Genomic DNA, 57,671 nt, shown 5'->3' on the forward strand with positions numbered 1-57,671 from the left:
GTTGGTTTTTCCGGAGGCAGTGAAAGAATAACTTTCTTCGCGGGTGGTAATTATCAAAGCGAAAATGCCAACTATGCCGGAATGAAATTTGACAAATATGGGTTCAGAAGTGGCGTAACTGCTTCCTTCGCAAATGGTCTGAAAGCTGACATCAACTTCAACGTAGACTATAATACAAGGGAACAGCACCATAATGCACAAGATAATGATTCCCAATTCTTCGAGCGGATCGTGAGTATCCCAAGGTGGGTTCCCATCAGCATCAACGGCAATTACCTAAACTACAATAACCTGATTAACCCAAAAGCTGTAGCAGAGTCGGGTTATTATAACAACAGCAGCAACAAAGGTTACCGTATAAATGCAAGTTTGACTTATGAACCTTCCTTCTTGAAGGGATTTACAGCTAAATTCCAGATTTCCCAGGCAAGCGGCTCATCGAAATCTACACAGTACATCCCGCCATATAAACTTTATAATTACGTGAGAAGAGGAAATAATCAGGAATTATTTACCGATCAGCTGGTCAACACTTCTGCAACTTCTTCTTACTTTGAACCAACCAGTGCAACAAATGCAACGATTACTCCTGGTGTATCTGAAAACAATAGCTACCAGGGCTTTATTACCTTACAATATAACAGAACATTTGCAAAACATTCAGTTGGTTTATTATTGGGTGCGGAACAGAGTGAAGGAAATTCACAAAATTCAACAGTGCGGTATAGCAATCAATTGATTCCAAATATTGACCAATATTGGGCTTTTGATGCGACCACCCTGACCCGTCAAAACTTTTCCAGGACTGCCGTTTCAAAACGTTCGTTCTTCGGACGTTTCGACTATGATTTTAATAAGAAATACCTGTTAGAGGTGATCACCCGTATAGATGCCTCATCTAACTTCGCGACAGGGAACCGTTGGGGAGTTTCGCCCAATGCCGGTATTGGCTGGGTAGTGAGTCAGGAGGACTTCTTTAAAAAATCCAAACTAACCAGCTTTATCAATTTTATGAAATTAAAATTGAATGTCGGCATCACTGGTGATGACAGGGTTGACCAGCGCCTGTGGCAGGATAGGTTCCTGATCGACGTAAACAATGGTTACCTCTATGGAAACTCCAATCAAAACAGCTTAAACCGTTCCCGGTTGGCTAACCCCGATATCACCTGGGAAAAGAAAAGGACAATCAACCTTGGTTTGGAAACATCGATGTTCAACAATAAGTTAGACTTTGGTGTAGAGGTCTTCAAAAATTACAATTATGATGCATTTGATTTAGGCGGAAATAATTTATTTCCCCTGTATTTCGGTACCGCCGCACCAATCATCAATTACAGGGAGACCTATAACTGGGGATCTGAGTTTAGCCTTGGCTATAAGGCAAAGCTTGCGACGAACCTGAACCTTAGTGCCAGCATGAACTTTGGTTATGGCAATTCTGTTGTCGATAAAATACTTTATGCTCCGGGTAACCTGATCAACAATGTAGCCCAGGATTGGCAAATCCAGTTTGGGACTGATCCGCGCAGGTATTCTTCAAGCAATATTGGCTTAAAAACAATTGGGATGTTCAGAACTCAGGCCCAGGTAGATGCCTGGATGGCCAAGTACCCGAATTACAGATTGTATGACAGAATCCCGCAGCCTGGATGGCTATATTTCGAAGATACCAATAACGATGGTGTCATCAGTGATAGTGACATGCAGCCCATGTATAATAACACAAATTCTTTTTTCTCTTCAGGTATTTCATTGAACCTGACTTACAAGAATCTTGCGCTAAGTACGAATATCAATGCACGGTTTGGTGGCAAGGTATTTTACGATAGCAGGGCTAGAATTGCTCCTTCTGCCACCAGGAACATTTTAACCATCTGGCAAGACCGCTGGACACCTGAAAATCCAATGGAGGGCAAACTGCCCCGTTTTGATGATCCTGCCCTGGCAAAAAACTCTGATTTTTGGGCTGTCGATGGAACAATGGTCCGCATCAATACCATGACTTTGAGCTACAAGGTGCCTGGCACATTTGCCAGAAAACTGGGAATTGAAGGCGGCCGTCTTCTGCTTACCGGAAATAACCTGTGGACAATCATCAACCCACTTCCTTATAAGGATCCATACACCTCAAGTGCATACGACTATCCGATGTTAAGAACGATTTCTTTGGGATTAAGTGTTAACCTGTAATTTTTGAGCAATGATTAAGCAATTAAAAAACTATATAAAAAAGTCTGTACTGATTTTAACACTGTCGGCAGCTTTGCCAGCATGTATAAACAAGGATGAATTTTTCCTTCTACCCGATACTGAAGGTATCGATGCCGCCATATGGGATAACGAAGGTTCTGTTCAACTGCATTTAAACAGGGTGTATGATGTGGTCATGGCTCCTTTTCCATTGCAGGTACTTCCAGACCGGTATGGAGTTCACTATGCCAGCGATGAGAATTATTTACCGGATAATGATGCCAATGCCAAAGCGGCACTCGGACTACAGGGAATACTTGGCGATAATGATGTAAGGTTCGCGGGCAACAAATATGGTGGTAATCCCGGTGAAAATAAGTACTGGGACATTGCCAGGTGCAATGATGCCATTGGAAATATCCCGAAAGGGACATTGGCACCTGCAATACAAAAGGTATTGTTGGGACAGTATCATGCATTAAGGGCCATCACTTATTTTGAATTGGTTAAGGTGTATGGCGGCGTTCCGCTACCGCTGGAGCCGCAACTGGAGAGTTCGGTTTATATGGGTGGCAGAAAAAGTGCCAGGGAGTGTTTCGAAGCCATCTTAAGCGACTTGAATAATGCAATGACCATGCTTGAAGGCTTTAACCCAGATGATGGAAGTGGCAGAGGCAAAATTACCAAATTGATTGCTGCATGTATCAAAGCAAAGGTATTGTTGTATATGGCCAGCCCCCAATTTAACCCTAAAAATGATCCAAAACATCCCTATGTACAGGAGAAATGGAATGATGCACTTCAGGCAAATAAGGAAGCTTATGATTTATGTATTGCAGCTGGAAAGAAGCTGATGCCAAACTATAGCGATATTTTCCGTACTGAAGGAACAGCCAATACAGAAGCTATTCTGGTGAGAACATATTCAAGTACCTTAAACGCCAGGGGCCACGATGGGGAGTACCGCAGCAGACCGACTTCCGAAGGGGGATCCAACAATTTATTCTACGTGCCCACTACAAAAATGCTGGATGCTTATCCAATGAAGGATGGGAAACCAATTGGAACATCTGCAGAATATACCTATGATGCAACGATGTTTTGGCAAAATAGGGATCCAAGGTTTGAAGCCACATTTGCCTACAATGGGAGTGTATATCCTTTAAGCGGTAATGCGACAAGAAAACAATGGACATACAATACCGCAATCAATGAATCCAATGGTAATGCGGTATATGTGCGCCGCTTTACTACCCCCGGACTAGCAACAGGTGCCGTAAAGTATTCAAATGGTATTGGAGGAAGCGGAATGGATTGGATTGAAATGAGGTTTGCAGAGGTGATGCTGAATTATGCAGACTGCCTGAACGAAACAGGGAATATCTCCTTAGCAAAAGATTTGGTCAGACAAATTAAAGTGAGAGCAGGAGTAGTACCAGGGGATGCTGATTATGGCCTGGCCCTGGCGGGTGGTACTGCGGCACTGAGCACTTTAATTCTTAACGAAAGGCAAATTGAGTTTGCCTTTGAGAATAAACGTAATGCCGATTTAAGAAGATCCCGGACCATGCATTTGTTGTCTGGAAACATGTCCAAACTGGAAATTCAGTTATCCGCTAAAGAGGATAAAGACATTTTGGAAGTTATGAGAAATGGTGTGATGTTCAGGGAATCCTTAAACATCAATGATAAGGCTGTATATAACAGATACTTTAGGACTGTAACGGTGACCAATACCACTTATCTGCCATACAACGTTCCGGAATTCCATTATTTCTATACCTTCCATAACGATTTTGTGAATTTCGGAGCCAATATCGTTCCAACAGTTGGTTGGTCTGGCGGCAGCTTTGATCCACTTGATTAAACGGAAGAACAATCAACCCTAATTATCTGATTTAAAGATTATAAAATGAAGACCAAGAAGATGAAAGAGTTATTCCTTATCGCCATAGGTGTAGTGCTATTCAGCGCCTGCAAAAAGGAATCTGAAAATATATTTACCATGTTTACCGATCTAACCGTAACCTACAACAATAGCGATCCCCGTTGTATTACCGATTATAAAGTGGTAAACGAGAAAGAGGAGGTATGGATTGATTTTACAATTAATTCAGCTTCGGAAGATATGTATTCTTATACTGTAGAAAAGTCGGCAGGCACGCAAACCCCTTCGCGTACAGTATATACGATTACCGATCCTACACAGCGCAGGAGTTTTTCAAACATCATAAAACTGGTGATGGATCGTGATGGAAAAACGACCTACCGCATCTATGCCTTAAATCAAAAGGGGGTGTTTATTGGCGATGGAAAGAAAAGCGTAACGATTGAAGTGAATCCAAGTTATATGATTTATGCCAATAGGGATATTTATCTGCCCGATTCGGTGGCAAAGATATTACCAAGCTTCTTCTCCCTGAACGATGCTTCAGTTTTCAGTTATTCAGACGGGGCATCCAATTCCGCTAAAATAGATTTTGGTATTTACAGGAAGCTGGCCTCAAACTCCACCCCTGCCGTGGTATCCTATGTGGTTAATCTTTATTCACCTAGTGTAGCCGTTAGCCCGCTTACCGTTTATGACATCAGCACCTGGACACCGAAAAGAACAACGCAATTCAGTGCGCCGGTTACCGGACAGGCTACTGCATTTCTTACAGGTGCAATATCCGGATCAAAAATCGAAGAACTGGCGAAAGCACGTACCATTAAGCTCAATGAAACTGCTGCAACTTTGGCTGCAAATGGTCTGGCAGCTGGTAATGCCGTGTTCTTCCTTACCCCGGAAGGTAAATATGGGATGTTATATATCAATGCTTCTACTTCGGATTATCAAAAAAGACCTTATATCAATGTAAGTGTGAAAGTGCAGCGATAATAAGATTTCCATGGCAGTTGAACTGCTCAAACTCAAGAAAGCCTTTCAGTTAGTCCTGAGAGGCTTTTTTGATAGAGAAATGAGATAGTTCCCATCTACAATTCAAGGTTTCCAGAAGACCGGTTTTACCGGGGCTAAGCGTTTGGATGGATTAGTCACCCCAAACTCATTATCTATCAATCTGATTACAAAAAGGATTTCTGTGTATTGAAACATCGTTGCAAAAAAGATTTATGCGTATATTTGCAGGAAGCACATGATGAATATCTTAAGAAATAAATTATTAAAACACCTGTTTGGCCTGACACTCATTAGTATCATGGCACTCAAAGTATGTGTGTTTTCAATTTCTAATTTTTCATCATCAAGAGACCCGCTCGCAGTAGAAAAAAGTGCGGCTGAAAGTAAGGAAGCAAAGGAAGAAGCAATTGAGAAAACTGATAAAAAGCTACTCACCTGCCAGTTTTCCTGTATTGACCATGGCCATTTCCTCTGGACTAGCCATTTGCCGGTCAGCATCTATTCTTACAAAATGAAAATCGGCAATCATCCCTTAATTACCGTTCCTACGCCCCCCCCTAACCATCTTGTTTAGATAATTGTGTACTCCGTACGTTTATTCGTATACCCAGTATAATCCGGTGCAATATGCAAAGCTATTTTTTACATATTCATCCTGGTTGACTGAATGCATGACCCCACAATGGTTGTCTTTGTAAAGTGATACACCTTTATTCCCTGCCGTATGCATCCATATGCTTACGATTTCCGAGTTAATTTAATTACAAATCTTATCACAAGAATGAAGAAACACCATGCAGCCGGCACTCCCACGCCTTGGCAAAGATTAATACAGCTACTTTATTACGAGCGTTCTACCATCAATTATATTTATATCTATGCAATGCTGATCGGGTTGATCGGACTGTCACTACCCCTGGGTACCAGTGCAGTTTTCAACCTGTTATCTAACGGAGCCATGTACAGCTCCACCTATATCCTTATTGCTGTAATCCTGTTTGGTATTGTGACGGGCGGACTCCTCCTTGTCGGACAGCTGACTTTAGTGGAAGTCATTGAGCAAAAAATATTCACTAAAGCAGCGCTAGAGTTTGCTTTCCGACTGCCACGGATAAAAAAACAGGCCCTGGAAGGGGAAAATCCATCGGAATTGATTAACCGCTTTTTCGATATCCTGACCATACAGAAAGGGCTCACCAAATTGCTAGTTGATGTGGTGGCAGCAGTGGTGCAGATTTTCTTTAGCGTTATCCTGCTGTCTTTCTATCATCCGGTATTTATGGCCTTTGGGATTTTTGTCATCATCGTTATTGTGGGGATTCTTGCCCTTTATTATAAAAGAGGGGTACAGACCAGCATTGAAGAGTCTGAGTATAAATACGAAGTTGTGGCCTACCTGGAAGAGGTAGCCGCCGACCTGGAACCTTACCGCCAGGATGCGGCCAAGCGTCAGGAAATTATCACCCGTACCGATGAAATTACCGCGAATTATATCCAGGCACGTAATGATCACTTTACTATTCTCAAAAGGTTTTTTCTGAGTGCAGTAGCCATGCGTACCATCCTGATGGGCTCCCTGTTATTAATGGGCTCTTATTTTGTCGTGGAACGCCAGATGACCTTCGGACAATTTGTTGCTGCAGAGGTGATTATTGTACAAATCAGTTATGCCATAGAGAAACTGATGACGAATTTAAATACTGTATTTGACATGGTAACCGGCAGTGAAAAACTTGCTGTAGTGACCGATCTTGAACTGGAAGAAGGAGATTTGAAACATGGGTAAGACGAGTAAAAATTTAACCCAGCTCAAAAACTGGGAACAGCTATCGGTTCATGCCAACAAAAGAATCATGAAAGCAAAAGGAGCCAAATTATTAGGGCGGATTATGCTGATTTTGCTTTTATTTTTTGTGATCTTATTGTTACTTCCCTTCCGGCAGACCATACCCGGTCGTGGTACCGTAACGGCACTAAGACCAGAAGACCGGCCTCAAACCGTACAGAATCAAATTGGTGGACGTATAGAATACTGGGCTGTACGGGAAGGTGAAGAAGTGAAAAAGGGAGATACCATCCTGGTGATATCGGAAACTACCCAATCCTATTTTGACCCGGAGCTTCCTCAGCGATTAACAGAACAACTGGAAGCCAAACGCGGCAGTGAGACTGCCGCATTGCAGAAAATTGACGCGACAAACGCTCAAATCAAAGCCATGGGTAACGGGCTCCGTTATCAGCTGAGTGCAGCCGAAAATAAAGTGAAACAGGCACAAAACTATGTGCGGATAGATAGCGCCGAACTGCTGGCCGTGCAGAAATATTTCGAAACGACCAAAGTACGTTTGGAACGTTATGAGGCAGGTTATAAAAACGGTCTGTTTTCCCTTACTGATATTGAAACCCGCAGACTAAAACTGCAGGAAGATAATGCAAAAGTGATAGGGATGCAGAATAAACTGAGCAACTCTGCCCAGAATTTGCTGAATTCCACTATTGAACTGGATAATATCAGGGCAAAATACCAGGAATCACTGGCCAAAGCACAGTCGGATATGAGCTCCGCCATATCAAGCAGGGTGACTGCACAGGGTGATATCTCCAAGCTGAGAAATGATATTTCCAATATCAGCATCAGACGTGGTTTATATGTTGTGAGGGCGCCCCAGGATGGATATGTGGTGAAAACACTTAAAGCCGGTATAGGTGAAAATATCAAGGAGGGGGAATCTGTAGCAACACTACAGCCGCTTTCTCCTATGGTGGCCGCTGAGCTGTATGTAAGTGCAATGGATGTGCCCCTGATCCTGGATACCAGTGATGTTCGCCTTCAGTTTGAAGGCTGGCCATCGGTACAGTTTTCGGGCTGGCCATCAGTCGCCGTAGGTACCTTCGCAGGAAAAGTGGCGGCAATAGACCGGGTGAGCAGTGTTGGTGGTAAATACCGTTTGCTGATCAGCCAGACAAGTCCGGTACCAACCAAGGATGAACCATGGCCACATCAGCTGCGACAAGGATCTGGCGTGTATGGCCGCGTGATTCTGAGGTCAGTTCCCCTGTGGTATGAAATCTGGCGCCAGCTGAATGGCTTCCCGCCAAGTCTCGACAAGGAGCCCGCTGATGAGATTAAAGATAAAAAAGGTTAATGACGGAGGTAATCAGATGACGAGATATTTCAGGAGGTTTCCTGCAGCAGCAATACTCGTGTTATTGCTGCTTACAACAACAAAAAGTAGGGCCCAGATAACAAGCGATACCGCTAAAGTGTTTACGCTGGAAGATTTACAGGGATTGGTGTTCAGGTACCATCCTATCGTAAAACAGGCAGCACTGCTCAGCGAATCGGCAAGAGCAAATGTATTGCAGTCACTGGGATATTTCGACCCGGCACTAAAAGCCGGCTTCGGACGCAAGCTGTTTGGCGATACAGAGTATTATAACAATTGGAACAGTGAACTTAAGATCCCCCTGTGGCTTGCCGGGGCCGACCTGAAGGTGGGTTACGACCGTAGTGTAGGGACGTATACCAACCCCCAGACCAGGACATCACCGGAAGGCTTGTCAGGTGTAGGACTGAGCATTGCACTGGGGCAGGGATTGATTATTGATGCCCGGCGCAGTACCCTAAGGCAGTCTAAAATAATGGTGCAGTATGCAGAAGCAGAGCAGTTAAAACAAATTAACAGTGCCTGGTATGCAGTGGTGAAGGATTACTGGAACTGGTATTATGCCTACAGGCAGTTCAGCCTGGTCAATGAAGGTGTTGATCTGGCGGAGCGCAGATTTAAAGCTTTAAGCAGGCAGACAGAAATCGGGGATAAACCCGGTATCGATTCTGTTGAAGCCTATATTACGGTGCAGGAACGCCTTATTCAGAAAGAAAAGACCAGTATAGAATTGCAGAACGCACGACTGGTGTTGTCCAATCACCTCTGGAGCGAACAGGGTACTCCACTGGAGCTGCCCCAGGATGCGGTACCGGAGAATATCAATGAGAACATCACCCGGTTGAACCAATCAGTTTTGGATACCCTGATCGGGCAGGCAGCCAATGAACATCCAGAACTGCTGAAGTTACGCAGCAAGGGCGGACAGCTGGCTATAGAACGGAGTTACCGGCAGGAGATGCTGAAGCCTAAGCTTAATGTAAGCGGAACACTGATCTCCAACCGCACAAGTTTCAGGGGAAATGTACCCGATTATTATGATTTCAACTGGAGCAATTATAAATTGGGGATTGAATTTGCCTTTCCCTTGTTTTTGCGCGCTGAACGGGGAAAACTGAGGGAAGTCAAAATTAAGCAGCGTGAACTGGATTATGACCTTCAGCAATCGGGACGTGAAATCAGGAATAATATCCTGGCATCCTACAATGACTTGTCCGCATATGCTTCACAACTGGCTGTACAGGTGCAGAGTATAGGTAATCAGCAGATTTTACTGAAGGGGGAAACCCAGAAGTTTGACCTGGGGGAAAGTACCCTCTTTCTGATCAATAGCCGTGAAACAAAACTGATTGACATGAAGATCAAACGCGAAAGTATGATTTCCGGATACCAGAAAACCCTGGCGGAATTGTATTATAAAGCAGGAACCCGACAGTTCGTTGCACAGGATTAATATTTTTTAAGTTTAAAATCTCAATTCTTAATATCCCCCCTTAAAAAACGAGGCCTGATCATACATGATCGGCCTCGTTTTTTATGTTCTTACCCATACAGAATCTGGAGGATTTTCAGCTATTTGAATATTCGTGGCAGTTTTTTATTGATGATCCCTTTATTAACAGATTAAACCAGATCTGCTCTTCTGGAATAATGATAATCATTGATCAGTGATAAAGAAGTTAAAAATCTATTTCCTAGAATTTACACCTTGTTTTTATCAGAAAGATGAACTGACCGGATAATTTAATTCACAGCAGATATGATAGTTACCATTTTCCTTCGGAGGATGTTCTGAAAATAGGATAGAAAGTACTAAATTGCGCAAAATTAGCAGGGAATACCTGTTTTCTTTGTCTCCATGGGATCATGGAAATAGTAACCGGGGGGATACCAGAGTGGCCAAATGGGACAGACTGTAACTCTGTTGTCGCAAGACTTCGAAGGTTCGAATCCTTCTCCCCCCACGTTTTTCAACAAAAAAACCACTGATCTCTCAGTGGTTTTTTTGTTGAACGCTTTTTTTGTTTAAAGCGGAAATTTTATACCTGAGGTTTTGCCTTTGAAAATATCTTCTTGCCCAGGCTCACTATAGCCACCACAACGATCCCTACAATCAAACCAAGTGCAAATTCTTTGACAATTGATGGTAAGGCCGGATAAAGATGATGCAGAAATTCAATGTTATGTACGAATATACCTCCCGAAACTAAAATCAGGGCAATGGTACCAACTACAGCCAATATTTTGATGACTACGGGAAGAGCCTTCACCAATACATTCCCCAATACCGTTAAAAAACCTTTATGATTAGAATGTTTGATCAGCTTATACCCGGCATCATCCATTCTGACGATCAATGCAACGATACCATAAACACCTATAGTCGCCAGTAAGGCGACAACTGAGACGGTAAGAATCTGTATGCCTAAAGGTCTCTCTAAAACAGTTCCCAAGGCAATAATGACAATCTCCACAGATAGAATGAAATCTGTTGTTACCGCCGATTTAACCTTCGCTTTTTCAGCATCACTGTTATCTTCTTCCCTTTGTTCAATTACCTCCTGCCCAGTTTTTGCCGGGTGGAAAAAGTACTCAACGATCTTCTCCATACCTTCATAAGCCAGATAAGCTCCCCCAAGTAACAGGATGAAGGTGATGGCTGCAGGAAAAAACACGTTCAGCAATAAGGCGATGGGGACAATAATGATCTTATTGATCAAAGAACCTTTTGTAATTGCCCATAATACCGGCAACTCCCGCGAAGAAAGAAAACCTGTTGCCTTCTCCGCATTAACAGCCAGGTCGTCACCCAATATCCCCGCCGTTTTACGTGTGGCTATTTTACTTGCTACTGCGACATCATCCATTAAAGCAGCTATATCGTCCAAAATCGCAAAAAACCCTGATGCCATATTCTATTTTATTTGTAAGCCCTAAAATTATGAATTAAATCTGGTTTCTATTTGCGTTGCGTGCTATAATCAGGCAGATAAAGAAGCTATTCTTTAATCATTGGTACCCATAGCATGAATATTTCTATAAAGGTTAAAATGGCATGAGAAACTTATATCCAGGAAACCATAATCGGCAGGAAGAACAGACAACGGGTTGCTTTACTGCATGTATAAAGTAAACTCTTTGCAGCAGGCTCATAAATACATCATTTATTAAGACTACAGCAGGATACCAGACTTATTATTCCTATATTTTCAGACTCAATTATCACAATTTATCACAGCAAAAACCATTACTTTATACACATGAAAAGAATCATCCTGTTATTCGCCCTGCTCCTTTTTTCCTCCCAGCTCTCTTTTGCCCAAACGGACTCCGGTTCCTACAAACTTACGCTGGAAGAGATGCTGCAGGTATCAGGTGCTGAAGAATCATTTAAAGCATCTATAGATCAGATGATCGCCATGTATAAACAGCAAAAACCAGAGGTACCGGCTGAATTATGGGAATTATTCGGCAATGAATTTAAAAAAGATGTATCCAAAGACCTGATGGCAATGCTTTTGCCGATCTACCAAAAGCATCTGACCGAAAATGAGCTGAAAGACATCATTATTTTCTACCGCAGCCCCGCCGGGAAGAAACTTGCCCAAAAAAATCCACTTATTGTACAGGAATCTATGCAGGCCGGACAACAATGGGGAATGAAAATTGGTCAGGAATTTGCAAATAAACTTAAGGAGAAGGGATTTTAATCTTTATATTTACTTTATCCTTCCGAATGCTGAAGGAAACAGCAATTTCAGAGCATACACCAATTTTAAAACCTTGCCTCATATTTTAATCGATTCAATAACAGAGAATGTCGGAAAGGGTAAATGAAAAAGACACCCTTATTGCATTAAAAGCAGGTGATGAATCCGCTTTCAGGGAAATCTTTGACCAGAATTTCAGAAAGTTGTATACTTTTTCCTTCCGGTTGCTGAAAAATAAAGAACAGGCAGAAGAAGTTGTCAATGATACGCTGATGAATCTATGGACAAACAGGGAGCGGCTGAATCCGGAGTATCCTGTTGCCCCTTATCTCTATACCATTACCAGAAGGCTCTCCCTGAATGCCCTGCGGCAGATTGCAACCTCCCAGAAAGCCATCGATCAGTTGTGGTATAATATGGAAAATGTAAGCAATGACACGGAAGAATCCGTTTTATTGAGTGATTTACAGCGATTCACCGAAGCAGCACTGGTCAATCTCCCCCCACAGCAACAATTGATTTTCAGAATGAGCCGATTTGAAGGCTTAAACTACGATGAAATTGCAGAAAGACTGAACTTATCCAGGAATACCGTGAAAAACCATTTGGTTGCTGCCTTAAAAACCTTAAAAAATCATTTCAACCAGTCTGATATTGCTTATTTCCTCCTGGTCACTGTGTCTTTATTGAAAAAATAACAAAATATTTTCAATCCGACTAGTCCTAAATCCTTTTTGCCGTGTAATGCTTATATAAACCCAGTATAAAGGGAATATGAATACATGGTAAACAAACAACGGATAACTTTTTTACTTCAGCAATTTACAGACGGCACCCTCAGCAAAGAGGAGTATACGGAACTCATCAGACATTTCAACAGTAAAGGGAATGATGAGGATATGTTTGCGGCAATGGACGAAATCTGGAAGCATACAGAGGAAGAAATCTGGCATTCTGAAGAGGAAACCAACAGGGTGTATCAAAACCTGATTGCACACAAAGAATTTAACGCGATAAGCACTCCTGCCCCATTACCGGCAATACCTGTCAGGAAACTCTGGTACCGCATGGCAGCCGCCGCTGTTGTACTGGTGGCCTTTTCTACAGCTTTATATGTCTATACCAGCAATAATCCTGAACCTGCGAGCATACGTTTTGCCCAGCAGGACCTTGCCCCGGGAAGCAATAAGGCTACATTAACATTAGCAGATGGGAGGAAAATTAATTTAAATGCCGCAGGAAACGGGGAACTGGCCAAACAATCGGGCATATCCATTACAAAAACAAAAACAGGTGAACTGCTCTATACCGTAACCGCTCCTGCCGGGCCGAAAAACACAGACACTACTGTTCCGGAATACAACACCATCACCACACCGCGGGGAGGGGAATACCGGGTTAATTTACCTGATGGAACCAGTGTATGGTTAAATGCGGCCTCTTCTTTAAAATTCCCGGTCCAGTTCATGAAGAACGAACGTAGGGTGAGCCTGAATGGTGAAGCCTATTTTGAAGTTGCAAAAGCAGTTAAGCAGCAAGTGGTCCATGGTAGGTTACAGGAAGTACGGACACCTTTCATTGTGAAAACAGACCGTCAGGAAGTACAGGTATTGGGCACACATTTCAATGTGAATGCCTATGCCAATGAAACCACATTTAAAACCACATTATTGGAAGGCCTGGTCAATGTATCACTTCCCGGTACCTTACAGGACGTACAGCCAAAAGCCTATTATCTGCAGCCTGGTCAGCAGGCGATATTGAAAGGCAATATCATCAAAGTAACTACTGCCGATACAGAAGAGGCCATGGCCTGGAAAAATGGAATTTTTCTATTTAACGGGCAGGATTTAGAAGGCATTATGAAACAGGTGGAACGCTGGTATGATGTAGAGGTGGTTTTTGAGAACAATACGCTAAAAAGGCAAACCTTTACCGGTACACTATCCCGGTTTAAAAATATCTCCCAGTTACTGGAAGTATTGGAAACAACAGGTTCAGTTCACTTTGAAATGGAAGGAAGGAGGATCACTGCTATGAAATAAACTTTACATAGAAGTGAACACAGATCAATAAAAAACCGGGAATGGACCAACATCCCCGGCAATTAAAATCAGTGTTCAGATGAGACGTATTCACACATAACAACTTAACCACTAAACAACAAATGTAATGAAATTTCAGGATCTAATCCGGTCCGGGCATTCCGCCTGGGTAAATAATTCTATAGTTCGTGTTATGAAAATAATGGTACTACTAATGACCACCTTTTTGCTGCAGGTAAGCGCAGCAGGTTTCGCACAAAAAGTAAGCTTTAATAAGAATAATGCTTCCCTGAAGGAACTATTTACGGAAATCAGAAAACAGACAGGATACAACGTATTCTGGCAGGAAAATAAAGTAAATGACGCACTGACATTTAATGCCTCATTTAAAAACATCCCGCTTGAAGAGGTACTCAACTCCGTTTTACCGCAACAACAGCTGAATTATAAAATTGTAAACAAGACTGTTGTGGTTACCAAAAGAGAAAGAACACTCGTAGAAAAGGTGACTTCCTTCTTTACCAATATAATTGCAGAAGGTAAGATCACAGATGGGGAGACGGGTAAACCCATTCCCAATGTGACAGTGACCCTGAAAGGTTCTACACGTTCGGTAGTTGCCGACGAGAAAGGCTTTTTCAGGTTCTCCGGTTTACCGGAAAATGCTATCCTCCAGTTTTCAAGCATTGGTTATAAAGCTCATGAGGCCTCAGCAGCAGAAGCCATGCTGATCAGGATGACGGCCATTGCGCAGACACTGGAAGATGTAGTCGTTTCTACAGGTTACCAAAACATTAAAAAAGGAAGTACCACCGGGTCTTTTAGCGTACTTACAGCAAAAGATATAGAAAGTACCCCGAGCATCAACTTGATGGAGCGTATTCAGGGAAGAATTCCAGGAGTGCAGATCGATGTCAGAACGAATACGATCCAGATCAGGGGAACAAGTTCTTACCAGAATCAACCACCTCTGGTTGTTATCGATGGTTTTCCATCTCTTAACAAGGAACTCACAAAGGTGGCATCAGGACTCATAGATCCGAATCCAACCAATACCAATCAGCCTTCTACTACTGGTAATTCCATTATCAGCTCATTTAATCCTGCAGATATTGAAAGCATCACTTTCCTGAAAGATGCAGCTGCTTCTGCAATTTGGGGAGCGAAGGCAGCCAATGGTGTAATTGTCATTACCACCAAAAAAGGAAAAAAAGAGAAGTCAGATATTAATTTCAGCGCCACGGTAGGTACTTCTGCACCAGGGAATTTCTCTAACATGAATACCATGAGCAATGCCGAGTATATTGACCTGGAAAGGGAGTTAGTGGATAAAGGTTTTATCCAGGATCCCGTTGCAAATTTAATTGCTTCCCCAGCGAACGGTTACCGTACCGCACCGGTAAGTGAAGCGCAGCAATGGATGTTCAAAGCCAAAAGAAATCCAATATATGCTGCCCAAAGAGATTCAGCACTGAATGTTCTGGCCAACCGCTCCAACAGGGACCAGTTAAAAAAATACCTGTTACAGAGTGCCGTTACCCAACAATATAACCTCTCTTTTTCCGGAGGATCAGATTTCAGCACCTATTATGTGTCCGGAAACTATACGAAAGACCAGTCTGTATTCAAGGGCAATACCGGCGAAAAATACAATGTGCTCTCTAACCTGACCAACAATTTCCTGAACAACCGTATTACACTGACGACAGGACTGAACTACTCTTACTCCAAAAGTCAGGTAAACAGTGCGGCATTACAGGCCCTCAGCCTTGGAAGTTTCGGCCTTGCTCCCTATGAAATGCTGGTAGATGAAAATGGCAACAGGATACAGAAAGGGGTTACATTTACCACCAGTACTTCAGACAGTTTAACCAGAACGAAGAACCTGCTGCCATGGACCTACAATGCTATAGACGAGCTGAATTACAACAATACAATTAATACCAGTAACCAGATCAGAATTAACACTTCCCTGAATGGTAAAGTGACCGACTGGCTGAATATCAACGTATCCGGACAGCTTCAGAAGTCGATGGACGAGCAGCTAAATCTTCAGAATGAGAACAGCTTTTACACCAGAAACCTGATCAATACAGGAACGAATCCAACAAATGTGCCCATCACAGGCTCACGTTATGGCTTCCCTAAAGGAGGTATTTACAATACCGGAAAAATAAACAAAGACGATTATACCTTACGTGCCCAGTTTGAAATCAGAAAAGACTGGAACAGTAAGCACCACTTCGATATGATCGGTGGAACTGAAATCCGTCAGGAAAAATCGAGCGGATCCAGACAGATCCTGTATGGTTACAACGAAGACCTGTCTACTTCAGTAAATGTGAATACAGTTGGAACTGCAGCCAGGTACAATACAATTTATGCTGGTGGAACATCAAGTATTCCTGCTCCGCAAACCGGCATTTTCCGGAATACACGCAGGTACCTTTCGTATTATACCTCGGCAACCTATGCTTATCTGAATAAATATTTTATTACAGGAAGCGCCAGGTTTGATGATATCAATGTGCTTGGGGCCAGCAGAAAAGCACGTGCTACCCCACTTTGGTCGACCGGATTACGCTGGGATGTGACCAAGGAAGACTTTATGAAAGAGCTGGAATGGATCAGTTCTTTAACCCTTCGCGGTTCTTACGGTAAATCAGGAAACAACCCTGGTCAGTCGACAAACGTTTCGACGGTTACGCTTGGCTCTACGGACAGTTACTCACAGTTGCCCTACAGTACTATCGGATATCCCGTAAATCAGGATCTCGGATGGGAAATTACCGGAATGTTTAACCTGGGTCTTGATGCTGGTTTCTTTAACAACAGGGCAATCCTGAGTGTGGATGTGTATTCTAAACGCACAACGGATCTCCTGATGGGCTTACCACTTAACTCTGCCTATGGATGGACTTCGTTGAATTATAATGCAGGTACCTTATCAGGAAATGGAGTTGATATGAGCTTATTCGGAACTTTCATAAAAGCCAGAAACTGGGACTGGAGTGCCGACTTTAACTTTTCCTACAATACCAACAAAATTACGGAAAGCCGTATTGAGCCCCTCATTAATACCGGAGTCAGGCTGACACCAGGTTATGCCGTAGATAATATTTTCGTTTACCGCTGGGCAGGATTAGACAATACCGGAAAATCCCAGATTTATGATGCAAAAGGTGGTATTATTGCTTCAAATAATAACACTGTTGCCCTGGAAGACCTGGCATCAGGAGGAAGAACCATAGCACCATATTTCGGTGGCTTTGGTACCACGCTAAAATACAAGCAGCTGAGTTTATATGCCAGAGCCAGCTATAACCTTGGACACAAATTCCTGATCCAGAATATTGACCAGAGTTTATATCCGACAGGGGCAGGTTATGATGGCCTGATAGGAAATAACCAGGCTTTGGTAAACAGATGGAGACAACCTGGAGACGAAGCGTTTACAGATATTCCGGGCCTAACGGGTATTGATATCAATACGGTGAACAGATATATGTATTCCGACCTGAATATCAGAGATGCAGGAAACATTCGTTTACAACAGATCTCGCTGAATTATAATGTCCCTAAAAATGTGTTTAAAAGTACCCCGTTTATTAAAGGTATCCACATCGGCGCAACAGTAAGCAACCTTGGTTTACTATGGGTAGCCAATAAGGAAGGGGTAGATCCAAGCTACCAGATGACTGATAAATTCACGAATCTTCCTCCTACCCGTAATTATGTATTTAATATCAACCTATCCCTTTAACCTTCAGATCATGCAAAAAATTATATATAAAGTCCTGCTGTGCGGAATCATCTTCTGTGCTGTATCCTGCAGGAAGTATGTTGAAATAGCCCCGGAAAATACAAGGGTACTGGAACTCACTTCCGACTACCAACAATTATTATACAATACCACCACTACTGACAGAACTTATTTTATGCCGCTTTATGCGGGTGACGATATGGGCACAGCTGATGTCAGGTGGCAAAATTCACTTTCCCTGCTGCCAGGAAATATCTATACCTGGGCAGCGAAAAATTATACAGCTACCGAAGAAGATCAGGAGTGGCAGTACCTGTATCAGCAATTGTATTTGTGTAACAGCATCACAGAAGGTATCATGGATAGCAAAGGCGGTACAGAAAACCAGAAAAAAGCGGTGCTTTCTTCAGCATTGGTACATCGTGCATTTATTTACTATACGCTGGTTAATCTTTATGCAAAACAATATGATCCGGCAACAGCAGCAACAGATCCGGGTGTACCGCTGGTATTGGGAACCCGTTTCTTTACCGACCTTACCCGGGCAAGCGTACAAAAGGTGTATGATCAGATCCAAACAGATTTAACACAGGCCTTGCCTAACCTGCCCAACCTGCCGGATTTCAACAGCAATCCTTCCAAAGCAGCAGCATATGCTATACTTGCCCGTGTTTATCTGAACACAAGAGAGTTCAGCGAAGCTGAACGGAATGCGAATCTTGCCTTAGGTCTTCAAAGTACCCTGCTGGACCTGAAGGCCTATCTGGCTACTCCAAGGACTTACCCGGGAAGAATTGCCAATCCTGAAGAAATCCTGCTGAAAAAAGCAATACAAACGCCAGTCAGTTTCCCATTGAGTGAGGATGTTTTAAGTCTGTTCAGTACAACCGATTTAAGATATGTCCTGTTTACCGTTCCGGGAACAGGCTTATGGAATCCTACTTTCGACACCAGGGCATACAATAACAACCAGGTCAGCGTGGATGGCATATTTGTAGGTCCATGTGTACCGGAAATGATGCTGATCAAAGCGGAATGTGAAGCCAGGGCAGGTAATGTCGAAACCAGTTTAAGTGTAGTGAATGCCCTCCGCATCAAAAGATTCAAAACGGAAGACTACATGCCTTTAACAGCTTCCACGGCTAATGAAGCCCTGCATCAGGTGATCAACGAGAGAAGAAGAGAATTTGTCGGCCGCGGATTCCGCTGGTTTGACCAGAGAAGATTAAGCAAAGATGCAGGTTTCATCAGTGCCGTTACACGCAGTTACAGAGGTCAGACCTATACCCTGGAACCTGGCAGTAACAAATATATCTTCCCTATCGGCGATAAATACATTTTACTGAATCCTGAAATTGTTCAGAACCCCAGGTAAGCACAAAGACTTTAAAATTATTTTACTGTAATAACAACAAAAACATGAATGAACCTATCGTAAGTGTCAAAGGTTTATCTCACCGCTACAGCGTTCAATGGGCGGTAAAAGATATCAACTTCGACCTGACTAAAAACGGTATCTATGGACTGCTTGGCGCTAATGGCGCCGGCAAGTCCACTATTATGAATATTATGTGCGGGGTAATCAAACAAACCGACGGCGAGATATTCATTAAAGGCATTAACATGGGAGCACATCCTGAGCAGGCGAAACGCCATATTGGTTTCCTCCCCCAGCAGCCCCCTTTGCAAAACGACCTGACGGTGACTGAATTTCTTATACACAGCGCGAACATCCGTTTAATGGATTCTTCCAAAGTAAAAGCGGCCGTAGCAGAAGTAATGGATAAATGTGGTATCGCTCATTTCAGCAAACGACTGATCCGTAACCTTTCAGGTGGCTATCAGCAACGTGTAGGTATTGCACAGGCCATTATCCATAAGCCTGATTTCGTGGTACTCGATGAACCGACCAATGGATTAGACCCGAACCAGATCCTTGAGGTAAGGGGACTGATTAAGGAAATTGCTGAGGAACGTACCGTAGTGCTTTCCACCCATATCCTGCAGGAAGTTCAGGCGCTGTGTGACCATATCTGGATGATTAATGAAGGCAGTATGATTTTCTCCGGATCGATGAATGAATTCGACAACTATCTGGTACCAAATACACTGGTGGTTTCGCTGGTCTCTGCCCCTTCTGTAGCGGAACTGATGTCCGTTCCAGGAGTACTGGATGTGGAAGAACTGGGTGGTATCCGTTACCGGATCCGTTTTTCTGACGCGCAGGACCTGATCGAGCGTTTAGTGGAAACCAGTGTAACGAGAAAATGGCGACTGATTGAAATAGCCACAGAGAAGAATTCACTGGAGACTGTTTTTGCCGAACTCACAAAGAAAAAATTAAAGTAACCTACAGGTTCTAATTAGAAAGAATGCCGATAAGGCTTCATCACCTTTAAAAAGACAATATTCACTGATGAAACCATCATCAGCTTACCGCTTACAAACCGTAATGAATAAGCTGATGATAGCTTCATAACCGATAAAAAACAATATTCACTGATGAAACCATCATCAGCTTACCGCTTGCAAACCGTAATGAATAAGCTGATGATAGCTTCATAACCGATAAAAAACAATATTCACTGATGAAAACAATATATAATATTGCAAAAACCGAACTACAGGTGATGTTCTACTCCCCTGTAGCCTGGCTGATCCTGATTATTTTTACCTTTCAGGTAGGAATGGGATTCACGGCTTCCTATGATGGACTCATCAGGCTGGGAGTGATGAAAATCCCTTTGAACAATGCCACCATTAATACATTCGCCGGCTGGATGGGTGCCTTTACACAGGTACAGGCCTATTTATACCTGTACATCCCCTTGTTGACGATGAGTATCATGAGTCGCGAGCTGGGCAGCGGATCTATTAAACTCCTGTACTCCTCTCCGATTACCAATGCACAGATTATTCTCGGAAAATACCTTGCCTTAATGGTATTCGCACTGGCACTGATTGGCGTACTGACCATCTATGCCCTTTTCGGTGCACTGACCATTAACCATGCAGATATCCCTTTCCTGTTAACCGCAATGCTGGGCCTTTACCTGCTGGCTTGCGCTTATGCGGCAATCGGGTTATTTATGTCGTCCCTCACTTCCTATAACGTTGTAGCCGCACTGGGGACAGTGACCATTCTCGCGTTGCTGAACTATGTGAAAGGTGTAGGCCAGGATATCGAATTTGTACGCGACATTACCTATTGGCTTGCCATGACAGGCCGCAGCGGAACTTTTGTGGATGGTATGATCAACAGTGAGAACCTGCTGTACTTTATTACCGTAATTGCGCTGTTCCTCGGCTTTACCATCATCAAGCTTCAGGCAGGCAGACAGAAAAGTACCTGGACATCAACCCTGGGCAGATATGCAGCGGTATTTTTTGTGGCTATCCTGATCGGCTATTTCAGTTCGAAACCTTATGCAAAGGTGTACTATGATGCAACACGCACGAAAGAGAACACGCTGACAAAAAGCAGTCTGGAGGTCATGGAAAAATTGACCAGCGGGTTAACAATCCATACGTATAGCAATATGCTTGACCCTTCAGCCTATACTGCAATTCCTTCCGGCTATAAAGATGATGTGGCCCGTTTTGAGAAATACATCAGGTTTAAGCCGGATACAAAAATAGATTATACCTATTATTATCACCACTCCGACAATCCGATGCTGGAACGCATGTACCCTAAGCTGAATGATGTTCAGCGACTGGATACCCTGAAAAAACTGAACGGCTGGAAGTTTGATATTGTACCTTATAAAACCATCAGCAATACAGTTGACCTGGAGAAAGAAGAATTCCGTTTTGTAAGGGTACTGGAACTGGAAAACGGACGAAAAACCTTCCTCCGTTACTACAATGATCAGATGCGTTTGCCAGCGGAGTCTGAGATTACAGCAGCGATCAAACGTATGGTCATGAAACTTCCTGTAGTCGGTTTCTTAACCGGTCACGGTGAACGTGAAAGTCGCGGAGAGCAGGACCGCGGGTATAACATGGTGGCCAGTGAAAAGACTTTCCGCTATGCATTAATCAACCAGGGATTTGACTTCACTGATGTTACTCTGGCTAAAGCTATTCCGGATTCAATAAGAATTCTGGTGATTGCGGAGCCTAAACAACTGTTCACTGCAGAAGAACAGAAAAACCTGGATAGCTACATTAAACAGGGAGGAAACCTGATCATCGCCGGAGAGCCGGGAAGGCAAATACAGATGAATGCCATTACAGCACAGCTGGGGGTACAGTTCCTGCCGGGCAGACTCGTTAAGCCTAGCAACCAGTTCCAATCGGATTTGATGATCATGAAAGCCAAACAGACCGCGGCAGATTTTTCTTTTTACCTGAAAAACATGAAGAAGATGGAGGCAGTGCTAACAATGCCATCTGCCACAGCACTTGCTTATACAACGGACAAAGGGTTTAATGTAAAAACACTCTTCCAGACAGACTCTATAGGATCCTGGAATGAGCTGGAAACGACAAACTTTGCCGATGACAGCGTGAAACTGAATCCTGCAGCCGGAGAGGTGGAAAAATCCTATCCTACTGTGCTTGCCTTATCCAGAAAAGTACAGGGCAAAGAACAAAAAATCCTGATTACGGGTGATGCAGACTGGCTGAGTAATGGTGAGCTGGGCATGAGCCGTAATGGTGTGGATGCATCCAACTTTTCACTGATCGCAGGTAGCTTCTTCTGGCTTTCCGATGGGGAAGTACCTATAGATATGCGCCGCGAACCAGGGCCTGATACCTCATTGCGTATTGGTGAAGGTGAATGGGCATATTTTGGTGTTTTCCTTAAATGGGGATTACCGGCAATATTGATCATCGTCAGCCTGATTATCTGGATACGCAGAAGAGGCAGATAAGCAATGGGGTATAACACCATTAGAAAAGAACTTAATCAAGGTATAAACCAATAAACAACATGAGTTTTTCAGTTGATAAACAAACATTAGACGACCTGAATATCTTCACTAAAAAGGGACGTGATTCTGTTTTCGGGCTCTTTAACCGTAACCGCACACGTGGCGGCGCTGAAATCCTGGAGCAAATGTTCCGGTATCCTTTATCGGATGCCGGAGCAATTAACCAGCGCAGCCGGATCATCAGGTTTTTTCAGACCAGCAAGATGACTTTCCCCTTTAATGAAGAATGGTTCGACCTGATTGAGCAGTACCTGAGTAATGTGGATGAACGCAGTAAGCTATCCCAGGAAGAAAATAAGCTGGGCAGAACGTTCAACAACCTGATTGGGGCAGATACAGCATATAGACAGGTAGCCAAAGCGGTAACTGCGGTGATTGACATGATGAATGCCTTTCAGCAATTCCTCGATCAGCTAAGTACCCATAAAGACCATGCCTCTTATCTGGAAGAGACGGAAGCGATTAAAGCTATATTCGGTGATGCGGAACTACAGCATGTACTCCAGGATGCGGGGAAAGAAAAGCAGACTTATGAAAAGACGGCGGAATATGATCAGCTGCTGCGTTTTAAAAAGAAAAGCCTGCTACAGAAACTGCTGTCCTTTGCCTATCAGCTGGATGTGTATATTGCTGTCGCCAACGTTGCGGAAAGCCGGAAATTTGTATTTCCACTGGCACTTTCCGGTACTGAAGACACGATGAAGCTGGAAGGGCTCTACCATCCGCTCTTGGAAAAGGCCATTGACAACGACCTTCTGGTGACGCCCCGGAGTAACTTTATCTTTCTTACCGGAGCAAATATGGCCGGTAAGTCGACCTTTATGAAATCATTGGGCATCACCGTATTCTTAGCCCATATGGGATTTCCCGTGCCGGCAGGAAAAATGGAATTCCCAGTCATGGACGGACTATTTAGTACCATTAACCTGCCGGATGACCTGAGCATGGGATACAGCCATTTTTATGCGGAAGTATTGCGGGTAAAGAAGGTAGCAGAGCAACTTGCACAGTCCCGTAAGCTCTTTGTTATTTTTGACGAGCTTTTTCGGGGAACCAATGTAAAGGATGCCTATGAAGCTACTGTGGCCCTTACTGCAGCTTTCGCCCGTAAAAAGAACTGCATTTTTGTGGTCTCAACACATATTATTGAGGCCGGAGAGACGTTGAAAGACCGCTGTAATAATATTCAGTTCTGCTACCTTCCTACCCTCATGGATGGTGAAAAACCGGTATATACGTATAAGCTAAAAGCTGGTATTACCGAAGACCGCCATGGGATGATTATTATCCATAATGAAGGCATTATTGATATTTTAAAGATTAACACGAATTAAGCCATGCCATTTGTAACTGACAAACAAACACTGGACGATTTAAATATATTGGGTAAATACCGCAACAGTTCTGTGCTGAATCTCTTTAATGTAACCAGGACAGCTGGTGGTGAACGCTTACTCGAGTTGATGTTCCAGCATCCCCTGACCGATGCGGGAGAGATCAATCAACGTAGCCAGGTCTTTCAGTATTATGAGACAAAAGGCCTTGTGTTTCCCTTTAACCAGGATGAGCTGATCGCCACCGGGAATTATTTAAGTGGCCCCGGTGCTTCAAACTTCCTGCTCGCAGCCGCGCAGACTGGCAGGCGCAAAATACTGTACTTACTTGGCCTGAAACAGGAACATGACCTGGTAGCGGAGGGGCTTTCCGCTGCCATTAAGATGCTGGACGCCATTCATCAGTTTGTGTCGGGTTTATTACTGGAGGATCCCGAAAGTCCATTTTCCACTCCCCTAAGCGAAGTGAAAAACATATTTACCCATCCGCAACTGAAATGGCTCTCCTCCGCGGCCCAGGAATTGTCTTCAGGTAAGCCCCTGTCCTTTTTCCAGGGCCTGCAGTATGACTATCTATTTCGGACGGTACTCAGAGAGGAAATGGAAACGGTGATGCAACTGGTCTATACCATGGATGTATACATGGCTGTAGCCGAAGTTTCAAAGGCCAAAGGATTTAGCTACGCAAATGCTCTACCGGCAGACCAGCATCAGCTTTACATTGACAATGGCTTTCATCCCTGCTTGGAAAAGGCCGTTCCCAATTCTGTTGCCCAGCATGCGGAAAACAATATGATCTTTTTAACAGGAGCCAATATGGCGGGTAAGTCGACCTATATGAAGACTTTTGGTATCCTCGTGTACCTTGCCCACATGGGCTTTCCTGTTTCGGCAAAATCTATGGTCTTTTCAGTAAAAGAGGGGATGTACACTTCTATCAATGTACCGGACGACCTGAATATGGGCTATAGCCATTTTTATGCAGAAGTGTTACGCGTAAAAAAAATAGCGCAGGAGGTCAGTTCGCCGAAAAACCTGGTCGTGATCTTTGACGAGCTGTTTAAGGGGACCAATGTGAAGGATGCATACGATGCTACCCTTGCTGTTGCTGAAGTTTTTGCACAGCACCGCAATTGCTTTTATATCATCTCCACCCACATTGTAGAGGTCGGTGAGGCCTTGGGCAAACAGGTGAACAATGTTAGCTTTGTCTATATGCCAACAGAAATGGAGGGTAAAATTCCGGTGTATCCTTACCGCGCCAAAGAAGGGATCAGCAGTGACAGACATGGGATGATGATCATAGAAAATGAAGGTATTCTGGATATCATAGGGGATTAACACGAAAATAGCGATCAGGCAAATGATCTTTTTACCTGATCGCTGTAATTTTTATAATTTATCCCACCACATTCTCGTATTGATATTATCTGGACCTTGTTGAACAATGACCTTATCATAATTCTCTTTATTGGAGGTCCGGTCCGCAACAGGATATGCCTGCCGCCTCGGAATACCTGCCGTATTGGTTGTCCCTGGCCCGGGTTGAAGCACAGGAAACCCAGTTCTTTTCCATTCTGCCCATGCTTCCCAGCCATTAAGGAATAAATGAATCCACCTTTGGGTGGAGATCTGCTGTATGGCAGTTGCCGGATTATACAGGATACCGGTTTCACTTTTAAATGTTGCATCTGGTACTCCGTAAAGGGCAAGGGAGGCATCTATACCGGCTTCATATTTTTCCTTTGCGGTAACATCGCCACCTGCAATCCAGCCTAATTTGGCGGCTTCTGCCTCAGCAAATAAAACCTGGGCATACGTTAACCAATAAGCCGGAGAATCTTGTTGCCTGAATGCATTCCCAAGCCTGCTAAAGGCATTGGGGATATTGATCTGGGTGATCCTTCCATATTCCAGCCCCCTGATGGTTCCATTAGGCAAAGTTTCAGCAAACACGGGCAAACGGGGGTCATCCTCCCTACCATTTGCTTTCATATAATTCACCAGCGGCAAGCTGATGGCAAAGTCATTCCGGTTTGAAATTGAATAGTTTACATACCAGGGGTTATTATTTACAGGATCTCCACTGAGATACGTATAGCTGATATCTTCCCCGCTCCCAATAACATCTGGAAGGGCGGCGTTGAATTCAGTTGCAGCTAAGCCTGAAGCCGCAGGATATACCTTAGACATTCTCAGTGCCATAAACAATCTCTGGGTAGCGGCAAATTTTTTCCATCTGGCCATATCTCCACCCAACAGAACATCGCCCTGCATTCCTGTTCCGCCCTCATCAATTTGGGCAGCCGCTTCTTTCAGCTCTTTAAACAAATCGGCATAAATCAATTCCTGTTTCTGGTAGGCTGGTGTTAAATTATCCGCCCCCTTTAGTGCTTCCTCATAGGGAAGGTCACCCCAACGGTCAGTCAGTTTCCAGAAAACAAATGCTTTTAGAATCCGGGCGGCCGCCAATTGATTATTGGTCGCACCGTTTGCTCCCGGTTCAGCCTCAAGCGTGCCGGCAGTATTAAAATCAATTATTTTCTGGAGGTTAATGAGCGCTCCGGAATAGTATGCCCCATAGGCTTGTCCCGCCGCCGCATCAGCATAGTTGGAGCTGGTTAAATATGGGCCTTCAGACATATGCTGTGCCCAGATGAAACCTATGTTATTTCCTACCACCAGTGCAGGCAGAGATTGAGCCTGTCCCGTAGTGGTTGTCACAGATCCCGACAGGGCTTGTAATGCATTGGTAAATAAAGAGCGCGTGGTTGGGTTAGGTACCTTCGTCGGATCGATATTCATATCCCCAAAGTCCTCTATTTTCTTACACCCAGTGATAAGCAATCCTGCTAAAAGGGATAATGCTATGTATTTGCTAAACTTGATCATTTCTTTGTGTTTAAGATTAAAACCCGATTCTTAAATTAAAACCAATTGTCCTGGTTTGTGGCAACTGGCCACCCTCCTGCCAGAAGTTTTCTAATTCTGAGGGGTCTACACCATATTTTTTACCTGGTGCTGAGATCAACCAGGCATTTCCAACAATGAACGCCAGGTTAGCAGACTTCAGGCCTTTAATTTTTGATTGTAAATATTCAGAAGGAACGGTATATCCCAACCGGATCTCTCTTAATTTCAGATAGGATGCACTGATCAGGAACATCTCACCAGCGCCGTTTTGCATCCCTGTATAGAATGCGGAACTTGCTTCGATATACCTTTCATTGGGCTGTCCGTTGGCCAAAACTCCGGGAAACTTATATCCACCACCCTGACTCACAGGCAATCTCCAGTCTATTCCTTTATCGTTTAAACCAACCGTCTCCTGGGACAATCCGCTTCCCATATTGAATGCACGGGTCGTAGAGTTAAACAATCCTCCTTTTTGGAAATCGAATGAAAGTCCCAAATCAAAGTTAAATACACGCAGGGAACTATAGCCCCCACCTGTATATCTTGGTCTTGCATAACCTATAAATTGTCCTGTGGTAAATGTGGGTTGTCCCGAAGCAGCAATGATCATATTCCCATTTTCATCGCGGTTAAACTTGTTCCCCAGGATTTTCCCCCATTCCTCACCTTCGGTCAGGTTCAGTGAACTTCCGAAAAAAGTTGAGTTTTGATACAGTACGTTTTTCTGGGTTTCTGTAATTTCATCAACCATTGTTTTACTACGGCTATAATTTACAGACAAATCCCATGAGATATTTTTCGACTTAACAGGAGAACCGGTAAGGGACAGTTCTATCCCCTTATTGGTTAATCTTCCTGCATTGATCAGGTTTGTGGTATACCCTGTTGCTGCATTGGCAGTAACAGCGATGATCTGATCTTTATTGCTATTTTTGAAATAAGAGAAATCTACCCCGATTCTGTCTCCTAAAAACCTGATCTCGGTACCAAATTCCAAAGCTCCGGAAAGTGCCGGCTTAATTCTACCATCCCGTAACTGATCACCGATGTTCATTGATGCATTATCCCCATACGCTTGCCTGACATCATATTGGATTAACAATCTGTAAGGATCGATATCAGATCCAACCTGTGCGTAGGACGCTCTTAATTTAGTAAATGAAACAATGTTTTTTATACCCTCAGGATAAAAATTAGAAACTATAAATGAAGCCGCCACCGATGGATAAAAGTAAGAATTCAGGTCTGGGGCAAATACAGATGACCAGTCATTTCTTGCGGTAACATCCAGATAAAGAAAGCCTTTGTAACCCAGAGAAGCCCTTCCATAAATACTGCGCACTTCTTTTTCATAATAGGTATTTTCAAGAATGGGCTTTGAAACCGAAGCCAGGAGATTAAAATAATTACGGAAGGTAAGTCCTCCATTGGTCTCCCCTCTGTAGCCCTCTCTTCGTTCGTGCCTTACATTCCCCCCTACCAGTGCATCGAGGTTAAAATCTCCGAATGTTTTTTTATAATTCAGGTTCAGCTCATAGTTAAACTCATTATTGTTGTCCTTCGTCTCTTTATAATAATCCTGCTGCAAGCCTCCGGTAGCCATACGCTCATCACTTAAAATATTATTTAAGTCTCCGCGAAGAATCCCCTGAATGGAAAGTTCCGGGAGGATATTATATTTTAAGGCCATATTACCAACAATACGTGTCCTTCTTGAAGTACGGAAGTTGTTGTTCGCTACCCAAAACGGATTATCCCAATATTGTGGTGTATTAATTGCAGATAAGTCTCCGCTGCCATTGGGATCTCCGATATTCCATGAAGTAGGGTTGCCATTTGGAAGCGTCTGATTGTTCTCCATTTCAGTCATATCCAGTTGCCGCTGAAACCATTGGTTAAACCCCTGGACAACATTTAGTCCGTCATTTCTGTACGTTTCATAAGGCTGTCCGCGCCTTTCTTCCCTGGATACCTGCAGGTCAGTAGAAAGCGTCAGCTTCTTGCTCACATCAAAATTTCCATTGATATTGAGGATATTCATTGTTCTTTTTGAATTCTGCTGGATAAGTGTCCTATCCTGATTGGTATAGCCCACACGGAAATTATATTTTTCCCCGCCCGTAGTCATGGCGAGTGTATTGATAAAATTGCCACCTTTCTGCAGATAGTCTTTAACGTTGTTCGGCTGTGCAGTGAGCGGCACTAATTTCCCGAAGTTTTCTCCAGCCTGCCAGCTGTAATATGGACGATAGAGTGAACCGTCGATCTTCGGTCCAAAACTTGCATCTGCACCATATTCAAGCATTTTCTGCCCATTAAAGGCAGCCCATGATGCGGGGTGAACCGCGGGATCATAGGTAAAGATTGGCCACTCTGCAGTATAACCACCAGCGTATTCATTTTGATAGTCTGGCAATAGAGACACGCTCTCTACCGTATATCCGGTATTAAACTCAACGGTTGTACCCACATTACGGGAACCTTTTTTGGTAGTGATTACGACTACCCCGTTATAGGCCCTCTGGCCATATAATGCCGAAGCCGCCCCCCCCTTTAACACACTAATGCTTTCCACATTATCCATGTTTACGTTATCCGCAGTAGTTGGGGTTCCGTCGATCACGTACAGCGGATCCCCAAGTGAAATACCGTTTATACCACGGATAATAATAGAGGCGTTGTCAAATGAGGAACTTGGAGACCCATTTAACTGTACACCTGCAACTTTCCCTGTAAGAGCTGTGGTCACATCGGTATTTCTGGCAATCGTCAGCTTAGCACCATCGACTTTACCCACCGAATACCCAAGGGCATTTGCCTCACGGGTTCCACCAATCCCCGTAACCACTACCTCACTGAGGTTCGTATATGCCGATAGGACTACATTCAGCACATTTGAGGGGCCCAGAGTAATGGATCGGGCATTGTATCCAATAAAAGTAAATTGTAATACAGTAGCCGATGAAGGTACACTTATCGTGTATTTCCCGGCAGCATTTGTAGTGGTTAAAATATTGGTGTTTCTGAGTCTGACACTTACGCCAGGGAGCGGGAGTCCGTCATCCTGCCCCGTCACTGTTCCGGTTATGGTTCGGTCCTGTGCCATTGCTAAATTTGCGCACAACAGCATCATGAACAAACTTTGTAAAAGTCTTTTCATAAGAATTAAGGTTTATGGTTAATAGTTACCTTAATTTAACGCGACACTTTAAGACAAAAAAACGCTTTTGCCACAAAAACAGCCTCCCCTTTATTAAAAAACAGGCACAAACGAAAGTAAAACACAAAAAAAACCACAAAACAACAACAAAAACCGCCTTATCGAAACGAAAAATTGTAGAAAAGACGACCTAAGGAAAAATGGCCCAAAATAAGGTTCAAAAAAAAGCCAATACAACATACAGTCGAATAGTTGTCACATTGGCAATAGGTAACAGGTTTAAACCACCATATTACGGGTGACACATCACAAGTCACCTCATGGCCGCCGATGCTGACCAAATAGGAGACAAATTCCAATTTAAAACGGAAAAGGTAATAAATGAATCCCCATATTGACCCGTGTTTGATGAACGAATCTTACTCTTGCCATAAGAATTTAGAGGAAAGAATTCAGGGGAATGGCATTTCAGAAAACTGAACCCAATGGAACTGGGTTCAGCGTATTTTAGGATTAATCGACAGCAATATGTATAAAGGCAATTAATCGTTCTTCAAATAAGGGCACCTGAAAAACCTGTTCATTTTTGCTGAGGATAATTGCCGTATCGGTAAAGATGAGCGTATATAGGTCATACTCACTGATGTCAGGCTGTCTGATAATGATGGTATCCTCTATATTGGTGAATTCAAAAGTCTGGTTGCTCTTTAGTCCCAGATTCATGTAGTCAGTAAAAGTACTTTTTGCGGTAGCGTAAAAAATATCAGCAGTAACACCTTTGTTGTTTGGAATTGTAATCATGGTATGTTTCATTAGGTACCTGGTTAACAAATCCAGGTACCTAATGTTTCATAAGGATCAAATGTTTGTGGCCATGCCCTTCTTTTACAGTTCGTTTGGTCATATTCACCCTGCCTTGCAGCCGACTATTTAAGGATCAATATCGGCTCACAAGCATTTGCGGCCAATGCTTCTGTAGTACTGTTATGCGTAACCTTATAGAAAAAACTATACTTACCCGGTAAGGCAGTAACCAGTTGTACATCATTTGACCTGGCAAACTTAAGGATGCCTTTTACAGTATTTTTATCTTCTGCATAATGGATCTGATATTTATATCCTTCCAATAGTCCTTTCAACATTTCCGCATGTTCTTCCTCATGAGAAATATGTTTTTGTTTCGGATCAATATTCAGGATCAATAATTCCGGGTGGAGCCAATCGAGTGGACTATGCAGACTTTTCAGGATACTCAGTCGCGACACCATCGCGAAATCACAGGGCACCAGCGCCCGCTCTATTTTTTGATATTTGGTACATGCCGGAACAATTAGCACCGGTACAGGGCTTGTTCTGGCAATACTAACAATATACTGTCCGATATAACTTTCCTGCTGTGAGGATGGATCATCACCACCGACAATGAGCAAATCAGGTTTAATTTCTGCGATCAACTGATGAATGGAGCGCAACAGGGGAAGCTCGCTGATCGACCGTTCTATAGTTACTGAGGGATCGCATTTACTGAGTAGGCGCCTGGTCAGACTATTTAGATGTTTATTTACTTCCAGCCGTTCTGCCTGGATATCTTCTTCACTTAACTGGACAAAATCTGCCGTGGGCAATATTTGTTCATAGACAGATTTATAAAATGTTTTTAGGAGTACGATGCGATCTACTTTTACATCTTTTATCAATTCAACGGCATATTCCAGCGCATTTGCAGAGGTCTCGGAAAAATCTACAGGGATCAGTAATGTTTTCATCAGAATATAATTGTTTTTTAAAGGTGATGAAGCTATCATGTACCTATTCATTGCTGTTTGCAAGCGGCAGGCTTATGATGGTTTCATCAGTGGCTATTTATTTATAGGTTAAAAGTGATGATGATTTATACGTATCCTCTAGGCCTCCTGCACACAAGTTCATCTATTTTTGTGAATCTTAAGCTCATCATGTTTTCATTTTATATACTGGTTATACCTAATATATATAATACGCTAAAAACAGCCCTAAATGTACAATTAAACCTTAAATAATTATTTACTCCACTCCAATTGGAACCTGTTAAGGCACCGCCTTTCCTGCCCATAGGATAACTGCCACCACTGAGGAAGGGCTGTACAAGAAAAATTTTTATAACTTTATCCCTGTACACAAACCACCTGCATCCATAGAAAATACAGATATCCATTGTTGGAACAGGAAAAAACGTGTTGACAGTAATTTTATAGATAAAATAGCCTCACTGGGTTAACATTACGTCCAGTGTCTAAAATAAACCGACTTATGATCAGAATAAATCAGGAAACAGCAACTCAGGTGTTGCAGGAAGTAAAAAAAGGAGATCTGATCACCGATACTTTTAGTAAAACAGGCATTGTGGAAGATATTGAAGTGACCGATGAAGGGATTTACCGGGTATATACCTATTCACTTGTAACCGGCAGAACCATTGTGATTAAAAAATAAAAACTCATTATTTCCTCTCCGGGGATAATTTAACTGTTCATATCCTCAATCATCTGCCCAATAAATTCCACAAGTTCCGGATTCATTTCACTATCCGTGTGCCATACGTAACCAAGATCAGGATCTTGTATGGTATAAATAATCCCCAGAAGTTCCGGAATGACTATTCCAGGTATTTCATCATCACCATCCATTGTTATCATAAAATGGTTGACCTCGTCCAATGGAGTTACCGTAATTGTCTTATATAGAAAACGTAGCTTAAATTCCTGCATGGTCATCAAAGTTAAAAAAAGCTATTGAACTGTTTGTCCCCCCCTGAATATAGGGCTACTTTTCTAATTAAAATGCAGCAACAAACAGTAGATTTTTTTTTAGATATCTTAAGATACAGGAAAACATAAAACAACAAAAACCTACACAACCCACAAAACCACACAATAAAACCAAAATAAATACACAAAAACATCAAAAAACAATAAAACAAACAAATAAAAAGATAAAAATCACAAATATTTTATAAAAAACACAAAATACACAACAAAAAAAACAACCAAAAACACATTTAAAACAACACTTTAAATGAAAAAAGTATTTTTTTATACTTTCTTATCTTATTTTAATAAAGATTAATAGTACCTTGGTATAACTATTAACTAATTACCAACCTAAAAATCTTTATTTATGAAAAGACTTATACTAAGTCTGTTCCTATTTCTCGCGGCTGCAGGAATTGCCTCTGCCCAGAATAGAACAATCTCCGGTACCGTGAAAGGTAAGGATGACGGACTACCACTCCCTGGAGTCTCTGTAAAATCAATTGGATCAACAGCTTCAGCTGTGACTGATGCCCAGGGTAAATTTTCAATAGGCGTTGCACCTGGAACCACAGCCATAACTTTTTCCTTCATAGGTTACACTTCACAGAGTGTTAAAATAGGAAGTTCAGATGTAATCAACGTGTCACTGGCATCAGACGCCAAAGCATTATCAGAAGTTGTAGTTACCGCCCTGGGAATACAGCGGAACCGTAATCAGGTTGCTTATGCCGCCCAATCCCTTGATGGTGCAGCTGTAAGTGAAAATCGCTCCCCTAACTTGGGAAGCAGCTTATCAGGTAAAGTTTCAGGATTAGAGATTCGCCAGAATAACACCATGGGAGGATCTACCAACGTGGTGATTCGTGGCGTCAAATCCATGACCAACAATAACCAGGCATTATTCGTTGTTGACGGAGTTCCTATTGCGAATAACACAATGAATACTCAAGATCAGCAGGAGGGTGTTAGTGGATATGATTATGGTAACCCTGCATCCGATATCAATCCAGACGATGTTGAAAATATTACGGTATTGAAAGGGGCTGCAGCTTCTGCACTGTACGGCTCTCGCGGCAGCAACGGTGTTATCCTCATCACGACCAAGAAGGGAAAATCTGGACTAAACATTACTGTTAACGCAGGACTTACCTATGGTACGGTAGATAAAAGTACTTTTCCTAAATTCCAAAAAAAATATGGAGCGGGCTATGGCCCTTACTACGGAACAGATGAATCGCAGTATCTAATTGACAACATAGATGTGAATGGGGACGGAATTAATGACCTACTTGTTCCTTTAACTGAAGATGCATCCTATGGTGCAAAATTTGATCCCAGCCTGATGGTTTACCAATGGGACGCATTTGATCCCACTTCCCCAAATTTCGGAAAAGCAAAACCCTGGGTAGCAGGAGCCAATGATCCCACCACATTTTTCGAAAAGCCATTGTCAAATAACCAAAGTATTGTCATCAGCAATTCTTACGACAAAGGCACCTTTAAACTGGGCTATACAAGAGATAATCAAAATGGTATCCTGCCAAATTCAAACATAAAGAAAGATGTACTGAACTTTGGTTCAACCTACAATCTATCCAGCAAATTAACAGCCGGAGCCAGTATCAACTATTCCAAAGTAGATGGTCGCGGACGTTATGGAACAGGTTATAGTGGGAATGCATTTAATCCAATGACAAATTTCAGGCAATGGTGGCAAACAAATGTTGATGTTCAGGAACAAAAAGACGCCTATTTTCGACTTAAAGGACTGTCAGCCAACGACCCTGCTTATGTAGGTAAAGAAAATGTCACTTGGAATCCCGCAGCTTACAACAATCCAAAACCAATTTTCTGGAACAACCCATACTTTGCCATGTATGAAAATTACGAAACTGACACCCGTGACCGATATATTGGCAATGTGAATTTAAATTATAAGGTTACTGACTGGTTAAATTTAATGGGAAGATACTCATTGGACAGCTATCATCAGATCCAGGAAGAGCGCGTGGCAATTGGAAGTCTGGAAGTACCGACCTATTCCAAATATTTAGAAGATTTTACAGAATCAAACCTCGACTTCCTGGCTACGTTTGACAAAAATATAGGGAGCGATGTAAACCTAAAAGCACTATTAGGTACAAATGTCAGACGGGAAAGAAAACAATCTACCTATGCTTTTACCAACGGAGGGTTAAGCATCCCGGGAATTTATTCATTAAGCAACTCGGTGAATCCTATCGAACCACCAGTTGAATATGACGACAGACGCGAAATCCAAGGTGTCTTTGGTGGATTTACGGCTACTTACAAAAACACCTACACGTTAGACGCTACACTAAGGAGAGATGTTTCTTCAACCCTTCCAGATGGCAATAATGCTTATTATTATCCTTCCGTTTCCGGTGGTTTTATATTCTCTGAACTATTAAAGGATAAAGCATGGCTTTCCTATGGTAAATTAAGGGCTAATTATGCAGAGGTTGGAGGAGACGCACCCATCTACAAGGTCCTGGATACTAAAAACATCACAGCTTCGTTTGACGGTCGCTCCCAGGCATCACTGAACATTATTAAAAACAATCCTGGCCTCAAACCTGAGCGATCGAAAAGCGCCGAGATCGGCATTGAAGCAGCCTTTTTAAAAAACAGACTCGGCTTTGATTTCACCTATTACAATACTAAAACCGTCGACCAGATTGTCCCTGTAGTAATATCAGGTGCGACTGGATATGCCAAAGTGTATCAAAATTCAGGTACGATTGAAAATAAAGGTATAGAACTCTCCCTTAATGGCCTACCTGTAAAAACAACAGATTTTGAATGGAGAATGAATGTCAACTTCACAAGAAACAGGAATAAGGTAACAGAGCTGTTTGCTGATGCGAGCGGCAACGAATCCAGTAACCTTGTACTGACAAATTTCCAGAATGGTGTAAGCGTAAATGCATCACTTGGCCAACCTTACGGTACGATTAGGGGATCTAATTTTGTCTATAATAGTGATGGCCAAAAATTAGTTGATGAGGATGGTTATTATTTACAATCCGAGACAGCAAACGAAGTTATCGGGAACATGAATCCAAAATGGACCGCCGGTATCAACAACAGCTTTAAATATAAAAACCTCAACCTAAGCTTCCTCATTGACATACGCAAAGGTGGCAGCGTATATTCATTAGACCAGGCCTACGGCCTTTCAGGCGGCTTGTATGAAGAGACTGCAGGCATCAATGAATTGGGAAATGAATCTCGCTTACCTGTTAGTGAAGGTGGTGGTATAATTAACCCGGGAGTACACGAAGATGGCACCCCTAATACCACCAGAATCGAAAACAATGCATCTGGTGCTTATGGCTATGAGACCCTTCCGAATGCTGCTTTTGTTTATGACGCCGGATATATTAAACTAAGGGAAGTAATCATAGGTTATACCCTACCACAATCTTTCACTTCTAAACTTGGCCCGATAAAAGGAATTGATGTTTCATTGATTGGTAGAAACTTATGGATTATTCATAAAAACTTACCGAATGCAGACCCTGAAGACGGCGTGAGTTTCGGAAACGTACAGGGATACCAGGTAGGTTCCTACCCAAGTGTAAGGAATTACACATTTAACTTGAAGGTTAGATTTTAACATAAACACATATGAAAAAGATAATACTAGCATTAGTACCTGCACTATTTTTAGTAGCATGTACTAAAGATTTAACTGAATTGAATGTCGACCCAAAAAGACCGGAAGACGTATCTTCAGGATCTTTATTTACCTACGCGCAGCGTCAATTGGTCACTACCATAACCTCAGCAAATGTAAACCTGAATATATTCAGATTAATAGAACAACAATGGCAGGAAACCACTTATGTTTCGGAAAGCCGGTATAATTTAACAAACAGAAGCATACCAGATAATTTATGGGACGATCTCTACCAAAAGGTATTGAATAACCTGGAAGCATCCAGAGGTTATATGGCAACGGACGTTCCTGATGAAAATCAACGTAAAAATGAAATAGCTATTTTAGATATTATGGAGGTGTATACCTGGCATTATATCATTACCACATTTGGAGATGTACCCTATACAGAGGCTTTAAATATTAACAATATTTTCCCCAAATATGATGATGCCTTAACCGCCTACAAAGACCTGATTGTAAGATTAGATAAAGATATCCTCGCCCTGAATCCTAACGCCGCCAGTATAGGAGCTGCTGATGCCATCTATGATGGAGATCCAGCAAAATGGAAAAAGTTCGCCAATTCATTAAAGTTAAAGATGGCACTAACAATTGCCGATACAGATGGCGCCCTTGCAAAATCGACTGCTGAATCCGCTATTACAAGTGGCGTTTTTACTTTAAACAGTGACAATGCCAAATTCCCATTTTCATCTATCACACCAAATACAAATCCGGTATGGGTGGATTTGGTTCAAAGTGGAAGACAGGATTTTGTAGCTGCAAGCACCATAACGACTAAAATGAATGCACTTAAGGATCCCAGACTGCCTTTGTTTTTCACCCTAGATAATACGGGTAATTATTCTGGAGGCACACCGGGATCATCCAGTTCTTACCTGAGCTTCTCTCATGCTGCCATTGAATTGACCAAAGCAAATTTCGAGGGAAATATATTAGATTATTCTGAAATCCAATTCCTTGTCGCCGAAGCTGCAGAACGGGGATACAGCACAGGAACAACAGCAAAAGCAGCTTATGATAATGCAATCATAGCATCAATCTTAGACTGGGGAGGAACTAGTGCCGATGCAGCTACCTATTTAGCCCAGACAACCGTAGCTTATGGAACAGCTAGTGGCAACTATAAAGAGAAAATAGGAACACAGAAATGGATAGCGTTATACAATAGAGGCATTGATGCCTGGCTGGAGCACCGCAGGTTAGATTATCCAATCCTACCCCTTCCAACAAGGGCAGTTTCCGGCTTCCCTACGCGCTTCACTTACCCTGTTAACGAACAGAACGTAAATGATGCCAATAGAGTTGCAGCCGCAGCAGCCATCGGTGGAGATGTTGTCGAAACCAAACTTTTCTTTGATAAATTTGAAGTGACTGAATAATTTCAAATTCTTTTTAAATAAAAAACCTGGACTTAAAACATCCGGGTTTTTTATTTAAAAAAAATATAAACCACTCTAATTATCAGCTAAAATATAAATTCATGTACGTAAACTGACAGTTGGTGTACTAAAATTCAGTTTACGGATGATTCACACTACATTGTCCTTCAATTAAATACTACACATTCAATCATCTAACGCTCATGGATCCAATTGAAGATATTCAAAACTACAAATTCGGCATATTCTACTGTAATACCCAGGATGTCAGAACCATTATCACAAAAAGAACAAGATTGGGATGGACAATTAATTTCGGGAGTTCGGAATTTTATTTATTTCTGGTGGTTACCCTAGGGATCATTTATGTCATTTATATGGACAGGTAACCTGACGGACAGTAATCCTTCCTCGTTTACACCAAAAGCCCCCACCTTCTTTTCAACATTTTTGATACGCAATCGTTACCGGGAGCGTTTGCGACTTTTATAATGCAGCAAGCTTTGATCAAATCGGATATAATTGCTTAGCATTGTTTAACCAAATATCAATCAAATGAAGTATATTCTTTTTGTGTGCCTGTGCATGTTATGTTTCTCCCTCAAAGCAAGTGCAAAACCTGATTTCATCGTCGCAAAAGACGGTAGCGGAAATTTTAAAACCGTACAGGAAGCCATCAATGCGGTACCTGATTTCAGAAAAAACACCACCGTTATTTTTATCAAAAAAGGAATATATAAAGAGAAACTGATTCTCCCTGCGTCGAAAACCATGGTAAGCTTTGTTGGGGAAAGCCGTGATGAGACCATTCTGACCTACGATGACTATGCACAAAAGAAAAATGTATTTGGTGAAGAAAAAGGAACATCCGGTTCTTCAAGCTTTTATATTTATGGTTCCGGCTTCAGTGCTGAGAATTTAACTTTCGAAAATTCTTCAGGCCCGGTAGGACAAGCCGTAGCCATATGGGCCGGAGGAGATAAACTATCTTTTAACAATTGCCGTTTTCTCGGTTTTCAGGATACTCTTTATACTTACGGAGCCGGCAACCGTCAGTTTTATCAAAACTGTTATATCGAAGGTACGGTCGATTTTATTTTTGGTGCAGCTACTGCCTGGTTCGAAAAATGTACACTCTACGCTAAAAAAAGTGGTTATCTGACCGCCGCATCTACTCCTGACACCATCCAGTACGGCTACGTTTTTAATCATTGTAAAATTACAGGTGATGCTCCTGAAAGCAGCTTTTATCTTGGACGCCCATGGCGCCCCTATGCAAAAACAGCATTTTTACATTGTGAAATCCCTCCTCTGATCCATGCTGAAGGTTGGGACAACTGGGGCAAAAAAAGTAATGAAGAAACCACTTCCTACGTGGAATATAAAAATACCGGGAAAGGTGCTGACCCTAAAAAACGTGTTAAATGGATGAAACAATTGAGTGACACGGAGGCAAAAGCCTACACTTATGCCCTTGTATTCAAAGGCTGGACACCCGAAGTGAAATAATCTGAATATCAATGATATTGATCACTCTTGCCCTCTTTTCTCCGGTAACGATTGCATAGATTTCTCTTCTATTTTACAGCCAAACACTGTACACTTGTCACAAACCAAATATCATATAATCAGCAACACCTATGAAGCGTATTACAGATCAATTGTCGCAGCTGCGTTTGTCCCTGATCGGACTGCTATTTTTCTCCGCAGCAAATACTTTTGCACAGCAGCCTCTAACCCTGCCTACCATACAACAACCTGAATTTAAAAAAGATACCCTACACATTACCCATTACGGCGCAATCGGAAACGGTGTTTTCCTGAATACGGAAAGCATCAACAAAGCAATTGATGACTGCAGCAAAAAAGGAGGTGGCGTTGTCCTTATCCCTACAGGTCTGTGGCTTACCGGTCCGGTGGAATTGAAAAGCAATGTGAATCTTCACCTTGAATCGGATGCCATCCTATTTTTTACAAATGACTTTACAAAATATAAGCTGGTTGAAGGAAACTGGGAAGGCTTACCAGCCTGGAGAAACCAGTCGCCAATATCAGGGAATAACCTGGAAAATATCGCCATCACCGGAAAAGGTATCATCGATGGAAATGGTGCTGCCTGGCGAATGGTAAAAAAAGATAAATTGACCGCATCACAATGGACAAAGCTGAAAGCTTCAGGAGGTGTGGTGAGTCCAGACGACAGAATATGGTACCCTTCAGAGAAAGTGCTGAAAGGTTCAAAGACAAAAAATGCAGGTGCCGTAGTATCAGGTAAAACGGCAACGGATTATGATGACATCAAAGAATTTCTGCGCCCGAACTTACTGGTCTTAACAGGCTGCAAAAAAGTATTGCTGGAAGGGGTTACTTTTCAGAACTCCCCAGCCTGGAATCTCCACCCGCTGCTGTGCGAAGACCTTACCTTACGTGATCTGCAGGTTAAAAATCCATGGTACGCCCAAAACGGTGACGGTGTGGATATTGAATCCTGCAAGAATGTCCTGATTGAAGGAAGTACATTTGATGTAGGTGATGATGGAATCTGCATCAAATCGGGACGTGATGAAGCCGGACGTGAGCGCGGAATCCCTACTGAAAATGTCATTATCAGAAACAATACGGTATACCATGCCCATGGCGGATTTGTAATCGGAAGCGAAATGAGCGGGGGTGCAAAAAATATCTGGGTAACGGATTGTTCCTTTATAGGAACCGATATAGGTTTACGCTTCAAGACTACACGTGGACGCGGCGGAATTGTAGAAAATATCTACGTGAATAATGTAAACATGATTGACATTGCTGGTGAGGCGATATTATTTGATATGTATTATGCCGCTCAGGATCCGGTTCCCCTTTCAGGTGAAAAACGTGATGCCATTAAAGTTGTAGTCGTTCCAGTGACTGACGCGACTCCCCAATTCCGCAATTTCGATATTAAAAATGTTGTCGCCAGCGGAGCCTCAAAAGCGATCTTCCTCAGAGGGCTGCCGGAAATGAATATTAAAGATATCAATCTTGAAAATATTACTATTCAGGCCGACAAAGGAATTGAATGCATCGAAGCTACAGGTATTACCCTCAAAAATGTGCATGTGATTGTCAAACACACCAGCCCTGTGGTACAAATTCAGAATAGCAAAAACATCAATTTCAATCAGCTGCAGTACAATGCAGGAAGTGAGCTGTTGTTTAATGTAACAGGAGAAAAATCTACCGCCATTAAAGTAAGCGGAACAGATGTCACTAAAGCCAAAAAAGTTTCAGGAATCAGTGCAGAAGTAAAATCTTCAGCACTGAAAATCAGCAAATAATAGACCAATACTGGGCCTGCAGGTCCAGTATTGTTTTCAGTTCACCAATTTACAAGCAGATCACCCCATCATTCAGCAGGTACAAAACATCAATTCAAATGAAAAAGCAACCTATACCATCCGGATTTTGCCTCCTATTGCTCTCTCTTTTATGCGCCCTCGGATCTCCGGTCCATTCCTTTGCCCAAGGTAAAAGTAAAGGGCTTGCGGAACAGCTGACCCTCAATGCCAAAGAAAAACTGTTCAAGGATACCGCCGCCAGGTGGAGCTATGACATGGGCGTTGTACTGGAAGGCGCCGCGGCAGTATGGAGAAGTACCGGAGATGGGACCTATTTCAATTTCATCCAGGAATCGATGGACGCTTATGTAGACAGTACCGGCAACATCAGCAAATACAAATTTGAAGACTATAATATAGATAATATCAAGAATGGCCGTTCACTCCTGCTGCTATACAAAGTAACAGGCAAGAAAAAATACCTTACTGCCGCCACCCATTTATGGGAACAGCTGCAGAAACAGCCGCGAACCCAGGAAGGCGGCTTCTGGCACAAAAAGATTTACCCCAACCAGATGTGGCTTGATGGCTTGTATATGGCTGAACCATTTTATGCAGAATATGCAAAAATGATGAACAAGGATGCGGCTTTTGATGATATCGCCAATCAGTTCATCTACATGGAAAACCATGCCCGTGATAAAAAAACAGGATTGTTATACCATGGATGGGATGAATCTAAAGCCGAGCGCTGGGCAAATAAAACCACGGGGACTTCTCCGAACTTCTGGGCAAGGGCAATGGGCTGGTATATTATGGCAATGGTAGACGTACTCGATAATTTCCCTGAAAACCATCCCAGGAGAAAGGATCTGATCAGCATCTTAAACCGGACAGCCACTGCCGCTGTAAAATATCAGGATGCAAAATCAGGTGTATGGTACGACATCCTGGATATGCCTGCAAGAAAAGGCAACTATCTTGAAGCCTCTGCATCCTCTATGTTTGTTTATTCTTTCGCCAAAGCCGTACGTAAAGGGTATCTTCCTCAACGTTTCTTTGTACCAGCGGTTAAAGGTTATGCCGGATTGAAGAAGGAATTCATTACCACTGCAGGAAAAGAAAGAGTGGACCTCAACGGGACTGTTTCGGTGTCCGGACTGGGTGGCAATAAAGTTTACCGTGATGGCAGTTTTGAATATTATATCAGTGAGAAAGTCATCACAAATGACCCTAAAGGTGTAGGTTCCTGTATCCTTGCTTTCAATGAAATGGAAATGGCAGCATTGCCTAAACCAGGAGCTGGTAAAACCGTGACCATCGATAATTATTTTAACAACGAATATACCACCGGACCTGCAGGAGATAAAATCCCTTACCACTATGTCTGGGAGGAAGATGATAACAATGGTTTCTCTTTATTTGGCCAGGTATTTAATCAGGCAGGTGTAAAAACAAATACGCTGAAGGAAGCCCCCAGCACAGCCAACCTAAAAGGATCAGACATTTATATCATTGCTGATCCGGATACAGAGAAGGAAACTGCAAGTCCCAACTATATGACCCAGGCACAGGCGAAACCGATAGCCGAATGGGTGAAAGCAGGCGGGGTATTAATTCTATTGCTGAATGATGCCGGCAACTGTGAGCTGAGCAAATTCAACCAATTACCCGAGCTATTTGGGATCCGTTTCAATGAGGACAGCCGTAACAGGGTTAAAGGAAGAAACTTTGAACAGGGAGGAATACAGATCCCGAAAGACAATACCATTTTTAAAACAGCAAAAAAAGTATATATTAAGGAAATCTCTACAATAGCCGTCAAACAACCTGCTGTTTCCGCATTGACGGATAAAGGTGATGTGGTGATTGCAACGGCTAAATATGGTAAAGGAACTGTATTTGCCGTGGGCGACCCCTGGTTTTATAATGAATATATTGACGGCCGTAAATTACCGGAAGACTTTGAGAACTTTAAAGCAACACAAGACCTGGTGAACTGGGCCATTAAACAAATTCCCACTAAAAAATAACCACACATGCAGGCCAAGACCTTTTTGATACTGTTGACCTGTCTTCTTCCGGCATTATGTTTTGCCCAGGAAAAAGATAGCCTTGCCGAAAAAATGCTGATTTACCAGCTGTCCAATGGAGGATGGCCCAAACAGCTGGAGAACAAGTCTGTTGTCAATTATAGCCTACCCTTGACGGAAAGCCTAATGGAACTGATTAAGCAAACCACAGCTGCTCATGCCACGATAGACAATAAAGCCACCAGCAGGGAGATCAACCAACTGGTAAGTGCCTATAAGAAAACGGGGAATACCGATTATTTAAAAGCAGCAGAAAAAGGGATAGCCTACCTGTTATCTGCACAACATCCTAACGGAGGCTGGCCACAGTATTATCCTGACCAATCGTCTTACCGCAGCCAGGTGACCTATAATGATAATGCGATGATCAATGTGCTCAATATCATGCAGGATATTGTGACTGGCAATAATGATTTTGACGTGGTCTCCCCTTCTGATATCCCCAAAGCAAAAAAAGCCGTGAAGAACGGCCTTGCCTGTATTCTAAAGACACAGGTTACACAAAATGGACACCTCACTATCTGGGCAGCACAATATGATAAAAATACATTGCTGCCGGCGAAAGCCAGGGCTTTTGAGCCAGCTTCCCTGAGTGCAGGTGAATCAACTGGCATTGTCTACTTCCTGATGCGTTTCAAAAAACCATCTAAAGCCATACAGACTTCAGTTATAGCCGCTGTACAGTGGTTTGAAGAGAACAAAATGGAAGGCCTGAGATTTGCAAAAACAGTTGATGCAGCGAACAAAAAAACAATGGCTTTAATTCCTGATAGTGCTACAGTTACCTGGGCAAGATTCTATGATTTGAAAAGTAATAATCCGATATTTGGAGATCGTGACCATAGCATAAAACTTAAGCTAGAAGAGGTAAGTGAAGAGCGCCGGAACGGATATGCCTGGTACGGTAATTTTGCTCAGAAATTAATAGAAAAAGAGTACCCGAAATGGCTAAAGGTCAACGGTATTAAAAAATTATAAAATGATAACTAGAATATTAAAAATCCATCCCAACGACAATGTGCTGGTGGCCTTGCAGGACTTGAGCAAAGGCGAAACTATTATTCATGATGGCCATTCTTACTTACTACAGGATGATATCCATGCAAAGCATAAATTCTTTATGCAGGATATGAACCCTGGAGATACCATTATTATGTATGGCGTGCTGGTTGGCAAGGCACAACATTTTATTCCCAAAGGTGGTTTAATGAACACCGACAATACCAAACACGCATCAGACCCTTTCGAATACCGTCCGTTCCAGTATGAATGGCATCAACCTGATGTGTCCAGATTTGAAAACCGGACCTTCAATGGGTATGTAAGACCTGATGGACGTGTGGGTACTGCCAATTACTGGTTATTTATTCCAACTGTGTTCTGTGAGAACAGAAACCTTGACGTGATCCGTGAAGCCCTGCATAACGAACTTGGATATGCTGTTACAGATAAGTATAAATCTTATACGCACCACCTTGTAGATGCCTATAAAAATGGGGAAGACCTTGCCGGGGCGGACCTGGGTTCAATAGGCTCAGCCAACCCTGCTGCCAGTCGCCTCTTTAAAAATGTGGATGGGATCAAATTCCTCAATCACCAGGGTGGTTGTGGCGGCACGCGTCAGGATGCTGGTGTGTTAAGCAAACTTTTGGCTGCCTATGCTGACCATCCGAATGTTGCCGGTGTAACCGTTTTAAGCCTCGGTTGCCAGAACCTGCAGGTGCAGGATTTTATGGATGACCTGAAAATACGCAATCCACATTTCGACAAACCCCTGTTTATATTTGAGCAGCAACAGTCACAGAGTGAAGAACAGCTGGTCAAGGAGGCGATCCGCAAAACCTTTACAGGGCTGATAGAAATCAATAAAATTGAAAGACAACCAGCCCCGCTGAGCAAACTGGTGATTGGAGTGAAGTGTGGGGGAAGCGATGGATTCAGCGGGATCAGCGCGAATCCTGCAGTAGGTTATACCTCTGATCTTGTGGTTGCACTGGGCGGCACCATCCTGCTCGCTGAGTTCCCAGAACTTTGCGGCGCCGAACAACAGTTGATAGACCGTACCAGGGATGAGGCAGCAGCAAAGAAATTCATTATGCTGATGACCTCCTATAATAATGCGGCCGTCAATGCCGGATCAGGATTCTTCATGAACCCTTCACCAGGTAATATCAAGGATGGACTGATTACTGATGCCATCAAAAGTACAGGTGCAGCAAAAAAGGGAGGTACTTCTCCGGTAGAAGATGTGCTGGACTATACAGAACCAGCCATAAAACCAGGATTAAACCTGGTGTGCACCCCAGGGAATGATGTGGAAGCAACCACAGGTAAGGCCGCATCAGGAGCAACACTTATTTTATTTACCACCGGACTGGGTACACCTACAGGAAACCCAATTTGTCCAACCATCAAGGTGTCTACCAACAATGTCCTGACCAAACGTATGGGGGATATTATTGATATCAATACAGGACCTATTATAGAAGGCGAAAAAACGATTGAGCAAATGGGTGAAGATATCCTGGAATACTGCATCAAAGCGGCAAGTGGTGAAGTCATTCCAAAAGCAGTCCTTCTGAATCAGGATGACTTTATTCCCTGGAAACGTGGGGTAAGCCTTTAACAGCACAATATTCAAATTGTACCAAAAACCTTTATCAAAGTAAAAGCCCGGGTAATTCCGGGCTTTTACTTTGATAAAGGTTGCGTTAAATATTAATATCCATAGTTTTGAACCAATTTGGGATGCTCTGTCAGCACCGATTTGGGATAAGGAAATAATTCCTTCTTATTGGGTTCAAAATAAGTAGCAAATCCATTCAATGTACCTGTGACAGCACCGGTAGAAGCATCATCGGTAATGGCATTTCTCCATTTCTTTTGTGTATACCCGCTTGTCGCCGGTATTTTCTCCGGAGAAAAGAATACGACCGATGGTTTTCCTCCGTAGGTATCCATGCTTTCAACTTCAGATACGCTTGTGGTCTGCTCATAGGCAGTAGCCTTCACATATATACTCAGCGGCACATTCACATAGGCCCCCTCTCCTTTAATAAACTGACGCAGTTTTGTACGGGTCTCGGTAAATTTCTCATCGATCAGGTTCCAGCGGATCAGGTCGTACTTACGTATCCCTTCCCCCCCAAATTCCAGCAAACGTTCTTTGACCAATGCCGTAAAGAAACCCTGTTTATCTGTCGGTGTCACAGGGATTGAACTTTCATAACCCGCATAAGCCCTGGTTTGCACCTCCTTTAAAGCGGCCACAGCCGTACCGGAAGGTGCACCATTTACCTCATTATCTGCTTCAGCATACATCAGCAGCACATCTGCAAAACGAAGCAAAGGCCAGTTGATCCCGAAATTCTGTGAGGTGGAACTTCCGTTGAATGAGGTCCATGATTTCCTGAATTTAGCATCTGTAAGACTATTCGAAGGGTTTAATATCTTCTTTGAATTGTCATTGATTTCAAATACACCTATGGTTACATCCCTCCGGCAATCCTTAGGATCAAACTCGTAAAAATAGGTCGGTATCGCATTCATTCCGCCACCGCCGCTGCCGAAGGTAGATTTTGAGTTGAAACGAATACCATTATAATACCCCAGCTTACTGTCTGTACTCGCATTGCTGCCAAAAGCAGCCACTTCAAACATCAGTTCATGGGTAACATCTGAAGTTCGTGAAGAACTATGCAACATTTTAAAAACATCTTCATAAACGGGATTCAGGGTATGCTCCGACCGGTGGTCCATGATATCCTTACACTCCTCCATAGCAATTTTATAAAAGCTAAGGTAATCTGAACGGCGCTCCATCAGGTGTGAGGCCGTGCGCAATGCATAGCCCCCTCGTGCCAGTGCAATTCTCGCCCTCAGACCTTTCACCGCGCCCTTTGTAAATCTGAAACTACCATAGGAGGTAATAGCGCTTCTCCATGGCAGCAGGTCTTCTGCAGTTTTAAGGTCTGCAATAATCTGATCATATGTGGCATCACGGTCCATATTTGGCATATACAAAGTTTCTGCATCGACAGCTGGAACAAACTGTGCCGGGACATCCCCCCAGTTACGAATCAGCTCATAAAAAAATTGTGCCCTCAGTGTCAATGCCTCCGCATAATATTGTTGCATTTGTGTTTTCTCTGCTGCTGTCCCATCGGTATATAACTTTGAAAGAGGGATGTATTTGATACACAGGTTAGCCCGTTCAATTCCTGCATACAGCTGTATAAAAGGATTTAATAAGTCCGTATTCCCAGGTATGGCTCCATACATACTAAGACCGCGGCGATCCGACGCACTGTAATTGCCCGAAGTTTTGAAATCATCCGCAGTTACCCCGAAAAGAGTGGAGATACGGCTTCCATACCCGTTATCTCCGCAAAGTTTATTATAAACACCTATGACCGCGGTATTGGTATAAGCAACATCCGCAAATATCACTTCAGGCGTTGAAGTGGAAGGAGACTCTATATCCAGGTATTTTTTACAGGAGGTAGCTATGCTTAAAGTACCTATAGCGATAACCATTAAGGTCATTTTTATTCGTTTCGTTCTCATCTGTATCAATGTTTAAATTAAAATACCATGTTAATACCGGCAAGGATAAATCTGCTGCGCGGATAGGCGGCATAATCTACCCCTGGAGTAAACGGATTGGATCTCCGCGTACTTGCTTCAGGATCGTATCCATCGTAACCGGTGATGGTCAATAAATTATTTACGGTACCGTATACCCTTAGTTTGGAGATCAGTTTACTGCGCTTTATAAATTTCTCTGGCAGTGAATACCCCAGCGTCACATTACTAATGCGCAGGAATGAGCCACTTTCTATGGCGAAAGAGGTCAGGTTATAATCACCCAGTGTAGGCGTCCAGTAAGTAGTATTGGCATTCATTGCGGTTAATGCAGCAGGATCTGTTACCTGTACGCCATTGGCATCAAAGTTTTTCCAGCGGTCGTTCATGATCGCTAAAAGGTTATTATCCCTCATGTTATATTGTGAAGTAAACTCCACCTTGTTTGCATTGTACACCTTACTGCCATAGGAGAAATTGACAAACACGGTAAGGTCGAAGTTTTTATAGGCAAACTGGTTATTGAACCCTCCGGTAAATTTAGGCTGTGCAGTACCCAATACGGTCTTATCATCTTCAGTAATCGTCATACTGGAAGAAGAGGATAGCTTTTTAACCTTCATATCACCGGGTTGCGGAGCCCTGTTGCCCAGTAACGTTGAATTATTCGGTACATCAGATTTTAGGGTATAGGTATACACTCCGGTAGTGGCATTCTGTGTATAGTTAAAATCAGCAACAGTATACCTTCCGTCCGATACATAACCGTAATACTGCCCCACAGGTTTACCCACTTCAACCAGATAGTCACCTAAGCTGTTCACCCAACCCGACTGGGTAATGTAGGAACTTACTCCATTCTGTAATTCCAGAATTTTATTTCTGTTAAAGGACAGGTTAAAAGAAGTACTGTAACTGAACCGGTCATTGTTCACCGCATTATAGGTCAGCTGGAACTCTATCCCTTTGTTTTGGGTTTTACCCACATTCTGCTGCTGGGTGAGATAACCAGTAGTTTGTGGAATATTTGCATTCAGCAGCAAATCCTGGGTACGGTTATCATACAGGTCCACACTGGCCGACAGTTTACTGTGGAAAAGGTCAATATCCAATCCAGCGTTGCGTGAAATATTGGTCTCCCAGGTAATATCGGGATTTGTTAATACTGTCCCGGTCACCACACCCGTAGTGATTGAGCCATCTGAAGCTGCATAACCACCGCTTACAGAATTGGCAGAAAATAAGATCCTGAATAAATCCTGCCCGATCCGGTTATTGCCCGCCGCACCATAACTTACCCTCAGCTTCAGATTATTCAGCCAGTTCAGCTCCATATCTTTCAGGAATTTTTCTTCAGTAATCCGCCATGCTACCTGTGCAGAAGGGAAATTACCCCATTGATTGCCTTTGGCGAACAAAGAAGATCCATCTCTCCTGAAATTCACTGTAGCCAGGTACCTCCCCTTATAACCATAGGATGCCCGGCCAAAGAAAGAAAGCTGTCTTGTTCCTGAAACCAGGGAAGTGGGTTTATCCTGTACAGAATTAACCGGTGGCTCTGCCCTTTGTGTACTGCCAAAAGCTTCATCGGCAGTAATGGATGCCGGGAACCATTTAATGATACTGCTATTGGATTTGATATCCACCTTATTCAACTCTTCTCCCACCAGGAGATCCAGTGTATGGTCCTCTCCAAGATCAGGCTTATAGTTTAAGGTATTGGTATTTAAAATGGTGATCTGACTACTGTTATCCAGCTGAATTGCCGGGAGGCTACCATTATTCCTGCCTACATAACTCACCACCCCATTGAATATATTTGTCTTACGGTCAGTAAAATTGGCTCCTATCGTTGTCCTGAAGGAGAGATTTTTAAGGATCTGGTAATTCAGGTAACCACTGCTGATCAAGTCATTGCGATAATCGTATTTCAGTTCATCGTTCGCGAGGGTTATGGGGTTCGTCAGGTAGGTAGTCAGGTAATCGGAATCAAACAGATCGCCACTTTCTCCCTCTCCCGCATAAGGCTGATACCGTACAGAATTTCTAAGCCTGTTCGTCGTTGTAGAGCCTGTACTGGAAGTACCTACCCCATCTATTCGCTGACGACTATACCTTACATTGATCCCTGTTCTCAATTTGTCTGAAATCTTATGGTCAAACCTGAAGGAGGCAAAGGTCCTTTTGAAACCTGAGTTCAGCATAATACCGTCTTCCTGGGTATTGTTCAGCGTAAAATTATAGGTGGTCTTATCCGTTCCCCCGGAAAGGTTAAGGATTTCCGTATCACTCCATGCACTGCGGCCGAAAACTTTATCCTGCCAATTGATATTTTCAAGGTTTTTATAGTTTGCCAAACTTTCAAAGGTTCCATACTTGTCAAGGAAAGTCTTTTTTACCTCATCGCTCGTATTGTTATGGTACAATTCATACTGATAGGAAACAAACTCATAAGGATTCATCACTTCCAGCGTATTGGTAATCTTCCTCACTCCGGAAAAGGCGTCAAAGGAAACGATGGTACGTCCGTTTTTCCCTCCCTTTGTCGTGATAATCACCACACCGTTAGCGCCACGACTTCCGTAAATGGCTGTTGAAGCCACATCTTTCAATACATCGATCTTCTCAATTTCATTGGGAGATAAAATAGAAAGGGCATTTTCCACCTGAATACCGTCTACAATATAAAGGGGTGCATTGTCACCGGTCAAAGAGCTTCCCCCCCTTACTTTCACCTGGATTTCTGCGCCGGGGCTGCCCTCTGTAGTGACCACGGAAACCCCTGCGAGCTTACCAGTTAGTGCCTGTGCCGCACTTCCAACTGGAAATGTAGCCAGGTCTTTACCGCTTAAGGAAGAAACAGATCCTGTCAGCGCTTCTTTCCTTACGGTACCATAACCGATGTTGACGATGTTCACTTCTTTCAGCGTGCTGGCATCTTCGGCCAATTTAATGTTTAGTACCTGCTGGCTGGTCACTGTGACCAGCTGGTTCTTATATCCGATGTAAGAAAAGGATAAAATGGCACCTTTGGCCGGGATGGTGATCTTAAAATGACCATTGCCATCCGTACTGACACCATTCTTCGTGTCTTTGATACTGACGCTTACGCCTACCAATGGTTGTCCATCGGACTGGTCAGTCACCGTACCTGTGAGTGGCCTGCTTTGGGCCTGTGCCCCGGCATTACCTGCAGTGAGGTAGAAAAATGCTAAAAATAGTATTACCCTGCTCATCATAAAAATTGATATTAGTCACTTATTTATGTAATAAAGAAAATTTCACGCGTTAACCGAGACCAAAAAGAAGATAAAAGTTAACGCTTGGCTTATATTTGTGCGACAATTCTACAAATTAAAAATTAACATTAATTTTATTTTAACAAAAGAAAATGTGCAATCGTTCCCGGTTGTGTAAATGGTTGTTTATCCTTAATTTTGACAATACTAAAAAGGGGTAATTATTTTTTGTACCTTGTACGAGCCGATATAAACATGAGAATTGAAACCGCTACGTTAAAAGACATTGCAAAAGCACTGGGATTATCTACATCAACAGTATCCAGGGCTTTAAGGGACCGTTATGAGATCAGTGAAGAGACGAAGAAACTGGTAGTGGCTTATGCTGACAAAATTAATTACCGTGCTAACCCCATTGCGCGGAGCTTAAAAGAGCGCAGAAGTTATTCTATTGGCATTATTGTAAGTGAAATTGCCAATAATTTCTTTTCCCAGGTCATTAATGGGATTGAATCCATTGCCTATAACAGGGACTACCATGTCATTATTTCTCAAACCCATGAATCCCACAAACAGGAAAAACTAACCGTAGAACATTTGGCTTCAAGGTCTATTGACGGATTACTGATTTCTCTTTCTGCAGAGACCCAGGATATCAGGTACCTGAAGGATCTATATGAAAAAGGTCTTCCGATTGTATTTTTCGACCGTGTACCCGATGATTTTGAAACCCATAAGGTAGTGGTCAATAACTTTAAAGGTGCATTTGATGTTACGGAACACCTGATTCAGTCGGGCAGCCGGGTAATTGCACATTTAACGGCTTCAGAAACGCTTTCCAATACCAAAGAACGTCTTGAAGGCTACAAGGCTGCACTCGCTAAACACCATATTGAGTTTAACCCTGACCTGGTCAAATATTGCCAGCATGGTGGAATGGTGGCTGAAGAAATGGATGATGCTGTAAAAGAGCTCCTGCTCCTGAAACCGGAAGGTATTTTTATTGCGAATGACAGGCTGACTACCGGTTGCCTTACTGCCATAAAAAATAGAGCACCGGAATCGGCACACCAGATCGCTATTGCAGGCTTCACCAATTCGAATGTGGTCAATTTATTTTCCCCTACTTTAACGTCAGTAAGGCAACCTGCCTTTGAAATGGGCAAGATCGCCACAGAACTGATTATTCAGATGATTGAAGCAAAACGGCCTATTACAGAATTCCAGACCAGGGTATTGGATACTGAAATCATCTCCTGACACAACGCTGCCCCAACCCGTGCTGAAAGCCCAGACAAACTATATACACTGATCCATGAATCGGATGTACCCGATTATCCCTGCAGGGACCTTTTTTCCGCAACAAGGCCTCAATCAGGAAGGAGATCAAACAAATAAGCATTAAAATCAAGTTAGAAATACAAAGCGAAAAACTATTCCCCTTCCTTTTGGTTATGTGTATACATACAAGAATGAGGATGGGCCATGAAAAAATATATACACCTGATAGAAGATAATGAAGACATAAGATATATAGTTGAGTACTTTCTGGCTGATTATGAATATCAAGTAACCGTTTCTGCAAATGTGAAAGAATTTCTTAGGGATGCAGCAGGCCCGGTTCCCGATCTGTACCTGGTGGATGTGATGCTCCCGGATGGAAATGGGCTGGAAATCTGCAGGCAGCTCAAAAGCGATGAAAGGACACAACATATCCCTGTGATGATCATGTCTGCACATTCCAATGAACACCATGTCAGGAAAGAATCCTGTGCAAATGATTTCATCAACAAACCCTTCGATCTGAATCACCTCATGCTGCGTATTGAAAGACTCCTCATGTGATACAATTCCCAGAACGGCTTACACATTTACTCTTTTTTTGCACACTTATTCTTTAAAGATTTACCCTTCTCTGAAAAGGCATGGCCCTATCAAAGATTTTGTCAGAATTAAATCATAAATTTAGATGGAATGATTTAGCTGATGACTATGGCCAGAGAAGAAAGTTCAACGCATAATACCCATAACTTTTTAACAGGAGAGGACATTTGTTCAGCATTCATTCGGAACACCGACTGGTCGCACACTTCCCTGGGAGCTGTGGAAGACTGGCCGAAAAGTCTTAAAACGACACTTAATATTGTGCTGAACGCGCAGGTTCCGATGTTTCTTTTCTGGGGGCCCAATCTTATACAGTTTTTCAATACGGCGCTTGTTCCCGTATTTGGCCAGGATCCTAAGCTACAAGAATTCCTGGGACAACCCGGAGGGGATTTGTGGATGCCCGATGATATATTTGTCAAAGTATTGATTGATGAAGTATTGAGTACCGGTACGGCATCACTGACCTACGATAAGCGGATCACGATCTTCAGAAACGGCAGATCAGAAGATGTGTACTGGTCCTGCAGTTATAATCCCGTAATTGATGATGAGGGCAGCATTAACGGGGTTTTCATCACCTGCTTTGAAGTTTCCGGAAAGACAGGCTATCAGCGATATATTGAAGAACGCAATGAAAACAGGGTATCGGCCATGATGAAGACCCATCTCGCGGTATTCAATGCGGAAGAAAGATTACGTCTGGCTACCGAGGCTACGGGAATTGGAAGCTGGGACATAGATCTGCGGCAAAATACAATTATCTATACCCCTACCTTAATGGAATTATTCGGCCTGGACAGGGATACCATGATCAACCTGAATGAAATCAGCAGCCTTGTTCATCCCGAGGATAAAGCCATCGTAGATAATGCCTTTACCAATGCTTTGGTGACCGGACAGTACCGGTATGAAGCCAGGCTGTTGTGGCCGGATGAATCTGTCCATTGGATCAGTACCAATGGCAGGATAATCTTTGATGAACAGGACTATCCCAGCAGACTATTGGGCACCACTATAGACATCACCGAAAATAAGATAGAACAACTGCAGAAAAATGATTTCATCGCCATCGCCAGCCACGAATTAAAAACACCACTGACTTCCATTAAAGCCTATTTGCAAATGCTGAAAATGGAAAATGCAGTGAAAGACCCTGAATATGTGCTGAATATTGCCGGTCGTGCAGAAAAACAGGTGATCAAAATGACCAAGCTGATTTACAGTTTCCTTGATATGTCAAGAATTGAATCTGGAAATATCGATTTATCCATCGCCCCATTCATGATTGATGAACTGATCCAGGAGGTCATCAAAGACTACCTGATCCACACCAATAGCCATCAGCTATTGTTTACCCCAGGAATTACAGAACCCATTGAAGCCGACCGTTCCAGGATTGGCCAGGTCATTGACAACCTGATCAGCAATGCCATTAAATATTCACCACTGAGCAAGTCCATTGAAATCAGCTCCACCACCTTTGGTGAAGAGGCTGTTGTTTCTGTGAGGGATCATGGCATAGGCATAGACACCAGGCACCAGGAAAAGGTATTCGAACGATTTTACAGGGCTGATGACCAGAAAGCCAGGAATGCTTCCGGATTTGGAATAGGCCTTTACCTGAGCGCAGATATTCTGAAAAGACACCATGGTGGGATCTGGGTAGAAAGCGACCATGGAAACGGCTCTACTTTTCACTTTAGCCTCCCTTTGACCCGCCCATAATTTACATTATTCTGTTTATTTATATGACGAATATCTTAAACAGTTCTTATATTTGACTATGTCTAAACTTATACAGGTCATAGAAGATGATGAAGCCATTCGGGATGTCATCGAATATATCTTGCAGGAATCTGAATTTGATGTTACTGTTGCTGCGAATGCCAAAGAGTTTAAAATTAATTTATTAAATTCTTTGCCCGATCTGATCCTAATGGATGTAAAATTGCCCGATGGCGATGGCATACAACTCTGCAGACAACTGAAACAGAGCCTGGAAACGAGAAATATTCCCGTGATTATCATGTCTGCCCATGCACCTGCAGAGCAAAGCAGCAAAGACGCCTTTGCAGATGATTTCATCAGTAAACCCTTCGATCTGGATGATTTATTAAGGCGGATTGAAGCACAATTGGCCTGATCACCTTATTGCCCGATATTGCCCGACCATTTTAATTGCCTGATTAATCGACCAGTGTATTGAACTTGGATTCAATATGGTTTTTAGCCAGTTTCTGAAAATCATCCGGTGATTGTCCGGTTTGTTTCTTGAAGAACCTGCTAAAGTACGGACGGTCAGTAAATCCGAGCTCATAGGCAATTTCCTTCAATGTATTTTCACTGTGAATGATCTTCCGTTTCGCCTCAAGGATAATCCGGTCATGGATCAGCTGCATCCCTGTTTTATCCAGCTTTTCTTTCAAAATCTGATTTAGGCGTTTCGCACTTATTCCCAGCTTATCCGCATAATATTCAGCATTCCGTTCCTCCAGGTAATTCTCCTCCAATAAGATCATAAATTCGTATACCCGTTTCTGGTTGACGTCCTGGCTGGTGAAAACATGCTCTTTGATCCGGATAAGTTTCAGCAAAAACACCTTCAGCAATGCCTTTAAAATCACAAAGCTATGGTGTTGCCCCAGGTATTCCTCTTCCAGCAGCTGATAAATTTTAGACAGTTCAGCTGCGGTGTCCACACTGAGTGGCAGGCAGGAAAATTCACCCTGTATATTGAAGATCTTAAAAATATCCAGATAAAACTCCTTGTCTTCCTCTTCCAGAAAGTCGCGTTTAAAAGATAACAACACCCCATTTTTCCCTGCCTTATTCAGTTGGTGTACACGATAGGGGGGAATGAGGTAAATCCAGTCGCCAGGCCCGGACTCCTCCTGATCTTTGATCGTGTGCAGGGCGAATTCATTTTGCAGCCATACAATTTCAAAGAAATCCTTCCTGCCGGGATCATTCAGGTAACTTGGCGGACAGTTCGCAAGATTACGGATATAGATAAGCGATTGCTCCAGTCCAAGTGTATTGTTCATATTTTTTATTTTCTGCTTTTTAAGGGTATACCGGAATGCCGGTTCATATGGCCTCGCCGTTCAGGATAAAATGTCCGAAGAAAGCTTATTGAAAACCACCTTCTGTTTACATTTCCTGACCGCAGATTCAAATATAAAGTTTAAGCCATTAATGGGTTGGACTATTTGGAAATTATGGTGTATTTATGTCTAAACCACAGTTTTTTATGGCATTTCCATGATTTTTGAGGACCAATGTTTCCATATAGTCCCACATAATGCGCACATAGTGTAAGGTGATCGGTAAAAGAAGCGGATACCTTTGCTTCAGATAAAAACAAAGACATGAGCACGACCAATCCAACTACTTTATCTGCGGAACTGCAGTCCAACCTGCAACTGATCCTGGAAGAGAACCAAAGGCTGATCAAACAAATGGACTATGACCGTATGGCTGAGATTATTCCTTTTATCCGGCGGGCGGACAGCATCTTCCTTGCCGGTGCCGGAAGATCGGGGTTGGCTTTACGTGCGGCCGCCATGCGCCTGATGCATTTCGGGCTTAAGGTATTTGTTGTGGGCGAAACTACGACTCCTGCGATAAAGCAGGGAGATTTACTCATCGCAGCTTCAGGATCCGGAACAACGAGTACGATTGTACGCGCTGCAGAAAAAGCAAAAGCTTCAGGAGCTGAAGTCGTTGCCCTGTCTACCACTACAGATTCTCCATTGGCAAAACTATCGGCACTGGTACTGATCCTTCCGGCGGCACAGAAAGAAGACCACGGAAAAAGTATTTCGGAACAATATGCAGGCAGTCTTTTTGAACAAGCGCTGTTGTTACTTACCGATGCTATTTTCCAGACCCTGTGGGGAATAGACAATGAACCCGCCGAAGAGATGTGGAAGCGGCATGCCAACCTGGAATAAACAGGTTATGGCTCCAATAAATGGAATGGCCTCTTCGGGCGCAATTCAAAAAACACAAATTACGAATACAATTAAATTATATACATTATGGCTAAATTACAAGTTGCGATAGACTTATTAACAACAGAAGATGCATTGGCTTTAGCGGCTAAGATTGCACCTTATATTGACATTATTGAACTGGGTACTCCATTAATTAAAAACATGGGTATCGGTGTGGTTACAGCCATGAAAGAAGCACATCCTGATAAATTGGTTTTTGCAGATTTAAAAACGATGGATGCCGGTGAATTGGAAGCTGACATTGCTTTCAAAGCAGGTGCAGATCTAGTGACTGTTTTGGGTGCTGCAGGTAATGCAACTATTGCCGGAGCAATCAAAGCAGGTAAAGCGCATGGCAAAGGTGTTGTTGTAGATACCATTGGTGTGGCTGACCGTGTTAAACGTGCACAGGAAGTTACGGAATTAGGCGTTGAGTTTGTTGAACTCCATGCAGGTTTAGATGAGCAATGGACAGAAGGATATTCTATCCAGGTATTAATTGATGAAGCTGCCCGTGCAGGCGTTCCAGTATCTATTGCTGGTGGTGTG

The 57,671-nt window shown here is 42.9% G+C and carries 40 protein-coding genes and 1 tRNA gene (2 of these 41 only partly in view); 32 read left to right on the forward strand and 9 right to left on the reverse strand.

Features of this window, described 5'->3' with window-relative positions:
* From ACSBL2_RS22435 to ACSBL2_RS22470, 8 genes are all read left to right on the forward strand, one after another.
* A protein-coding gene (locus tag ACSBL2_RS22435) for a SusC/RagA family TonB-linked outer membrane protein (RefSeq protein ID WP_442588797.1) crosses the window boundary here: on the forward strand, positions 1-2,193 show its 3' portion. Its footprint begins 960 nt before the window's first position; only the last 2,193 of its 3,153 coding nucleotides appear in the window; its start codon lies off the left edge, out of view; the stop codon is at positions 2,191-2,193.
* Positions 2,194-2,203: 10 nt separating this feature from the next.
* On the forward strand, positions 2,204-4,060 hold the full coding sequence (locus ACSBL2_RS22440; protein ID WP_442588798.1) for a RagB/SusD family nutrient uptake outer membrane protein: 1,857 nt from the start codon (positions 2,204-2,206) through the stop codon (positions 4,058-4,060).
* Between the two features lie 45 nt (positions 4,061-4,105).
* Positions 4,106-5,074 carry a hypothetical protein gene (locus tag ACSBL2_RS22445; RefSeq protein ID WP_442588799.1) on the forward strand — a complete coding sequence of 323 codons (969 nt, stop codon included), beginning with the start codon at positions 4,106-4,108 and terminating at the stop codon, positions 5,072-5,074.
* Positions 5,075-5,330: 256 nt separating this feature from the next.
* Complete coding sequence (locus tag ACSBL2_RS22450; RefSeq protein ID WP_442588800.1) at positions 5,331-5,669, forward strand: hypothetical protein; 339 nt, start codon at positions 5,331-5,333, stop codon at positions 5,667-5,669.
* Between the two features lie 207 nt (positions 5,670-5,876).
* A complete protein-coding gene (locus ACSBL2_RS22455; protein WP_442588801.1) occupies positions 5,877-6,881 on the forward strand; it encodes an ABC transporter transmembrane domain-containing protein in 1,005 nt (334 codons plus the stop codon).
* 67 nt (positions 6,882-6,948) lie between these two features.
* Entirely contained in the window at positions 6,949-8,241 is a 1,293-nt protein-coding gene (locus ACSBL2_RS22460) for an HlyD family secretion protein (protein WP_442588802.1), read from the forward strand.
* Complete coding sequence (locus ACSBL2_RS22465; protein ID WP_442588803.1) at positions 8,216-9,715, forward strand: TolC family protein; 1,500 nt, start codon at positions 8,216-8,218, stop codon at positions 9,713-9,715. The genes ACSBL2_RS22460 and ACSBL2_RS22465 overlap by 26 nt, the downstream gene beginning before the upstream one ends.
* Before the next feature lie 428 nt (positions 9,716-10,143).
* Positions 10,144-10,226, forward strand: a tRNA-Tyr gene (locus ACSBL2_RS22470).
* A gap of 75 nt (positions 10,227-10,301) precedes the next feature.
* On the opposite strand, the gene ACSBL2_RS22475 is transcribed toward ACSBL2_RS22470, so the two are convergent.
* Positions 10,302-11,174 (reverse strand): DUF808 domain-containing protein, encoded by an 873-nt coding sequence (locus tag ACSBL2_RS22475; RefSeq protein WP_442588804.1) that lies wholly within the window; start codon positions 11,172-11,174, stop codon positions 10,302-10,304.
* A gap of 348 nt (positions 11,175-11,522) precedes the next feature.
* Here ACSBL2_RS22475 and ACSBL2_RS22480 point away from each other — a divergent pair, with 348 nt between their 5' ends.
* From ACSBL2_RS22480 to ACSBL2_RS22520, 9 genes are all read left to right on the forward strand, one after another.
* Entirely contained in the window at positions 11,523-11,972 is a 450-nt protein-coding gene (locus ACSBL2_RS22480) for a DUF2059 domain-containing protein (RefSeq protein ID WP_442588805.1), read from the forward strand.
* A gap of 107 nt (positions 11,973-12,079) precedes the next feature.
* Positions 12,080-12,670, forward strand: a complete 591-nt coding sequence (locus ACSBL2_RS22485) for an RNA polymerase sigma factor (RefSeq protein ID WP_442588806.1) — start codon at positions 12,080-12,082, stop codon at positions 12,668-12,670.
* A gap of 84 nt (positions 12,671-12,754) precedes the next feature.
* Positions 12,755-14,017, forward strand: coding sequence for a FecR family protein (locus tag ACSBL2_RS22490; RefSeq protein WP_442588807.1), 1,263 nt, complete (start codon positions 12,755-12,757; stop codon positions 14,015-14,017).
* Between the two features lie 193 nt (positions 14,018-14,210).
* Positions 14,211-17,780 carry a SusC/RagA family TonB-linked outer membrane protein gene (locus tag ACSBL2_RS22495; RefSeq protein WP_442588808.1) on the forward strand — a complete coding sequence of 1,190 codons (3,570 nt, stop codon included), beginning with the start codon at positions 14,211-14,213 and terminating at the stop codon, positions 17,778-17,780.
* A 10-nt stretch (positions 17,781-17,790) separates the two neighbouring features.
* Positions 17,791-19,155 (forward strand): RagB/SusD family nutrient uptake outer membrane protein, encoded by a 1,365-nt coding sequence (locus ACSBL2_RS22500; RefSeq protein ID WP_442588809.1) that lies wholly within the window; start codon positions 17,791-17,793, stop codon positions 19,153-19,155.
* 44 nt (positions 19,156-19,199) lie between these two features.
* Entirely contained in the window at positions 19,200-20,129 is a 930-nt protein-coding gene (locus ACSBL2_RS22505; protein ID WP_442588810.1) for an ABC transporter ATP-binding protein, read from the forward strand.
* 239 nt (positions 20,130-20,368) lie between these two features.
* Positions 20,369-22,660: a Gldg family protein gene (locus ACSBL2_RS22510; protein ID WP_442588811.1), complete on the forward strand. Its 2,292-nt coding sequence runs from the start codon at positions 20,369-20,371 to the stop codon at positions 22,658-22,660.
* A 59-nt stretch (positions 22,661-22,719) separates the two neighbouring features.
* Positions 22,720-24,054, forward strand: coding sequence for a MutS-related protein (locus ACSBL2_RS22515; protein WP_442588812.1), 1,335 nt, complete (start codon positions 22,720-22,722; stop codon positions 24,052-24,054).
* A gap of 3 nt (positions 24,055-24,057) precedes the next feature.
* Positions 24,058-25,395, forward strand: a complete 1,338-nt coding sequence (locus tag ACSBL2_RS22520) for a MutS-related protein (RefSeq protein ID WP_442588813.1) — start codon at positions 24,058-24,060, stop codon at positions 25,393-25,395.
* 51 nt (positions 25,396-25,446) lie between these two features.
* Here the strand turns inward: ACSBL2_RS22520 and ACSBL2_RS22525 are convergent, their stop codons facing one another.
* The 4 genes from ACSBL2_RS22525 to ACSBL2_RS22540 form a co-directional block, all read right to left on the reverse strand.
* Positions 25,447-26,946, reverse strand: coding sequence for a SusD/RagB family nutrient-binding outer membrane lipoprotein (locus ACSBL2_RS22525; protein ID WP_442588814.1), 1,500 nt, complete (start codon positions 26,944-26,946; stop codon positions 25,447-25,449).
* Positions 26,947-26,962: 16 nt separating this feature from the next.
* Positions 26,963-30,130: a SusC/RagA family TonB-linked outer membrane protein gene (locus ACSBL2_RS22530; RefSeq protein ID WP_442588815.1), complete on the reverse strand. Its 3,168-nt coding sequence runs from the start codon at positions 30,128-30,130 to the stop codon at positions 26,963-26,965.
* Positions 30,131-30,643: 513 nt separating this feature from the next.
* Positions 30,644-30,943 (reverse strand): hypothetical protein, encoded by a 300-nt coding sequence (locus ACSBL2_RS22535; protein ID WP_442588816.1) that lies wholly within the window; start codon positions 30,941-30,943, stop codon positions 30,644-30,646.
* A gap of 113 nt (positions 30,944-31,056) precedes the next feature.
* Entirely contained in the window at positions 31,057-31,896 is an 840-nt protein-coding gene (locus tag ACSBL2_RS22540) for a universal stress protein (RefSeq protein ID WP_442588817.1), read from the reverse strand.
* Between the two features lie 523 nt (positions 31,897-32,419).
* Between ACSBL2_RS22540 and ACSBL2_RS22545 the strand changes: the two genes are divergently transcribed.
* Positions 32,420-32,602 carry a hypothetical protein gene (locus ACSBL2_RS22545; protein WP_442588818.1) on the forward strand — a complete coding sequence of 61 codons (183 nt, stop codon included), beginning with the start codon at positions 32,420-32,422 and terminating at the stop codon, positions 32,600-32,602.
* A gap of 29 nt (positions 32,603-32,631) precedes the next feature.
* On the opposite strand, the gene ACSBL2_RS22550 is transcribed toward ACSBL2_RS22545, so the two are convergent.
* Positions 32,632-32,877 (reverse strand): hypothetical protein, encoded by a 246-nt coding sequence (locus tag ACSBL2_RS22550; RefSeq protein WP_442588819.1) that lies wholly within the window; start codon positions 32,875-32,877, stop codon positions 32,632-32,634.
* A gap of 409 nt (positions 32,878-33,286) precedes the next feature.
* Between ACSBL2_RS22550 and ACSBL2_RS22555 the strand changes: the two genes are divergently transcribed.
* The 8 genes from ACSBL2_RS22555 to ACSBL2_RS22590 all read left to right on the forward strand — a co-directional run bounded on the left by ACSBL2_RS22555 (position 33,287) and on the right by ACSBL2_RS22590 (position 46,043).
* Positions 33,287-36,562 (forward strand): SusC/RagA family TonB-linked outer membrane protein, encoded by a 3,276-nt coding sequence (locus ACSBL2_RS22555; protein WP_442588820.1) that lies wholly within the window; start codon positions 33,287-33,289, stop codon positions 36,560-36,562.
* An 11-nt stretch (positions 36,563-36,573) separates the two neighbouring features.
* Entirely contained in the window at positions 36,574-38,010 is a 1,437-nt protein-coding gene (locus ACSBL2_RS22560) for a SusD/RagB family nutrient-binding outer membrane lipoprotein (RefSeq protein ID WP_442588821.1), read from the forward strand.
* 203 nt (positions 38,011-38,213) lie between these two features.
* Entirely contained in the window at positions 38,214-38,399 is a 186-nt protein-coding gene (locus ACSBL2_RS22565) for a hypothetical protein (protein WP_442588822.1), read from the forward strand.
* A 166-nt stretch (positions 38,400-38,565) separates the two neighbouring features.
* Entirely contained in the window at positions 38,566-39,519 is a 954-nt protein-coding gene (locus tag ACSBL2_RS22570; RefSeq protein WP_442588823.1) for a pectinesterase family protein, read from the forward strand.
* Between the two features lie 131 nt (positions 39,520-39,650).
* Positions 39,651-41,324 (forward strand): glycoside hydrolase family 28 protein, encoded by a 1,674-nt coding sequence (locus tag ACSBL2_RS22575; RefSeq protein ID WP_442588824.1) that lies wholly within the window; start codon positions 39,651-39,653, stop codon positions 41,322-41,324.
* A 98-nt stretch (positions 41,325-41,422) separates the two neighbouring features.
* Entirely contained in the window at positions 41,423-43,357 is a 1,935-nt protein-coding gene (locus tag ACSBL2_RS22580; protein ID WP_442588825.1) for a glycoside hydrolase family 88 protein, read from the forward strand.
* A gap of 6 nt (positions 43,358-43,363) precedes the next feature.
* Positions 43,364-44,395, forward strand: coding sequence for a pectate lyase (pelA, locus tag ACSBL2_RS22585; protein WP_442588826.1), 1,032 nt, complete (start codon positions 43,364-43,366; stop codon positions 44,393-44,395).
* Position 44,396: 1 nt separating this feature from the next.
* Positions 44,397-46,043 (forward strand): UxaA family hydrolase, encoded by a 1,647-nt coding sequence (locus ACSBL2_RS22590; RefSeq protein WP_442588827.1) that lies wholly within the window; start codon positions 44,397-44,399, stop codon positions 46,041-46,043.
* A 92-nt stretch (positions 46,044-46,135) separates the two neighbouring features.
* Here ACSBL2_RS22590 and ACSBL2_RS22595 read toward each other — a convergent pair whose 3' ends face one another.
* Both ACSBL2_RS22595 and ACSBL2_RS22600 read right to left on the reverse strand, forming a co-directional pair.
* Positions 46,136-47,983, reverse strand: coding sequence for a RagB/SusD family nutrient uptake outer membrane protein (locus ACSBL2_RS22595; RefSeq protein ID WP_442588828.1), 1,848 nt, complete (start codon positions 47,981-47,983; stop codon positions 46,136-46,138).
* A gap of 17 nt (positions 47,984-48,000) precedes the next feature.
* Positions 48,001-51,240 (reverse strand): SusC/RagA family TonB-linked outer membrane protein, encoded by a 3,240-nt coding sequence (locus tag ACSBL2_RS22600; protein WP_442588829.1) that lies wholly within the window; start codon positions 51,238-51,240, stop codon positions 48,001-48,003.
* 255 nt (positions 51,241-51,495) lie between these two features.
* Between ACSBL2_RS22600 and ACSBL2_RS22605 the strand changes: the two genes are divergently transcribed.
* The 4 genes from ACSBL2_RS22605 (at position 51,496) to ACSBL2_RS22620 (ending at position 55,270) form a co-directional block, all read left to right on the forward strand.
* Positions 51,496-52,500 (forward strand): LacI family DNA-binding transcriptional regulator, encoded by a 1,005-nt coding sequence (locus tag ACSBL2_RS22605; RefSeq protein WP_442588830.1) that lies wholly within the window; start codon positions 51,496-51,498, stop codon positions 52,498-52,500.
* A gap of 225 nt (positions 52,501-52,725) precedes the next feature.
* Positions 52,726-53,085, forward strand: a complete 360-nt coding sequence (locus ACSBL2_RS22610) for a response regulator transcription factor (RefSeq protein WP_442588831.1) — start codon at positions 52,726-52,728, stop codon at positions 53,083-53,085.
* A 147-nt stretch (positions 53,086-53,232) separates the two neighbouring features.
* Positions 53,233-54,852, forward strand: coding sequence for a PAS domain-containing sensor histidine kinase (locus tag ACSBL2_RS22615; protein ID WP_442588832.1), 1,620 nt, complete (start codon positions 53,233-53,235; stop codon positions 54,850-54,852).
* 58 nt (positions 54,853-54,910) lie between these two features.
* Positions 54,911-55,270 carry a response regulator transcription factor gene (locus ACSBL2_RS22620; protein WP_442588833.1) on the forward strand — a complete coding sequence of 120 codons (360 nt, stop codon included), beginning with the start codon at positions 54,911-54,913 and terminating at the stop codon, positions 55,268-55,270.
* Between the two features lie 43 nt (positions 55,271-55,313).
* Here the strand turns inward: ACSBL2_RS22620 and ACSBL2_RS22625 are convergent, their stop codons facing one another.
* Positions 55,314-56,171, reverse strand: coding sequence for a helix-turn-helix domain-containing protein (locus ACSBL2_RS22625; protein ID WP_442588834.1), 858 nt, complete (start codon positions 56,169-56,171; stop codon positions 55,314-55,316).
* 324 nt (positions 56,172-56,495) lie between these two features.
* Between ACSBL2_RS22625 and hxlB the strand changes: the two genes are divergently transcribed.
* Both hxlB and hxlA read left to right on the forward strand, forming a co-directional pair.
* Entirely contained in the window at positions 56,496-57,080 is a 585-nt protein-coding gene (gene hxlB / locus ACSBL2_RS22630) for a 6-phospho-3-hexuloisomerase (RefSeq protein ID WP_442588835.1), read from the forward strand.
* Between the two features lie 87 nt (positions 57,081-57,167).
* Positions 57,168-57,671, forward strand: partial view of a 3-hexulose-6-phosphate synthase gene (gene hxlA / locus ACSBL2_RS22635; RefSeq protein WP_442588836.1) — the 5' portion only. It continues 129 nt past the right edge of the window; 504 of the gene's 633 nt are visible here — the first part of the coding sequence; its start codon is at positions 57,168-57,170; its stop codon lies off the right edge, out of view.

It is taken from the genome of Pedobacter sp. AW31-3R, from assembly GCF_052180285.1.
GTDB lineage: Bacteria > Bacteroidota > Bacteroidia > Sphingobacteriales > Sphingobacteriaceae > Pedobacter.

Coding starts and splice junctions, on each gene's coding strand:
- ACSBL2_RS22440 (WP_442588798.1), top strand. CDS start 2,204: ATGATTAAGCAATTAAAAAACTATATAAAAAAGTCTGTACTGATTTTA.
- ACSBL2_RS22445 (WP_442588799.1), top strand. CDS start 4,106: ATGAAGACCAAGAAGATGAAAGAGTTATTCCTTATCGCCATAGGTGTA.
- ACSBL2_RS22450 (WP_442588800.1), top strand. CDS start 5,331: ATGATGAATATCTTAAGAAATAAATTATTAAAACACCTGTTTGGCCTG.
- ACSBL2_RS22455 (WP_442588801.1), top strand. CDS start 5,877: ATGAAGAAACACCATGCAGCCGGCACTCCCACGCCTTGGCAAAGATTA.
- ACSBL2_RS22460 (WP_442588802.1), top strand. CDS start 6,949: ATGAAAGCAAAAGGAGCCAAATTATTAGGGCGGATTATGCTGATTTTG.
- ACSBL2_RS22465 (WP_442588803.1), top strand. CDS start 8,216: ATGAGATTAAAGATAAAAAAGGTTAATGACGGAGGTAATCAGATGACG.
- ACSBL2_RS22475 (WP_442588804.1), bottom strand. CDS start 11,174: ATGGCATCAGGGTTTTTTGCGATTTTGGACGATATAGCTGCTTTAATG.
- ACSBL2_RS22480 (WP_442588805.1), top strand. CDS start 11,523: ATGAAAAGAATCATCCTGTTATTCGCCCTGCTCCTTTTTTCCTCCCAG.
- ACSBL2_RS22485 (WP_442588806.1), top strand. CDS start 12,080: ATGTCGGAAAGGGTAAATGAAAAAGACACCCTTATTGCATTAAAAGCA.
- ACSBL2_RS22490 (WP_442588807.1), top strand. CDS start 12,755: ATGGTAAACAAACAACGGATAACTTTTTTACTTCAGCAATTTACAGAC.
- ACSBL2_RS22495 (WP_442588808.1), top strand. CDS start 14,211: ATGAAAATAATGGTACTACTAATGACCACCTTTTTGCTGCAGGTAAGC.
- ACSBL2_RS22500 (WP_442588809.1), top strand. CDS start 17,791: ATGCAAAAAATTATATATAAAGTCCTGCTGTGCGGAATCATCTTCTGT.
- ACSBL2_RS22505 (WP_442588810.1), top strand. CDS start 19,200: ATGAATGAACCTATCGTAAGTGTCAAAGGTTTATCTCACCGCTACAGC.
- ACSBL2_RS22510 (WP_442588811.1), top strand. CDS start 20,369: ATGAAAACAATATATAATATTGCAAAAACCGAACTACAGGTGATGTTC.
- ACSBL2_RS22515 (WP_442588812.1), top strand. CDS start 22,720: ATGAGTTTTTCAGTTGATAAACAAACATTAGACGACCTGAATATCTTC.
- ACSBL2_RS22520 (WP_442588813.1), top strand. CDS start 24,058: ATGCCATTTGTAACTGACAAACAAACACTGGACGATTTAAATATATTG.
- ACSBL2_RS22525 (WP_442588814.1), bottom strand. CDS start 26,946: ATGATCAAGTTTAGCAAATACATAGCATTATCCCTTTTAGCAGGATTG.
- ACSBL2_RS22530 (WP_442588815.1), bottom strand. CDS start 30,130: ATGAAAAGACTTTTACAAAGTTTGTTCATGATGCTGTTGTGCGCAAAT.
- ACSBL2_RS22535 (WP_442588816.1), bottom strand. CDS start 30,943: ATGAAACATACCATGATTACAATTCCAAACAACAAAGGTGTTACTGCT.
- ACSBL2_RS22540 (WP_442588817.1), bottom strand. CDS start 31,896: ATGAAAACATTACTGATCCCTGTAGATTTTTCCGAGACCTCTGCAAAT.
- ACSBL2_RS22545 (WP_442588818.1), top strand. CDS start 32,420: ATGATCAGAATAAATCAGGAAACAGCAACTCAGGTGTTGCAGGAAGTA.
- ACSBL2_RS22550 (WP_442588819.1), bottom strand. CDS start 32,877: ATGCAGGAATTTAAGCTACGTTTTCTATATAAGACAATTACGGTAACT.
- ACSBL2_RS22555 (WP_442588820.1), top strand. CDS start 33,287: ATGAAAAGACTTATACTAAGTCTGTTCCTATTTCTCGCGGCTGCAGGA.
- ACSBL2_RS22560 (WP_442588821.1), top strand. CDS start 36,574: ATGAAAAAGATAATACTAGCATTAGTACCTGCACTATTTTTAGTAGCA.
- ACSBL2_RS22565 (WP_442588822.1), top strand. CDS start 38,214: ATGGATCCAATTGAAGATATTCAAAACTACAAATTCGGCATATTCTAC.
- ACSBL2_RS22570 (WP_442588823.1), top strand. CDS start 38,566: ATGAAGTATATTCTTTTTGTGTGCCTGTGCATGTTATGTTTCTCCCTC.
- ACSBL2_RS22575 (WP_442588824.1), top strand. CDS start 39,651: ATGAAGCGTATTACAGATCAATTGTCGCAGCTGCGTTTGTCCCTGATC.
- ACSBL2_RS22580 (WP_442588825.1), top strand. CDS start 41,423: ATGAAAAAGCAACCTATACCATCCGGATTTTGCCTCCTATTGCTCTCT.
- pelA (WP_442588826.1), top strand. CDS start 43,364: ATGCAGGCCAAGACCTTTTTGATACTGTTGACCTGTCTTCTTCCGGCA.
- ACSBL2_RS22590 (WP_442588827.1), top strand. CDS start 44,397: ATGATAACTAGAATATTAAAAATCCATCCCAACGACAATGTGCTGGTG.
- ACSBL2_RS22595 (WP_442588828.1), bottom strand. CDS start 47,983: ATGAGAACGAAACGAATAAAAATGACCTTAATGGTTATCGCTATAGGT.
- ACSBL2_RS22600 (WP_442588829.1), bottom strand. CDS start 51,240: ATGATGAGCAGGGTAATACTATTTTTAGCATTTTTCTACCTCACTGCA.
- ACSBL2_RS22605 (WP_442588830.1), top strand. CDS start 51,496: ATGAGAATTGAAACCGCTACGTTAAAAGACATTGCAAAAGCACTGGGA.
- ACSBL2_RS22610 (WP_442588831.1), top strand. CDS start 52,726: ATGAAAAAATATATACACCTGATAGAAGATAATGAAGACATAAGATAT.
- ACSBL2_RS22615 (WP_442588832.1), top strand. CDS start 53,233: ATGGCCAGAGAAGAAAGTTCAACGCATAATACCCATAACTTTTTAACA.
- ACSBL2_RS22620 (WP_442588833.1), top strand. CDS start 54,911: ATGTCTAAACTTATACAGGTCATAGAAGATGATGAAGCCATTCGGGAT.
- ACSBL2_RS22625 (WP_442588834.1), bottom strand. CDS start 56,171: ATGAACAATACACTTGGACTGGAGCAATCGCTTATCTATATCCGTAAT.
- hxlB (WP_442588835.1), top strand. CDS start 56,496: ATGAGCACGACCAATCCAACTACTTTATCTGCGGAACTGCAGTCCAAC.